General features: G+C 58.6%; 53 protein-coding genes and 3 tRNA genes (2 of these 56 only partly in view). 28 read left to right on the top strand and 28 right to left on the bottom strand.

Going from position 1 to position 56,837, the window contains the following annotated elements:
• From cls to IEX57_RS11520, 7 genes are all read left to right on the top strand, one after another.
• Positions 1-612: the 3' portion of a cardiolipin synthase gene (gene cls / locus IEX57_RS11550; RefSeq protein ID WP_188704455.1), read on the top strand. It extends 777 nt beyond the left edge of the window; only the last 612 of its 1,389 coding nucleotides appear in the window; the start codon falls outside the window, past its left edge; it ends in the stop codon at positions 610-612.
• Between the two features lie 207 nt (positions 613-819).
• A complete protein-coding gene (locus tag IEX57_RS11545) occupies positions 820-1,659 on the top strand; it encodes a ferritin family protein (protein ID WP_188704454.1) in 840 nt (279 codons plus the stop codon).
• 4 nt (positions 1,660-1,663) lie between these two features.
• Positions 1,664-2,167: a D-glycero-beta-D-manno-heptose 1-phosphate adenylyltransferase gene (gene rfaE2, locus IEX57_RS11540; RefSeq protein ID WP_188704453.1), complete on the top strand. Its 504-nt coding sequence runs from the start codon at positions 1,664-1,666 to the stop codon at positions 2,165-2,167.
• The gene (locus tag IEX57_RS11535) at positions 2,164-3,507 is read left to right on the top strand and encodes a mechanosensitive ion channel family protein (protein WP_188704452.1); all 1,344 of its coding nucleotides are present in this window, start codon (positions 2,164-2,166) and stop codon (positions 3,505-3,507) included. The genes rfaE2 and IEX57_RS11535 overlap by 4 nt, the downstream gene beginning before the upstream one ends.
• Positions 3,508-3,647: 140 nt before the next feature.
• Positions 3,648-4,838 (top strand): DesA family fatty acid desaturase, encoded by a 1,191-nt coding sequence (locus IEX57_RS11530; RefSeq protein WP_188704451.1) that lies wholly within the window; start codon positions 3,648-3,650, stop codon positions 4,836-4,838.
• Positions 4,839-4,983: 145 nt separating this feature from the next.
• On the top strand, positions 4,984-5,337 hold the full coding sequence (locus tag IEX57_RS11525) for a RidA family protein (protein ID WP_188704450.1): 354 nt from the start codon (positions 4,984-4,986) through the stop codon (positions 5,335-5,337).
• A 240-nt stretch (positions 5,338-5,577) separates the two neighbouring features.
• Positions 5,578-6,648 carry a glycoside hydrolase family 18 protein gene (locus IEX57_RS11520; protein WP_188704449.1) on the top strand — a complete coding sequence of 357 codons (1,071 nt, stop codon included), beginning with the start codon at positions 5,578-5,580 and terminating at the stop codon, positions 6,646-6,648.
• 52 nt (positions 6,649-6,700) lie between these two features.
• On the opposite strand, the gene panS is transcribed toward IEX57_RS11520, so the two are convergent.
• The 4 genes from panS to IEX57_RS11500 all read right to left on the bottom strand — a co-directional run bounded on the left by panS (position 6,701) and on the right by IEX57_RS11500 (position 11,206).
• Positions 6,701-7,657: a ketopantoate/pantoate/pantothenate transporter PanS gene (gene panS / locus IEX57_RS11515; RefSeq protein WP_188704448.1), complete on the bottom strand. Its 957-nt coding sequence runs from the start codon at positions 7,655-7,657 to the stop codon at positions 6,701-6,703.
• Between the two features lie 98 nt (positions 7,658-7,755).
• Entirely contained in the window at positions 7,756-9,177 is a 1,422-nt protein-coding gene (gene sbcB / locus IEX57_RS11510; RefSeq protein ID WP_188704447.1) for an exodeoxyribonuclease I, read from the bottom strand.
• 103 nt (positions 9,178-9,280) lie between these two features.
• Positions 9,281-10,159: a pirin family protein gene (locus tag IEX57_RS11505; protein WP_188704446.1), complete on the bottom strand. Its 879-nt coding sequence runs from the start codon at positions 10,157-10,159 to the stop codon at positions 9,281-9,283.
• Between the two features lie 177 nt (positions 10,160-10,336).
• The gene (locus IEX57_RS11500; RefSeq protein WP_188704445.1) at positions 10,337-11,206 is read right to left on the bottom strand and encodes a pirin family protein; all 870 of its coding nucleotides are present in this window, start codon (positions 11,204-11,206) and stop codon (positions 10,337-10,339) included.
• A 172-nt stretch (positions 11,207-11,378) separates the two neighbouring features.
• Here IEX57_RS11500 and IEX57_RS11495 point away from each other — a divergent pair, with 172 nt between their 5' ends.
• Complete coding sequence (locus IEX57_RS11495) at positions 11,379-12,281, top strand: LysR family transcriptional regulator (RefSeq protein WP_188704444.1); 903 nt, start codon at positions 11,379-11,381, stop codon at positions 12,279-12,281.
• Between the two features lie 18 nt (positions 12,282-12,299).
• On the opposite strand, the gene IEX57_RS11490 is transcribed toward IEX57_RS11495, so the two are convergent.
• The gene (locus IEX57_RS11490; RefSeq protein WP_188704443.1) at positions 12,300-13,004 is read right to left on the bottom strand and encodes a tyrosine-protein phosphatase; all 705 of its coding nucleotides are present in this window, start codon (positions 13,002-13,004) and stop codon (positions 12,300-12,302) included.
• Positions 13,005-13,094: 90 nt separating this feature from the next.
• Here IEX57_RS11490 and IEX57_RS11485 point away from each other — a divergent pair, with 90 nt between their 5' ends.
• Positions 13,095-13,358: a DUF2164 domain-containing protein gene (locus tag IEX57_RS11485; protein WP_188704442.1), complete on the top strand. Its 264-nt coding sequence runs from the start codon at positions 13,095-13,097 to the stop codon at positions 13,356-13,358.
• A 1-nt stretch (position 13,359) separates the two neighbouring features.
• Here the strand turns inward: IEX57_RS11485 and IEX57_RS11480 are convergent, their stop codons facing one another.
• A complete protein-coding gene (locus IEX57_RS11480; protein WP_188704441.1) occupies positions 13,360-14,547 on the bottom strand; it encodes an acyltransferase family protein in 1,188 nt (395 codons plus the stop codon).
• 561 nt (positions 14,548-15,108) lie between these two features.
• Here IEX57_RS11480 and IEX57_RS11475 point away from each other — a divergent pair.
• Positions 15,109-17,013, top strand: coding sequence for a glycoside hydrolase family 64 protein (locus tag IEX57_RS11475; protein WP_229708977.1), 1,905 nt, complete (start codon positions 15,109-15,111; stop codon positions 17,011-17,013).
• Between the two features lie 368 nt (positions 17,014-17,381).
• On the opposite strand, the gene IEX57_RS11470 is transcribed toward IEX57_RS11475, so the two are convergent.
• Entirely contained in the window at positions 17,382-17,570 is a 189-nt protein-coding gene (locus IEX57_RS11470; RefSeq protein WP_188704440.1) for a hypothetical protein, read from the bottom strand.
• Between the two features lie 309 nt (positions 17,571-17,879).
• On the opposite strand from IEX57_RS11470, the gene cyoA reads away from it, so the two are divergent.
• From cyoA to cyoE, 5 genes are read left to right on the top strand one after another with little or no spacing between them, the layout of a single operon-like run.
• Positions 17,880-18,824: a ubiquinol oxidase subunit II gene (gene cyoA, locus IEX57_RS11465; RefSeq protein ID WP_188704439.1), complete on the top strand. Its 945-nt coding sequence runs from the start codon at positions 17,880-17,882 to the stop codon at positions 18,822-18,824.
• Positions 18,825-18,830: 6 nt separating this feature from the next.
• Entirely contained in the window at positions 18,831-20,819 is a 1,989-nt protein-coding gene (gene cyoB / locus IEX57_RS11460; RefSeq protein ID WP_188704438.1) for a cytochrome o ubiquinol oxidase subunit I, read from the top strand.
• 14 nt (positions 20,820-20,833) lie between these two features.
• On the top strand, positions 20,834-21,460 hold the full coding sequence (cyoC, locus tag IEX57_RS11455; protein ID WP_188704437.1) for a cytochrome o ubiquinol oxidase subunit III: 627 nt from the start codon (positions 20,834-20,836) through the stop codon (positions 21,458-21,460).
• Positions 21,460-21,804, top strand: coding sequence for a cytochrome o ubiquinol oxidase subunit IV (gene cyoD, locus IEX57_RS11450; RefSeq protein ID WP_188704436.1), 345 nt, complete (start codon positions 21,460-21,462; stop codon positions 21,802-21,804). Before cyoC ends, cyoD begins: the two co-directional genes overlap by 1 nt.
• Positions 21,805-21,814: 10 nt before the next feature.
• Entirely contained in the window at positions 21,815-22,720 is a 906-nt protein-coding gene (gene cyoE / locus IEX57_RS11445; RefSeq protein WP_188704435.1) for a heme o synthase, read from the top strand.
• Between the two features lie 580 nt (positions 22,721-23,300).
• Here cyoE and IEX57_RS11440 read toward each other — a convergent pair.
• From IEX57_RS11440 to IEX57_RS11430, 3 genes are all read right to left on the bottom strand, one after another.
• Complete coding sequence (locus IEX57_RS11440) at positions 23,301-23,867, bottom strand: hypothetical protein (protein ID WP_188704434.1); 567 nt, start codon at positions 23,865-23,867, stop codon at positions 23,301-23,303.
• A 72-nt stretch (positions 23,868-23,939) separates the two neighbouring features.
• On the bottom strand, positions 23,940-24,608 hold the full coding sequence (locus tag IEX57_RS11435) for a hypothetical protein (protein ID WP_188704433.1): 669 nt from the start codon (positions 24,606-24,608) through the stop codon (positions 23,940-23,942).
• Positions 24,609-24,702: 94 nt separating this feature from the next.
• On the bottom strand, positions 24,703-25,056 hold the full coding sequence (locus IEX57_RS11430) for a hypothetical protein (RefSeq protein ID WP_188704432.1): 354 nt from the start codon (positions 25,054-25,056) through the stop codon (positions 24,703-24,705).
• A 496-nt stretch (positions 25,057-25,552) separates the two neighbouring features.
• On the opposite strand from IEX57_RS11430, the gene IEX57_RS11425 reads away from it, so the two are divergent.
• Positions 25,553-26,059: a hypothetical protein gene (locus IEX57_RS11425; RefSeq protein WP_188704431.1), complete on the top strand. Its 507-nt coding sequence runs from the start codon at positions 25,553-25,555 to the stop codon at positions 26,057-26,059.
• Positions 26,060-26,286: 227 nt separating this feature from the next.
• On the opposite strand, the gene IEX57_RS11420 is transcribed toward IEX57_RS11425, so the two are convergent.
• From IEX57_RS11420 to IEX57_RS11390, 7 genes are all read right to left on the bottom strand, one after another.
• On the bottom strand, positions 26,287-27,978 hold the full coding sequence (locus tag IEX57_RS11420; protein ID WP_188704430.1) for a DUF262 domain-containing protein: 1,692 nt from the start codon (positions 27,976-27,978) through the stop codon (positions 26,287-26,289).
• Positions 27,979-28,245: 267 nt separating this feature from the next.
• Positions 28,246-29,136 (bottom strand): tetratricopeptide repeat protein, encoded by an 891-nt coding sequence (locus IEX57_RS11415; protein WP_188704531.1) that lies wholly within the window; start codon positions 29,134-29,136, stop codon positions 28,246-28,248.
• 476 nt (positions 29,137-29,612) lie between these two features.
• Positions 29,613-30,131 carry a Mov34/MPN/PAD-1 family protein gene (locus IEX57_RS11410; RefSeq protein WP_188704429.1) on the bottom strand — a complete coding sequence of 173 codons (519 nt, stop codon included), beginning with the start codon at positions 30,129-30,131 and terminating at the stop codon, positions 29,613-29,615.
• Positions 30,128-31,858, bottom strand: coding sequence for a ThiF family adenylyltransferase (locus IEX57_RS11405; RefSeq protein ID WP_188704428.1), 1,731 nt, complete (start codon positions 31,856-31,858; stop codon positions 30,128-30,130). The genes IEX57_RS11410 and IEX57_RS11405 overlap by 4 nt, the downstream gene beginning before the upstream one ends.
• Positions 31,855-33,096: a nucleotidyltransferase domain-containing protein gene (locus IEX57_RS11400; RefSeq protein WP_188704427.1), complete on the bottom strand. Its 1,242-nt coding sequence runs from the start codon at positions 33,094-33,096 to the stop codon at positions 31,855-31,857. Before IEX57_RS11400 ends, IEX57_RS11405 begins: the two co-directional genes overlap by 4 nt.
• A gap of 62 nt (positions 33,097-33,158) precedes the next feature.
• Positions 33,159-34,757, bottom strand: a complete 1,599-nt coding sequence (locus tag IEX57_RS11395; RefSeq protein ID WP_188704426.1) for an SAVED domain-containing protein — start codon at positions 34,755-34,757, stop codon at positions 33,159-33,161.
• Positions 34,758-35,157: 400 nt separating this feature from the next.
• Complete coding sequence (locus IEX57_RS11390) at positions 35,158-35,796, bottom strand: hypothetical protein (RefSeq protein WP_188704425.1); 639 nt, start codon at positions 35,794-35,796, stop codon at positions 35,158-35,160.
• A gap of 845 nt (positions 35,797-36,641) precedes the next feature.
• Between IEX57_RS11390 and IEX57_RS11385 the strand changes: the two genes are divergently transcribed.
• Positions 36,642-37,814, top strand: coding sequence for a replication-relaxation family protein (locus IEX57_RS11385; protein ID WP_188704424.1), 1,173 nt, complete (start codon positions 36,642-36,644; stop codon positions 37,812-37,814).
• Between the two features lie 92 nt (positions 37,815-37,906).
• A complete protein-coding gene (locus IEX57_RS11380; RefSeq protein ID WP_188704423.1) occupies positions 37,907-38,221 on the top strand; it encodes a single stranded DNA-binding domain-containing protein in 315 nt (104 codons plus the stop codon).
• Positions 38,222-38,393: 172 nt separating this feature from the next.
• Here the strand turns inward: IEX57_RS11380 and IEX57_RS11375 are convergent, their stop codons facing one another.
• The 6 genes from IEX57_RS11375 to IEX57_RS11350 form a co-directional block, all read right to left on the bottom strand.
• Positions 38,394-38,843 carry a mobile mystery protein A gene (locus IEX57_RS11375; RefSeq protein WP_229708976.1) on the bottom strand — a complete coding sequence of 150 codons (450 nt, stop codon included), beginning with the start codon at positions 38,841-38,843 and terminating at the stop codon, positions 38,394-38,396.
• Between the two features lie 598 nt (positions 38,844-39,441).
• Positions 39,442-40,731, bottom strand: a complete 1,290-nt coding sequence (locus tag IEX57_RS11370; protein ID WP_229708975.1) for a DNA primase family protein — start codon at positions 40,729-40,731, stop codon at positions 39,442-39,444.
• A 342-nt stretch (positions 40,732-41,073) separates the two neighbouring features.
• Entirely contained in the window at positions 41,074-42,813 is a 1,740-nt protein-coding gene (locus tag IEX57_RS11365; protein WP_188704421.1) for a DUF6538 domain-containing protein, read from the bottom strand.
• A gap of 116 nt (positions 42,814-42,929) precedes the next feature.
• Positions 42,930-43,005: transfer RNA gene (locus IEX57_RS11360), tRNA-His, on the bottom strand.
• Between the two features lie 70 nt (positions 43,006-43,075).
• A tRNA-Arg gene (locus IEX57_RS11355) sits at positions 43,076-43,152 on the bottom strand.
• A gap of 50 nt (positions 43,153-43,202) precedes the next feature.
• Positions 43,203-43,276, bottom strand: a tRNA-Pro gene (locus tag IEX57_RS11350).
• Between the two features lie 119 nt (positions 43,277-43,395).
• On the opposite strand from IEX57_RS11350, the gene folD reads away from it, so the two are divergent.
• The 10 genes from folD (at position 43,396) to IEX57_RS11300 (ending at position 52,154) form a co-directional block, all read left to right on the top strand.
• Positions 43,396-44,250 (top strand): bifunctional methylenetetrahydrofolate dehydrogenase/methenyltetrahydrofolate cyclohydrolase FolD, encoded by an 855-nt coding sequence (gene folD / locus IEX57_RS11345; protein WP_188704420.1) that lies wholly within the window; start codon positions 43,396-43,398, stop codon positions 44,248-44,250.
• Between the two features lie 103 nt (positions 44,251-44,353).
• On the top strand, positions 44,354-45,379 hold the full coding sequence (locus IEX57_RS11340) for a quinone-dependent dihydroorotate dehydrogenase (protein ID WP_188704419.1): 1,026 nt from the start codon (positions 44,354-44,356) through the stop codon (positions 45,377-45,379).
• 277 nt (positions 45,380-45,656) lie between these two features.
• On the top strand, positions 45,657-46,238 hold the full coding sequence (gene rsxA, locus IEX57_RS11335) for an electron transport complex subunit RsxA (protein ID WP_229708974.1): 582 nt from the start codon (positions 45,657-45,659) through the stop codon (positions 46,236-46,238).
• A gap of 10 nt (positions 46,239-46,248) precedes the next feature.
• Complete coding sequence (gene rsxB, locus IEX57_RS11330; RefSeq protein ID WP_188704418.1) at positions 46,249-46,815, top strand: electron transport complex subunit RsxB; 567 nt, start codon at positions 46,249-46,251, stop codon at positions 46,813-46,815.
• A complete protein-coding gene (gene rsxC / locus IEX57_RS11325; RefSeq protein ID WP_188704417.1) occupies positions 46,812-48,680 on the top strand; it encodes an electron transport complex subunit RsxC in 1,869 nt (622 codons plus the stop codon). The genes rsxB and rsxC overlap by 4 nt, the downstream gene beginning before the upstream one ends.
• A 24-nt stretch (positions 48,681-48,704) precedes the next feature.
• On the top strand, positions 48,705-49,751 hold the full coding sequence (locus tag IEX57_RS11320) for an RnfABCDGE type electron transport complex subunit D (protein ID WP_188704416.1): 1,047 nt from the start codon (positions 48,705-48,707) through the stop codon (positions 49,749-49,751).
• Positions 49,748-50,380 (top strand): electron transport complex subunit RsxG, encoded by a 633-nt coding sequence (gene rsxG, locus IEX57_RS11315; RefSeq protein WP_188704415.1) that lies wholly within the window; start codon positions 49,748-49,750, stop codon positions 50,378-50,380. The genes IEX57_RS11320 and rsxG overlap by 4 nt, the downstream gene beginning before the upstream one ends.
• Complete coding sequence (locus IEX57_RS11310; RefSeq protein WP_229708973.1) at positions 50,377-51,078, top strand: electron transport complex subunit E; 702 nt, start codon at positions 50,377-50,379, stop codon at positions 51,076-51,078. Before rsxG ends, IEX57_RS11310 begins: the two co-directional genes overlap by 4 nt.
• A 12-nt stretch (positions 51,079-51,090) precedes the next feature.
• Entirely contained in the window at positions 51,091-51,453 is a 363-nt protein-coding gene (locus tag IEX57_RS11305) for a CidA/LrgA family protein (protein ID WP_188704414.1), read from the top strand.
• Positions 51,450-52,154, top strand: a complete 705-nt coding sequence (locus IEX57_RS11300) for an LrgB family protein (RefSeq protein ID WP_188704413.1) — start codon at positions 51,450-51,452, stop codon at positions 52,152-52,154. Before IEX57_RS11305 ends, IEX57_RS11300 begins: the two co-directional genes overlap by 4 nt.
• 8 nt (positions 52,155-52,162) lie before the next feature.
• On the opposite strand, the gene IEX57_RS11295 is transcribed toward IEX57_RS11300, so the two are convergent.
• The 5 genes from IEX57_RS11295 to phnD form a co-directional block, all read right to left on the bottom strand.
• Complete coding sequence (locus tag IEX57_RS11295) at positions 52,163-52,771, bottom strand: hypothetical protein (protein ID WP_188704412.1); 609 nt, start codon at positions 52,769-52,771, stop codon at positions 52,163-52,165.
• A gap of 98 nt (positions 52,772-52,869) precedes the next feature.
• Entirely contained in the window at positions 52,870-54,897 is a 2,028-nt protein-coding gene (gene recG / locus IEX57_RS11290) for an ATP-dependent DNA helicase RecG (RefSeq protein ID WP_188704411.1), read from the bottom strand.
• A gap of 113 nt (positions 54,898-55,010) precedes the next feature.
• Positions 55,011-55,979, bottom strand: coding sequence for a patatin-like phospholipase family protein (locus IEX57_RS11285; RefSeq protein WP_188704410.1), 969 nt, complete (start codon positions 55,977-55,979; stop codon positions 55,011-55,013).
• Positions 55,976-56,692, bottom strand: coding sequence for a tRNA (N6-threonylcarbamoyladenosine(37)-N6)-methyltransferase TrmO (gene tsaA, locus IEX57_RS11280; RefSeq protein ID WP_188704409.1), 717 nt, complete (start codon positions 56,690-56,692; stop codon positions 55,976-55,978). The genes IEX57_RS11285 and tsaA overlap by 4 nt, the downstream gene beginning before the upstream one ends.
• 93 nt (positions 56,693-56,785) lie before the next feature.
• Positions 56,786-56,837, bottom strand: partial view of a phosphate/phosphite/phosphonate ABC transporter substrate-binding protein gene (gene phnD, locus IEX57_RS11275; RefSeq protein ID WP_188704408.1) — the end only. It continues 923 nt past the right edge of the window; the window shows 52 of its 975 coding nt (coding positions 924-975); its start codon lies off the right edge, out of view; the stop codon is at positions 56,786-56,788.

The raw sequence follows: 56,837 nt of genomic DNA, 5'->3' as shown, positions 1-56,837 counted from the left end.
CTGGAAGACTGGTTTTATACAACGGGCGAACGCCCGGAGCCGCTGCCTTATATAGAGCCGCCCGAGGGTGAGCACATTGTGCAGGTGCTGCAATCCGGCCCTGATAACGACTGGGCGCCAATCTACCGGGCGTATCTGGCGGCGATCAACGCCGCAGAAGAACGCATCTTGCTGACGACCCCTTATTTTGTGCCAGACGAAGGCGCGATGGTGGCATTGACCAGTGCCGCACTGCGTGGGGTGGATGTACAGGTGATGGTGCCGCGGCGTAGCGATTCATGGATCGTGACCGAGGCGGCACGCTCTTATTTTGATGAACTGGTGATTGCCGGCGTGCAGGTCTGGGAATACACCGGGCGCATGCTGCACTCCAAGACGCTGGTCGTCGACAAGAAGTATGCGGCGATCGGCACCGCCAATTTTGATAATCGCAGCTTCCGGCTTAATTTTGAGGTGAGTGTGCTGGCCTACGGCGCGACGCAGGCTGACGCGCTGGCGGCGCGCTTTGCAGATGACCTTAAACAGTCAGTGCGCGTGTCCCGGCCCCGCAAGATCTCAAAGCTCTCTGCCTTTGGTGAAGCATGGGCCAGATTGTTCTCGCCGTTGCTGTGATCCGTTTGTCCGGCTGTTTGCGCATCAGGGCCCGCAGGCTACCGTTCCTGCATCACAGTTGTATGACGATATCAAATAAATTGGTAATGCTTCGCATTCGTGGCCATCGCGTTTGAAATGCCTTGCCGTAGGCCGCGTCTGCCTGTCTAATTAGGAAGTTTTGCTTTTTACTTTCTAACTAGAATTGTCGCCGCAGGAGCCGATTGCATGCTTTACCCCCAACTTTTCGCTGATCTGGAAAAAGCCCGCTGGGATATGGCGGACGATATTGCCTGGGATCAGTTCGACGCGAGCAAGTTGAGCGAAGAGCAGGCAGTCACGATCAAGATGAACGCCATCACGGAATGGTCCGCCCTGCCGGCCACCGAGATGTTCTTGCGCGATAATCGCGACGACTCCGATTTCTCTGCCTTCATGTCCATCTGGTTCTATGAAGAGCAAAAGCACTCGCTGGTACTGCAAGAATACCTGCGCCGCTTCCGTCCGGACCTGGCCCCCACCGAAGAAGAGCTGCATGCAGTTCGCTTCGAGTTTGATCCGGCCCCGCCGATGGAAACGCTGATGCTGCATTTCTGTGGCGAAGTGCGTCTGACCCAGTGGTATCGCCGTGCCTCGGAATGGCACACCGAACCCGTCATCAAGCAAATCTACAAAACCCTGTCGACCGATGAAGCCCGCCACGGTGGCGCGTATCTGAAGTACATGAAGCGTGCGATCGACAAACTGGGCGACGAAGCGCGCCTGGCGTTTGCCAAGATCGGTATGCTGATGGCTTCTTCGGCCCGTAGTGGCAAGCCGCTGCACCCGACCAACCTGCACGTGAACAAGGATCTGTATCCGATGGACACCGTGCAAAGCCGCCTGCCGGACCCGGAATGGCTGGAGCGCTGGCTGGATACGCAAATCCATTTTGGCAAGGAATGGGAAGGCCGTGTGGTCGGCGGTATCTTGCGCAACCTGTCGAGTCTGTTTGGCGAAACCTTTGAAACCGCCGCTGATCTGAACCGCTTCCGCAAACAACTGGTCGCCAACCTCGGCCAGGCTTGATTTCATGACTGCACAGCAATATCCGCATCCCGATTTCGAGAAGAAGATCTGCGCGCCGGAGCAACTGGCGGCGCGCATTGCCCAGTTGCAGCGCCCGCTGGTATTCACCAACGGGTGTTTCGACATTCTGCACACGGGGCACGTGACTTATCTGGCGCAGGCCCGCGCGCTGGGCGCCAGCATGATCGTCGCGCTCAATACGGATGAATCGGTCAAACGGCAAGGCAAGGGTGATGACCGCCCGATCAATGATCTGGGCAAGCGCGCCAGCGTGATGGCCGCGCTGGAAAGTGTCAGCCTTGTCACCTGGTTTGATGCGGATACGCCGTATGACCTCATCATGACGGTCAGGCCGGATGTCCTTGTCAAAGGGGGCGACTGGTCGATTGACCGCATTGTCGGCAGCCAGGAAGTACTGGGTTGGGGTGGGCAGGTGCATTCGATTCCGTTCCTGTACCAGACCTCGACCACCGAAACGCTCAAGCGTATCCGCCAGTCTCATCCATGAGCCCGCGTGAGAACCTGGTTGCCGAGCTGATCGGCGACATCAACGAGCATGGCTGGCTGCGACCAGACCTGGTCAGTCAGGCCGGTGTGGTGCTGCTGGCCGTGCTGGTCGGCGTTATCCTGTATTACCTGCTTAAACCACGGGTTACCCGCGACAATTCGCGCTGGCAGTGGTTTGGCCAGGGCGTTATCCGGCTGATTTTCCCGCTGGTGGCGCTGACGGTGACCAAGTTCGGCACGGTGATTCTGGGGATTTTCTTTCCGGGATCGGCGTTCAGGCTGATTGGCGTGGCCGACGTGCTGTTGCTGGCCATGGTCAACATCAGCGTGCTGGCTTATCTGCTGCGCCACGTCTTCAATGAAGCGCCATGGATTGGCCGCTGGGAGCGCCGGATTGCCGCGCTGATCTGGCTGGCCTACGCCTTGCACGTGGTGGGCATCCTGCCTGAGATTGCCGATGCGCTGGATGACATCAGCTTTCATCTGGGCCATCAACGTATTTCTGTGCTGACCATCCTGCAAGGCCTGGCCTCTGTGGCGGCGACGCTGCTGATTGCCATGTGGCTGAGCCGCCTGGCCGAGCGTTGGTTGATGCGCGCGGAAATGCTTGATACCAGCTTGCGGGTCATGCTGACCAAGGTGGTGCAGTCGCTGCTGGTGGTGATTGCCGTGCTGGTGGCCTTGCCGCTGGTAGGGATCGATCCGACGGTGCTGTCGGTGTTTGGCGGTGCGCTGGGTGTTGGTCTGGGTCTGGGTTTACAGAAGATCGCCTCCAACTATGTATCAGGTTTCATCATTTTGCTGGACCGCTCGGTCCGGCTGGGTGATCTGGTGCAGATTGGCGACCGCCAGGGCATTATCTCGCGCCTGACTTCGCGCTATATCGTGCTCAAGAGTCTGGATGGCACCGAGTCTCTGGTGCCGAACGACACGCTGGTGACGTCGACGGTGGTCAATCAGTCATATACCGATCGCAAGGTGTGGACCAAACTGGCCTTCACCGTCGGGTATGAGTCTGATCTGGATCTCGTGCTGCAATTGCTGGTCCAGGCGACGGAAGGTATCGATCGGGTGGTGCAAGACCCCAAGCCGTACCCGTATCTCGATGCCTTTGGCGATAGCGCGGTGAATGTCTCGGTCGGTTTCTGGATCAAAGATCCGGAAAACGGTCAGGGCAGCCTGAAATCAGAGATCAACCTGCGGGTGTGGCGCCTGTTCAAGGCGCACGGTATCAATATCCCGTTCAACCGGCTGGATGTGGTGCATTTCACACCCACCAACAAAACCGCCGGCGATGGTAATTTGACAGGTTATGTTCCGCCAAAGCCCGCCGATGAATGACGAGCGGGTAATTTGCACAACCGGGCGTACGAACGGTTGCGCATTGCAAGCAATTATTCTGTAATATCTGTTCGCCCTTGATCCGTATCAGTAAATTCTGAACAACTTCAAGGGGTTTCTTGTCCTGGAGAGTTTCATAGATGGAATGGCTGAACGGCCTGATCGAAATGCCCTGGTGGGGCTACATCGTGGTGTTGCTGGTGCTGACACATATCACGATTGCAGGGGTCACGATTTTCCTGCACCGCAATCAGACGCACCGCGGTCTGGATCTGCACCCGATTCCCAGTCATTTCTTCCGTTTCTGGCTCTGGCTGACGACGGGCATGGTGACCAAAGAGTGGGTTGCCATTCACCGCAAGCACCACGCCCGCTGCGAAACCGCTGAAGATCCGCACAGCCCGCAAGTGCTGGGCCTGAAGAAGGTCATGTGGGAAGGCGCGGAACTGTACCGCAAGGAATCGAAGAACAAGGAAACGCTGGAGAAGTACGGCGTGGGTACGCCCAACGACTGGCTCGAGCGCAATATCTACACCCCGCACAGCATCATGGGCCCGACCCTGATGGCCATCATTGACCTGAGCTTGTTCGGGGCCAATGGTCTGTGGATGTGGGCTGTCCAGATGGCATGGATTCCGTTCTGGGCCGCTGGCGTGATCAACGGTGTTGGCCACTTCTTCGGCTACCGCAACTTCGAATGTGAAGATGCGTCCACCAACCTGGTGCCTTGGGGCATCATCATTGGCGGCGAAGAACTGCACAACAACCATCACACCTTTGGTACCTCCGCCAAGTTCTCCAACAAGTGGTGGGAGTTCGACCTGGGCTGGGCGTATATCCGCTGCCTGTCGGCACTGAAGCTGGCCAAGGTGCGCAAGGTTGCCCCGCGCATGAAGATGGTCGATGGCCATATGGAACTGGATGAACAAGCGCTGGCTGCCATTATCGCCAACCGCTACACCATCGCGGCCAACTACGCCAAGTCGCTCAAGCACACCGTGGGCGATGAACTGGACAAGCTGCGCGCCAGCGCCAGCCTGCCGCACTTTGACTTCAATCCGGCTCGCCAGATGAAGGTGTGGCTCAAGCAAGATGCCAAGGACACCCCGGTTGGCGATAAACAGCACCTCGATAGCCTGCTGGCTCAAAGCAAGGTGCTCGATCAGGTCTACCAGATGCGCCAGGAACTGACCCGTTTGTGGGAACGCTCCAGCCTGTCGCGTGCTGAACTGCTGACCCACCTGCAAGACTGGTGCGCCCGTGCAGAAGCCAGCGGTATCGCTGCGCTGCAAGAGTTCTCCCAGCGTCTGCGTCGCGTGGCCGCAGTCTGATCCGGACACGTTGAAATACAAAAAGGCGAGCCTGCGGGTTCGCCTTTTTTGTTGTCTGACAGGTTTCGGAGTACTGTCTTGCAGCCGCACCGCGCAAATCTGCCTAAAATCACGTTTTCGTATCGCTGCGCCACAGGGGAACAATATGTCCAGCATTCAGCGTTACCACGTCGGGCCACGCATGTCCGAGATCGTGGTTCATAACAACACCGTGTACATGGCCGGACAGATTGCCGAGACGCTAGAGAAAGACACGCGCGGGCAAACAGAAGAAGCGCTGGCTGCGGTCGATCGCATGCTGGCCGAGGTCGGCTCGGACAAGACCAAGATTCTGAGCGTGACCATCTACCTGCCGGATGTCGTGAACGAATACGACGCCATGAATGCCGCGTGGAGCGAATGGGTGGCCCCGGGCCACACACCGGCACGTACGACGGTGGAAGCCCGCCTGGCAGACCCGCGCTACCGGGTGGAACTGACGGTGATTGCCGCGCTGTAAATGTGCTGGCCGGATGGACCAGAACGGCAAACCAGCTTGCCCCGTGCCTTGTCAGCGCGGGGCAATGTTTTTGGTATAGCCTGCAGCCGCGCTGGTCCTGTCTGCAGCGACGAATGCGGGAACGAAACTTGATCCGGATTGCTCCATTATGTGGCTGCCCGCAGTGCCCGTCGCATAATGCTGGCGACCCCGGTCTGCTGCGCCAGACCTCTTTGAGTCTTCCTTGTGGAGTTGCTGCCCATGTCGAACATTCTGCTGGCTTACTTTGCCGGATGGCGGGACTGGAACCGCCTGCCGCTGATTCGTGATGCCGAGCGCCTGACCCACATTTGTTATGCCTTTGCCAATATCCATGAAGGCAAGGTGGTGTTGCTGACGTCCAAAGAAGATGCAGATGGCCAGGCCCGCAGCGAAGAGGGCATTGCCCGTTTGCACGAACTGCGCAGCGTGAACCCGCGGCTTAAACTGCTGATCTCGATTGGCGGCTGGTCGGCGGACGGTTTTTCTGATGCTGCCCTTACCACCGAATCACGTGAGGTCTTCGCCCAGTCTGCGATTGATTTCATGACCCAGCGCGGTCTGGATGGCATTGATCTGGATTGGGAGTACCCATCCAACGACATGGCCAGCATCAAGGCGCGGCCGGAAGACAAGCACAACTTCACGCTGATGCTGGAAGCCCTGCGCCACAAGCTTGACGCGCTGTCAGACGAACAAGGCCGCGTTGGCAACGCGCGTTACCTGCTGACCATTGCCGCAGGCGCAGGCCAGTATTATCTGGATGGCGTCGAGATGGCCGAAGTGGCAAAGCTGTGCGACTTCGTCAATCTGATGACCTACGACTATTACAACGGCTGGGCCACGCGCGCCGGTCACCACACCAATCTGTACAACACGCCGGGCGATCCGGACGGCGATAGCTGCCAGAAGTCGGTCGACCTGTTTATTGCCAATGGCCTGCCGGCCGACAAACTGGTGCTGGGCTGCGCCTTCTATGGTCGCGGGCTGGATGGCGTGGGCGGGGCTGGCCTTGGCGCGCCGGGCACGCCCAAGAGCAATACCTCGATCGATTACGACGATATCGTGGGCAAGCTGATCCCGGAGGGTGCCACGCGGTTCTGGGATGACGACGCCAAAGCACCGTGGCTGTTGTCCGGCGAGATGTTTGTCAGTTATGAAGATGCCGAATCGCTCGGCCACAAGCTGGCGTTCATTCAGGAACGCAAACTGGCCGGCGCGTTCTTCTGGGAATACAGCCAGGATCACACCGACACACTGTTGTCGACCTTGTGGCAAGGCCTGCGCGACTGAGCGCCCTGGTCGCCGCCAGCAAAAAGCCCGCAGATTTGCGGGCTTTTCTGTTTTAGACCGTGGGGGCCGAATCGCCGGGCTGGATCGATGTCCGGGCCGCTGCTTGCCGCTTGTCTTGCCAGTAGCCGGCCAGCAGTGCGCCAGAGATGTTGTGCCACACCGAAAAGAGCGCGCCGGGCAGGGCGGCCAGAGCACCAAAAAAGTGGCCACCCAATTGTGCCGCCAGGCCAGAGTTCTGCATGCCGACTTCAATGGCCAGCGTACGGCAGACCGATTCCTCAAAGCCCAGCAGTTTGCCGCCCCAGTAACCGCCCAGCAGCCCGATGGCGTTATGCAGCATGACCGCCAGGATGACCACGGCGCCCACTGCGGCAATGCTCTTCTGGCTGAGCGCCACAATGGCGGCAATGATGGTGACGATGGCCAGCATGGACAGCAGCGGCAAATAGGGTTCGATCTTGCGCACGAACCGCCCGAAGAAGCGGTAGATCACCAGCCCCAGGGCCACCGGCAGGATCACGATCTCTACAATCGACAGCAGCATGCCCAGCATGTCCACCGGAATCGAGGTATCTACATACAAGCGCGTCAGCAGCGGGGTTGCCACGACGCTGACGAGGGTAGAGAGCGAGGAAATGGTGACCGACAGCGCGACATCGCCGCCAGCCAGATAGATGATGACGTTCGATGCCGTACCGCTCGCTACGCTACCGACCAGGATCATGCCGGCCGCCAGCTCCGGCGGCATGTGAAACGCTTTGGCCAGACACCAGGCGGCCAGTGGCATTACGAGGTAATGCAGGACAATCCCGGCGGTGACCGGGGCCGGGCGCGTCAGCACGCGCTTGAAGTCATCCAGCGTCAGCGTCAGGCCCATGGTGAACATGATGGTGCCCAGCAGGATCGGGATATACGGCTTGAAGGGCGTGAAGCTGGCGGGGTTGTGGTAGGCGAGCAGGGACAGCAGTATCGCCCACAGCGGGAACAGCCGGGTGATTCTGGCAAGCATGAGTCGTATCCGTTTTATTGTGTTTGTCAGGCCTGCCTTGAGCTACGGCAGGCGCGCCCATCTTTGCCGGTTTGGGCGCGCCCTGCAAGTCTGGCTGCTTACCACTCCGGCGCAATCTGCTCCGCGTAGTCGTAGAGCGCTTCCAGAATGCCGGCCGCGCGCTCGTCTGCGGTGTCAGAGAGCGTGTCGATGGCTTCGGCAAACTGTTCCAGCGTGCGGTAGCCGCCGCGGCCATGGATCAGCCGATCCACGCGCAGTTGTTGCCATTGCGCCTGTTCGTCAGCCGTGAGCGTTTCGGCAAAGTTGCGCGCGCGGTAGCGGAACAGCAGATCATCAAGCCGCCGATCATCAAAGGCCGGGCGGGCGCCGGCCAGTTGTTCGGGTGTCAGCTGGCGCAGTTTTTCCAGCGTGCGCCGGTCGTTGTTGCCCACAAAGCCACCGTAGAGATCCTCGTCGATATCCTGCTTGCCCAGTGGTTCGCGCTGGTAAATGGCATCCCAGTCCGGGCGGGGCAGGGCCGCCACGGCGGCGGCGTGCATCTGGATCACGTCCATGTCCACGCCCCAGCGCGCGGCCATTTCGGGCGAGAGCACCTTGAGGTTGCCAATGACAATGGGCGACTTGTTGATGTGGATGGTCTTGATGGGCAGGCGCGTCACGCCCTCGGGCAGGTCGGCCGTGCGGCTAAACATGCGCTGGCGGATATCGGCGCTGCTGAGCCCGGCCAGTTCTGCCGGATCAAACGCCAGATCCCACACAATCAGTTCATTCTTGTTGGTCGGGTGCCAGCCCAGCGGCCATACCGCTGCAATGCAGCCACGATCTACGCCGAACATGCCGGACACATGCAAAAACACCTTGGGTTCGCTGCCGATTTCCTTGAGCACGGCGTCTTTTTTGCGCAGGCCAAGACAGAAGTCGAACAAGCGTGGCTGGTGGTCACGGATCAGGCGTGCCATGGCGATAGTGGCGCGGACGTCAGACAGCGCATCGTGCGCGGACTCGTGCGCAAGGCCGTTGGCTTTGGTCAGCAATTCCAGCCGGAAGCTCACCTTGCCGTCATCGCCCCGGGGCCATTCAATGCCTTCCGGGCGCAGGGCGTAGGCGGTGCGGACGGTGTCGAGCAAATCCCAACGGCCACAGTCGTTTTGCCATTCGCGCGCGTACGGGTCGATCAGGTTGCGCCAGAACAGAAAGCGCGTCATTTCATCGTCAAAGCGGATCGAGTTGTAGCCCACGCCAATGGTGCCAGGTTCGGCCAGCTGGCGCTCAATGGCGGCGGCAAAAGCGTGTTCGGCAACACCGCGCTCAAGGCAATCCTGCGGAGTAATGCCCGTGATCAGGCACGATTGCGGATCGGGCAAAAAGTCAGGCGAGGGCAGGCAGAAGAGTTCGACCGGCTCGCCGATTTCGTTGAGGTTGGCGTCGGTGCGGATGCCGGCAAACTGCGCCGGGCGGTCGCGGCGCGGTACTGCGCCAAAGGTTTCGTAGTCGTGCCAGAAAAAGGTGAGTTCGGCCATGCCTGGGTCCCGTCAAAAAAGGCGAGGGCGTCACGGTGGCGTGACGCCCCACCCATTGTACCCGGCGCGGGCGGCCTGGCCAGGGGCTATGGCCTGATGCGGCTCAATCTGCACTCAGCCGTTTGATCGGCAAGGGCAGGCGTTCGGTCTCGTTGGGGATATGGCCGAAGCGGTCTTCTTGCCAGGCCACCTTGGCGGCCTCGATCAGTTCGCGGTCGCTGGCGACAAAGTTCCACCACAGCGTACGCGGCCCATCCAGCGGCGCGCCACCAAGCAGCAAGACGCGCGTGGCCTGCGTGGCGGTGATCTGTGTATCGCCGGTCTGCGGCAAAAGCACCAGCTCGTTCACCGCCAGCACGCTGTTATCTGCATGCGCTTCGCCATGGATCAGCATCAGCGCCCGTTCTGCGTAATCGGCCGGAATGCTGATGCTGGCGCCGGGTGCCAGATCAAGGACGGCATAAATGGTGGGTGATTCGACCGCGACCGGGGAGATATGCCCGAACAACTGGCCAATCAGCAAATGGATCTGCACACCGTCACGGTTAATCCGCGGCAGTTGTTGTTCCGGGTAATGCTCAAAATGTGGCGAGCACTGTTCCAGCGGGCGCGGCAGGGCAATCCAGGTTTGCACGCCATGCAGCTTGCCGCCGTTGCGCGCGTTGGCCGGGGTGCGCTCAGCGTGGGCAATGCCGCGGCCGGCGGTCATCAGGTTGATATCGCCCGGTTCAATCAGCACCTCATTGCCCAGCGTGTCGCGATGCAGCTGGATGCCTTCAAACAGATAAGTCACGGTCGCCAGCCCGATATGCGGATGCGGCGGCACATCCAGCCCCTGACCGGGCGCCAGTTCGGCCGGGCCGATATGATCAACAAACACGAACGGCCCGACGGCGCGGCGTTGAACGGCCGGCAACAGGCGCGAGATCGGCAAGCCGCCCACGGTTTCGGCGCGGCCGGCAATATGGATCAACTCGGACATCGGGGTCTCCAGACAGGGCAACGCCGGGCGGGCGCCCGGCGCTGGTGAGGTTCAGTTGCTATCAATATGGCCTGGCGGCACGGGGAACACCAAGCCGGGCCTGTATCGTTTTGTCTTGTGTTCAGCGGTCAGTGCTCCGGCACGCCAGCAACCCGGGCTGCTGGCGTGTACGCCGCATCAGAAGCGGCCGGCCTGGTAGTCGAGGATGGCCTGTTCTACCTGCTCACGCGAGTTCATCACGAACGGCCCCCACTGCACGATCGGTTCGGCCAGCGGCTTGCCAGAAAGCGCAATCAGACGTGTCTCTACAGCGCCGGCCGTGATCGTCACGCCATCGGCCTCTGCCGCGTTGTTGAGCAAACCCATCTGGGCAGACTTCACCACGCGGCCACCAATGCTGGCTTCGCCCCGGTAAACATAGACAAACGCGTTGTGGCTGGCCTGCAGCGGCAGGCTGACACTTTGCCCGGCCGGAATAACGAGGTCGGCGTAGAACGGCTCGGTATCGTCACGGGTGATTGCCCCGGCGACGCCGGCCACAAGGCCCGAGATCAGCTTGAGCGAAGCGCCGTTGCCAAGGTCACGCACCGGAATGTCGCCGGCCGGGATATCGCGATACCACGGCGCAGTCATCTTGTTCTTGCCCGGCAGGTTCACCCACAGCTGGAAGCCTTCCATCAAGCCGTCTTGCTGCTCCGGGATCTCGCTATGCACGATGCCGCGACCGGCCGTCATCCATTGCACGCCGCCTTCGGTCAGCAAGCCCTCGTTGCCGGCATTGTCGCGATGGCGCATGCGGCCGTTAAGCATATAGGTCACGGTCTCGAAACCCCGGTGCGGGTGCGACGGGAAGCCGGCAATGTAGTCGTCCGGGTTGTCTGAGCGGAACGCGTCCAGCATCAGGAACGGGTCCAGCCGGCGTTGCAGATCGTGCGTCAACACACGGGTCAGGCGCACCCCTGCGCCGTCAGTGGTCGGGATGCCGTTGACCAGGCGCTCCACTTCACGTGAGCGGGTGACGGCCGGGAGTTGCAGGGTGTTGTTCATGATGTGTTCTCCTGTTGTCTGGCGCGGTGAGCCTGTGCGATGGCATCGGGTCTGGCACTGCGCAGCCCACACTGTCCGTGTGGCGATGAGTGCATCTTAGGCCGGGCTGATCATCGAAGAAACGGGTGATCTTTTTGTGATCTATATAAAATTATTTGATATTGTTTGACGCATGAACCTGGAACGCATTTCACTGGAACAGCTGCGCGTCTTTGCCGAAGTAGTCCGCGCCGGCAGTTTTCTCGGGGCCGCCAAAGCGATTGGCCGCACCCAGTCTGCGGTGAGCTACACCGTGGCCACGCTGGAGCAGCAATTGGGCATTGTGCTGTTTGATCGCAGCCAGTACCGGCCCAAACTCACGCCGACCGGCGAGGCGCTGCTGGGCGATGCGCACGCCATCCTGGAGCGGGTAGACCGGCTGCAGGCGAGGGCGAGCGCCATCGAACACGGGCTGGAGGCCGAGCTGGCGCTGGCGGTGGATGTGTATTTTCCCTTGTCGCGCTTGCTCGATTGTCTGAATGACTTTCGGGCGACCTTTCCCAGTGTCACGTTCCGGCTGTATGTAGAAGCGCTGGGCGCAGTGGCAGAGCGTGTGCTGGCGGGCAGCGCACAACTGGGCATTCTGGCCACCTTGCCTGAACTGCCACCCGGGCTGGACGGGTTCTCCATGCCGCCGATCCGCGTGCTGGCTGTGGCCTCACCCGATCATCCGCTGGTCAAATATGCCGGCGCGCTCGACCGCGCCACGCTGCAAGAACATGTGCAACTGGTGCTGACTGACCGCAGTGCCCTGACTGAAGGGCGCGACTATGGCGTGATCTCATCCACCACCTGGCGTTTGTCAGACCTGGGCGTCAAACACGCCATGCTGCTGGCGTCGATGGGCTGGGGCTATATGCCGATCCATTGGGTGGAGGATGATCTGGCGGCCGGACGGCTGGTGGCGCTGCCGCTGGATATGCAGCCCAAGGGCGGCATGCAGCTGGCCATGCACGTGGCGACGCGCATCGGGCAGCCGGTGGGTCCGGCCTTGCGCTGGTGGATGGAACGCCTGCGCCGCCCTGGCGGGGCTTAGGGTCAGACAGCCCGAACCTTAGTCAAACATGCTGGCGCGCAGGCTGCCGATTTCCGATGGATCAAGCCCGATCAGGGTCAGATAACCGACGGCACCGTCGTAGTGACGGCGTAGATGGTCCAGGAACATCACCATGTGTTCGGGCTCGGCCCCCAATAGATGGCGCAGCTCGGGCGCGTTCTGTTCGCCAAATTGCGCCAGCGCCAGGTGCAGATTGGTGGCGCTGCGGGTGTAGTCGGCAATGATGTCTTCATCCGGCACGCCCGCTAGATTCAGCAGCAATGCCGCCACCATACCGGTGCGATCCTTGCCGGCAGAGCAATGAAACAAGACGCATCCTTCCGGCTGCGAGAGTATCTGCCGGAAAATAGCCAGGAAGCCGTGCCGGCAATAGCGCAAGACATCCACATACAGCGTGCCAAGGCTGGCGGGGACGTTGTCCAGATGCTGGTCCAGCCCGTCCAGCAAGGAGATCGGCGCGTACTGGATTTCTGCCACGCGGCTTAAGGCGTCGCCCCATTGACGCCGCTCCCGCTGGCCGCGCAGGTCGATATCCATGCGCACGCCATAATCGAGCAACTGGATCACGTCGATCGCGTGCAGTGCCTCCAGACTATCGGCACGTACAAACCGGTGAGTGCGCAAAGTACGCCCGGTGCGGCTGTGCAAGCCGCCCAGATCGCGCACGTTGCGCGCGCCTTGCAGGGGGATGTCTCTTTGCATATCCTGGCCACAATGCGGTGGTGAACTGCCTTGTCTCAACATAGCATGTGAGTCATGGCGCGCCGCGCCGCCCTACAAACGGACAGCAGCATGAGTATGGAACTGGACAAGGACGCCCACAAAGCGGCGCTCGATTCGCTGGAAAAATATCTGCGCGATGAACTGGAGCTGGACGTCGGCAATCTGGAAATCGCCGGTTTGCTGACCTTTTTTGTGCAGGAAATCGGTCCCAGCCTGTACAACAAGGGCGTGCGGGCGGCCCAGGAACAGATGCAGGCGCGGGTGGCGGATATCGACATGGAAGTCTACGCAGACGAATTTGGCTACTGGAAGAAATCGCCCCGCCGCCGCTAAGTCAGCCGATCTGGCGGGAGGGCTGCAAGGCCGCATCATGCAAGGCCGGGGTAGACGCTGCGGTGGTGAGTGCCGGCGCGTACGGCCCGACCAGAAACAGCGCCCGCCAGTCTGGCGCGGCCCGGAACTCGATAAACCGGTAAGTGAGCGCGGCCAGGAAAAGCGTGCCCAGTATCGCCGTCACAATGAACACGGGTTGGGTATTGCCCTTGAACAGGCCCAGTGCGTTCATGACCGGCAAGTGCCACAGATAGATGCTGTAGCAGGCCATGCCGGGCAGTTGCAGCACCCGCCAGCGTAAAAAGCGCAGCGAGGGCGCGCCGTTGAGCACCATCATCAGCAATAGCGCCAGGCCCAGGTCGAATACATTGTCCAGTATCGCCTTCCATTCGAAATTGACCGCGCGATTAATGCATTGCTCATACCCGTACCAGCCAATGAGCAGCAAGACGGCCGACAGTGTGCCGGAAAACAGCGTGGGCCAACGCAAGCAGGTGCGATGCACATAGGCGGAAGCAAGCGCCATGCCGATGACAAATTCATCCAGCCGGCCCAGCAAGAGGGCGTCTGAGATCCAGTCCGGCCCTTTGTCTGGCGGATCAAGCATGCGGATGCCGCGCACGCTGAGCGAAAACAGCAAGACGCAAACCAGCACGGGCCAGATGCCTCGCCGCGCGATCAGCAGGGCCAGCAAGGGGAAAACCAGGCTGAACAGCATTTCAGTCCCGATCGACCACAAGGCCCAGTTGGAGGTGGGCACAAAGGTGCCGGGCAAGAACGGGAAGGTCAGGGTTGCAACGGTGGCCGCTTCGCGCAAGATGCGAAAGTGCGGCTCGGCCAGCCGGCCGCACAACACCAGCGTCGAGATGGAAACCAGGTAATACAGCGGGATCAAGCGGAAAAACCGGTGCTTGTAGAAAGTCCAGGCGTCCGCCTGCGTGGTGATCTGCCTTTTCTGCGCCGCATAAGGCAGATAGAGAACGAATCCGGACAACATGAAAAAGAGATTGACGCCAGTCCAGCCATTGATCAAAAACATGCCGGAAGACACGCCGAATATCGCAGGCGGGTGAAACGCCAGGGCAATGCTCAGGTGGTGCCAGACCACCGCCATGATGGCCAGCCCGCGCAAGCCGTTGATTTCCGGAATGCGCAGATTGGGGGATGCGACTGGGGCTGGCTGGGTCATCGGGCTGCACCATGAAACCAGGGATGAAGCAACTGATCAGCTTTGTGCGATGCACCATACATAACGCTGAACCTGCATTCTTCTTATCGATAGCAAGTCATTGCGGTTTGCGCACTGCAACAAGCCGTGTCAATCGATGAAAGGAGTTGTCAGCTTTGCGGGCCCAGATGAGCTGCGCTGAGCGATGGACGATGGGAGTGCCATGGCCGGTCATTTCCATCCGGAAAATTGGGCAATTGACCCGGCAGGCAGGCTGGTCTGACAGCAAATCATGATATGCCAGGCGGCGGCAAACCCAGGCTGCACGGCCCTTTGGTCGGGATTGGCACCACAGTGGTGCGTGCGATGCACTACCGGTCAGGGGCCACTGGTGCACGTTTGTCAGCCGGGCGCGGCGGACGATGAAAAACCGCAACCGGTTGCAAACCGCATGTTTGCTTGTCAGTTGGTGGTAAATTATTTGTAGCGTAGGGGAAAGACTTTACTTGAGTGACGGGCCGCATCGCTAGAGCATGAAATCCATTTCAAAACCCGTATCAACGGGACAGGATGGAGAGCCTCATGCCAAATCAACCCCGGTTTTTGCTGAGTAAACAACGTACGCTGGCGCTGCTGCTGGCCGGTCTGGTGGCTGCACCGTTGCCCCTGGTGGCCACGCTGGTTGCGCCAACGGCCATGGCCGCGTCGGTCAGTAGCGGCTATACCGCGCTGGCGGGCGGTTCGGTGCAGTTTTATGCCAACGGCGGCGTCTGGGCCGATCTGCACTACACCGTGAATGGCGGTGCGCAGATGAACATCCGCATGGGCAATAGCGGCACCAACAACAGCTACACGGTGACGGGCATCCCGGCCGGCGCGGTGGTCCGCTATTTCTTCACGGTGGGCCAGAGTGACGGGTCGGCGCAGGATACCGCCTGGGCCCAGTTCACCTACAGCGCGCCCACGCCAACCCCGGCACCCACCCCGGTACCGACCCCCACGCCGACGCCGGCCCCAACACCGGCTCCAACGCCCGCGCCGACACCTGCGCCCACGCCAGCTGCAACCTATGGCGCCAATGCGCTCAGCGGCGGGGTGGTGGCGTTCTATGCCAATGGCGGCAGCTGGGCTGATCTGCATTACAGCGTCAATGGTGGCGGTCAGGCCAACGTACGCATGAGCAATAGCGGCACCAACAATACGTACCAGATCACCGGTGTGGCCAATGGCGCGACGGTGAATTACTGGTTTACCATCGGCCAGGCCAATGGTTCTGCGGCCGATACCCCGGCGCAAACGCTGACCTACAGCACGGCCACGCCGACACCGACACCGACGCCCACACCAACGCCGTCGCCTTCCGGCGGCGTGGTGTTCCCGGCGGCCGGGACCACCTTCAACCTTGTGAATGGCACCAACGGCGCTTATGCCGATAGCCAGGTCTACTGGACCATGGTTGGCAAAGACCCGGCCACCCAGGGCTATGTGCATGTGAACTGTGCCGGCGCGCTGATCCCGATGTCGACTGCCGACAACAACGCCCAGACCAAGGGTGGTCAGAGCTACGCCAACTATTCGATTCCGCTGTCGCAGTGCAAATCGGTCACGGTCCCGGCGATCACCTCGGCGCGGATTTACCTCAGCGTCGGCAGTCCGATGTTCATGTCCGCCGTGGGCAGCCCGGCCACGGGGTATACCGGCCCCAACATTGATAACCCGACCGACCCCAACAGCAATGTGATCTTTGACTTCATCGAGATGGATGTCAGCGCGGCCAGTTTCTTTGGCAACACCACGCGGGTGGATCAGTTCGGCTTCCCGGTGCTGCTGCGCCTGCAAGGGCAGGGCGGTACGGATCAGACCGTGGGCGAAACCGAAACCCGCGCCGCGCTGTTCCAGGCGTTTGCTGCCCAGACGCCGGCACCGTTCTCGCAACTGGCCACCGTGCAGGCGCCGTACCGGATTGTTGCGCCGGCGCATGGCGGGTTTGGTGCGGGCGGCGCGTACAGCACTTATCTGGATAGCTACATCCAGGCCATCTGGAGCCAGTACGCCAGCCAGCCACTGGTGTTTACAGACGCGCAGGGCACGTTTACCGGTCATGTGGTCAACGGCCAGTTTGTGTTCACCGACAGCGCCGGCACCTATTACATCAACCACATGCCGACGACATCCGAGGTGTTGCTGGGTAATGGCGTATTCAACGACGCCAGCAATGCTGCGGCCGGTGTCCCGACGGCCAAGCAATTGCAGATCCAGGCACAACTGGCCGCCGCCATGAACCGTCACGTGGCAGAAAACCCGGCGGTCTGGGACAACGCCGGCGCGTTCTACAGCGCCGCCCCGACCAACTACTATGCGCAGTTCTGGCATGCGCACAGTATTGATCAGTTGTCTTACGGGTTCTCTTATGACGACGTGCGCGGCTTCAGTTCATCGCTGATCGGGGCCAACCCGACTGTGGCGACGATTACGGTCGGCTGGTAACGCATTCGCGCTTTGCCGTGTTTTTTTCGGGCCATGCTGATCTTTGCTATTGAAAAAGATCGGGATGGCCCGAAACTATTGCCGGGAACAAAAATTGCGTTAGCATGGTCTTGAAGGGCCAGCCTTGAGAGGACGCAAACCAAAGTGCTGTTGCTTTGCAGCATCACTTTTTCAGCGGGGTTGCCTGTTTTTTAGGCGGTCGCTGATTTTCAGGTTTGTCAGGAACCTGCCGTTCGTCGGGCAGCGTCATTTTGGGGCAGTCAAATCAACGCGCAGCAGCAAGCGAATCGGGCAGATTTTTGCGCTGGCGTTTTTTGCAGGAAGTTGCGGAAAGATCGATGCGTGTTTGCTGCATCTGACGATTCCGATCAAAAACCGGAAGGGCGGGTGACGGGTTTGCCTTTCCCGGATTTGGGTGCTTCTTTTGCCGTGCCGGAAGTCTTGCCGAAAGCTTGAAGAATGCTTTGGGCCAATGCGGGCGATCTGCCATCCAGGGCAATATTCCGCTTTCCCGGCAACGGTACAAATACCATTTGCTCAAAATCAAGTTTTTTCATCTAATAGTTGCGCCCGTAATACCAGTCGCTTGCTGTGGCATACGCAACTTGACCCGTTCTCCCTTTGGGTTGACGTGCGAAGCATGTGTAAACCCGCGTCTAAAAAAACCAAGACGTAGCCGGCGTCGCTAAGGCTCATCTGCCTGTCTGTGGCGCAGCTAGTACAATGATCTGCCCGTTGCCTGACCAACCCGCAATCCCCGTACCACTGTTACTCCTGTTTCGTCCTCCATTTTGCACCGACGGCTTTTTGCCGGCGGACGCCCCGTGCAAGCCCGTTTTCCGTAACTCTTTCTGACTAGAACCAGCATGCCAAACTTGATCGGTCGTGCCCGCAACTGGCGGGGACTCTGGGGGGTGTTGCCCATTCTTCTATCCGGATGCCAAGGGGGCATCCTCGACCCGAAAGGCCAGATCGCCGCGGACGAGAAATCCCTCATCATCACGGCCACTGTGTTGATGCTGCTGGTCGTCGTACCGGTCATCATCCTTACCTTTGTGTTCGCGTGGAAATACCGCGCCAGCAACACCGCTGCCGAGTACAAGCCCAAGTGGTCGCACTCCGGCAAGATCGAAGCCGTGGTCTGGATCATCCCGATCATCATCGTGACCGGTCTGTCCGTGCTGTCCTGGCAATCGACCCACAAGCTTGATCCGTATCGTCCGCTGGAGTCCGCTGTGGCCCCGGTGAACGTCGAAGTGGTCTCGCTGAACTGGAAATGGCTGTTCATCTACCCGGATCTGGGTATCGCCTCGGTGAACGAACTGGCCTTCCCGAAAGACACGCCGGTGAATTTCCGCATTACCTCTGATGCTGCGATGAACTCGTTCTTCATCCCGCAACTGGGTGGCCAGATTTACGCCATGGCCGGCATGGAAACCAAGCTGCACCTGACCGCAGCTGAAGCCGGTACCTATCACGGTATTTCGGCCAACTACTCCGGTGGTGGTTTCTCCGGCATGAAGTTCAATGCCATCGCGACCGAAACACCTGAGCAGTTCAATGCCTGGGTTGCCCACGTCAAGGCCACTGGCAAGCCGCTGGATGCACAGACCTATATCGGCCTGACCGCACCGAGCGAAAACAATCCTGCTGCGTACTACACGCTGGCCGAGCCGCGCCTGTTCCCGGCTGTGCTGCACAAGTACATGGCGGGTCGCCAGTCGATGGCGGCATCGGATGAAGAGATCAAGGTGGCCGAGTTGAGCCGTGTTCTCTGTAAAACACCAACCCTGGCACCTGTGAAGGAGTAAAGATAGATGTTGCTGGGCAAACTTACTCTGGACGCCATCCCGTTCCATGAACCCATCGTGATGGGTGCATTGGGTGGCGCCGGCCTGATGGGCCTCATTGTGCTGTCCTTGATTACCAAGTTCGGCAAGTGGGGCTACCTGTGGCGTGAATGGCTCACGTCTGTAGATCACAAGCGTATCGGCGTGATGTATATCGCCGTTGCGCTGGTCATGCTGCTGCGCGGCTTTGCCGATGCGCTGATGATGCGCTCGCAACTGGCCATGGCCACCGATGGTGCCATGGGCGTGTTCCCGCCGTCGCACTACGACCAGATCTTTACCGCGCACGGCGTGATCATGATCATTTTCATGGCCATGCCGTTCATGACGGGTCTGATGAACATTGTTGTGCCGCTGCAGATTGGCGCGCGTGACGTGGCCTTCCCGTTCCTGAACTCGCTGTCGTTCTGGCTGCTGGTTGCCGCTGCGATTCTGGTGAACCTGTCGCTGGGTGTGGGTAACTTCGCCCGTACCGGCTGGGTGGCCTATCCGCCGCTGGCAGAACTGGCGTTCAGTCCGGATGTCGGGGTGGATTACTACACCTGGGCACTACAGATATCAGGGATAGGGACGACGCTTACCGCGGTCAACTTCCTGGTCACGGTCATCAAGATGCGTGCCCCGGGCATGAAGCTGATGCAAATGCCGATCTTCACCTGGACCTGCACCTGGGCCAACGTGCTGATCGTGGCTTCCTTCCCGATCCTGACCGGCGCGCTGGCCATGCTGAGCCTGGACCGTTACATGGACTTCCACTTCTTTACAGCGGAAGCCGGTGGTAACGCCATGATGTATCTGAACCTGTTCTGGGCCTGGGGTCACCCTGAGGTTTACGTGCTGGTTCTGCCTGCGTTCGGTATTTTCTCTGAAGTGGTTTCGACCTACGCCGGCAAGCGCCTGTTTGGTCACACTTCCATGATCGTCGCTTCCGGCGCGATCACTGTGCTGGGCTTCATGGTGTGGCTGCACCACTTCTTCACCATGGGTTCGGGCGCCAACGTCAACGCGTTCTTCGGTATCGCCACCATGGTGATTTCCGTGCCGACCGGCGTGAAGCTGTTCAACTGGTTGTTCACCATCTACAAGGGCCGTCTGCGCTTTGAGCCGCCGATCCTGTGGACGCTGGGCTTCATGGTGACGTTCTCCATCGGTGGTATGACCGGCGTGCTGCTGGCCGTACCGGGTGCTGACTACGTGCTGCACAACAGCCTGTTCCTGATCGCTCACTTCCACAACACCATCATTGGTGGCGCGGTGTTCGGTTACCTGGCCGGTTTCTCGTTCTGGTTCCCGAAAGTGTTCGGCTTCAAGCTGAACGCCAAGCTGGGCAAGGCCGCGTTCTGGTTCTGGCAAGTCGGTTTCTACTTCGCCTTCATGCCGCTGTACGTGCTGGGCTTCATGGGCATGACGCGTCGTCTGAACCACACCGACCACCACGAGTGGAACATCTACCTGTACTTCGCACTGTTCGGCGCACTGCTGATCGCCGCAGGTATTGGTTGCCAGTTGCTGCAAATTGCCGTGTCGATCTATCAGCGCAAGAAGCTGGAAGACAACACGGGCGATCCGTGGAATGGCCACACCCTAGAGTGGTCCACTTCTTCGCCGCCCCCGGCCTACAACTTTGCTGTGCTGCCGCAAGTCCGTGATATCGACGCCTTCACCGACATGAAGGAACAAGGCAAGGCCTACGCCAAGCCGGAGCACTACGACCCGATCCACATGCCGCGTAATACCTCGGCAGGTGTGTTCATGGGTGCGTTTGCCACGGCCCTGGGTTTTGCGTTGATCTGGCACATCTGGTGGCTGGCGATCGTCGGTCTGGTTGGTATTGTCGTGACGCTGCTGACTCGCGTTTACGACAACAACAAAGACTATTACGTCATGCCGAACGAAATCGCCCACACGGAACGCGCCGCTGCTGATAGCCGCGCTGCCGTTGCGGTTGCGGCCTGAGGGATATCTGACAAATGAGTAATCTTGCTGAACAAACGCTCGACGCTCACGTCGAGCACGAGCACGGTCACGAACATCATCACGATACAGACAGCCAGGATATCCTGGGCTTCTGGCTGTATCTGATGACTGACTGCATTTTGTTTGCGACCGCGTTTGCGGGCTATGCAGTGCTGTACCGTAACATCGCGACCGGCCCGGCTGGTTTCGAGATTTTTGACCTGAAATACGTAGCGATCGAAACCGCAGCCCTGCTGCTGTCTTCCATCACCTACGGTTTTGCCATGATCAGCGGCCGCCGCGGCAACAAGTCGGCCGTGCTGGGCTGGCTGGCTGTCACGTTCCTGTTTGGTGCCACCTTTATCGGTATGGAAGTCAACGAATTCCATCACCTGATCGCTGAAGGTCACGGCCCGAACGTCAGTGCGTTCCTGTCGGCCTTCTTCGGCCTGGTGGGTCTGCACGGTCTGCACGTGACTGCCGGTCTGATCTGGATGGCCGTGCTGATGTTTGAAGTGGCCAAGCGTGGCCTCACCAAGCCGGCCGTACTGCGTCTGAGCCTGCTCAGCCTGTTCTGGCACTTCCTGGACGTGGTCTGGATCTGTGTGTTTACCGTTGTGTATCTGAAAGGGGTCGCGTGATGCAACGCATTGAAGGTCATGATTCGCATCAACACGCCGCCGCTGCTGATCACGGCAGCTACGTCGACTACCTCGTCGGTTTCGTACTGTCGGTCATCCTGACGGTCATCCCGTTCTGGATGGTGATGAGCAAGTCGTTCAGCCGTCAGGGCACCATGATCGGTATCGCCGTGTTCGCCGTGGCGCAGGTCATCGTGCAGCTGAAGTACTTCCTGCACCTGGACTTCACCAAGGAAGGCCGCATCAACACGCTGGCGTTCCTGTTTACCGCTTTGATCATCGTTATGCTGGTGGGTCTGTCGATCTGGATCATCACCACTGCTGATGCTCTGATGATGCGCTAAGGTGGGCAGCTTGAAACTCAAGCGTTACCTGCTGGTCACCAAGCCTGGCATCATCATGGGCAACCTGATCAGCACCGTCGGCGGTTTTCTGCTGGCCAGCCAGGGTCACCCTGACTGGCTGGTGATGATCGCCACGGTGATTGGTTCGGCACTGGTGGTGGCATCGGGCTGTGCGATCAACAACTGGATTGATCGTGACATCGATGCCCGCATGGAACGCACGAAAAAGCGCGTGACGGTGACCGGGGTGATGAGCCCCGCCGCCGCACTCGCGCACGGTATCTTGCTGGGTGTGCTCGGCTTTGCCTGTCTGGCCTGGTTCACGCCCATGGTCACCGTGTACTGCGTGGCTTTTGGCTTCTTCATTTACGTTGGCGTTTACAGCCTGTACATGAAGCGCAATTCGGTGCATGGCACCCTGGTGGGCTCGCTCTCTGGCGCCATGCCCCCGGTGGCCGGTTTCTGTGCCGCTGCCGGCGAATGGAATACCGGCGCGCTGATCCTGATGCTGATGTTCTGTCTGTGGCAAATGCCGCATTCCTACGCCATTGCCATCTTCCGCCAGGAAGACTACAAGCGCGCAGGGATTCCGGTGTTGCCGGTGGTACGCGGCATCACCGCCGCCCGCCGGCAGATGGTCGCTTATATCATCGCCTTTGCCGTCGCCTGTGTGGCGCTGCAAGTGGCGGGATATGCCGGTTATGGCTATATGGCCGTAGCGGTCGCCACCTCGCTGTACTGGTTGAAGCTGGCACTGGATGGCCGTCAGACCGACAACCACGTGAAGTGGGCCAGACAAGTATTTGTCTTCTCCATCATCACCGTCACCGCCTTGTCGGTGTCGATGGCAGTGGATGGCAAGCAGCCCAAGCAACAACTGGCCAGTGTGACGCAAGCCATCACGCACCACGCCTGACCTGTCGCAACAAACAAAAAACGCCCCACCGGTGAAAACCGTGGGGCGTTTTGTTTTGGGGTTCAGGGCAACAGAGCCAGCGCGCCTGAGATCACTGCGGCGATCACGCCGCCCAATGGTGTTTGATGCCACGGCGAAGGCTCGTACTGCAGATGCTCAAGCGCTGTTTGTGCAAAGGCAATCAGTGGCAGCAGGTCAGGCCCATGGCCGGGAAAAGACGTCAGGTCATCAACGAATTCGTCTTTTCTCTCGATGCCGGCCCAAGAGAGTGGACGCGAACGCCAGAAAGCAAAAAGCCCAACCGTGTAGGCTGGGCTCTTGCTTTATATTACTGGGGTGGCTGATGGGGCTCCACTGGCCACTCGAACATCTATGTATTCATGCGCCGTTGCAGGCCGGATTTCACATGTCTGTGTAGCACTTAGTGTAACAGGGTTCGGCCTGTTTGACTGCTGAGCATCACTAATTTCATGGTGCGGCTGAAGGCTGGGGCCCGTGAAGGAGAGCCTTCCAGGCAAAAAAGACGGGCCAAAGGCCCGTCTTCTGAATCAACACTCAAATTATCATCTCTCAGATGGCCTTACAGCGCAGCTTCCCGCATGTTTCCCACATGAATCTGTGCCGCCCGCTGAAGCTCCTGCAGTATCCCGGGCAATTGATGCAGACCAAGCGGGTCCATACCCGTTGACTCGTGATACAGCGCCATTACCGCCCGGCGCGCTGCCAGTGGCCAGTTGCTGCAATCTTCGGGCACCAGTGCCCGCAGTGCCATGTCTCCCCGCGCCTCTGCCCACGCCCGGTCCAGAACTTCCTCTTCCGTCATGCCCGGCAGTAAAAAGTCGCTCGGCAGAATATGGCCTGCCAGTAACTTGATGACGATGGGCTGTACGCCAAGATAACGCGCGCAAGCTTCGACTGTTGCTTGCGAGATTCCCGAGGACTTGCGCTTGTGATTGCGCAACAGGGTCATGTGCGACGGCGTGAAGCCGAGCTGGCGCAGCATGACCAGTTGGGTTTCACCGCGCCGGCGGCACTCATCGAGTAACCAGCCGAGCAGTGGACCCCCGCGAAAACGGTAGATATCGCGTTTGCGCTGGAGAGCCGAACCAGCGACTTGATGGTTGTGTTTCTGGATAAGCTGGAGCATGTCAATGTCCTGTGATTTGTGCACGGTTTTGCATCGGTGGTCCTGGTTTGTTTGCCCGATGGGGTCTGGCGCTCAGTGTGTTGTGGTGGTCGGGCAAGATGAGGAGGCGGTCCGTGCCCTCGCCTCAAGCGCTTGCAACATGTCTGGCGTGGGCACGATGGTGACTGCGGTGACCAGGGGGGCAGGGTTGTCATGCAACTGGTGTGACTCCGCCAGCAACTGCGTGGCAAGGGCAACCAGTTCTTGGGCAGCATGCGCCATCGAGGGCCACACACCGCTTGTCTTCGCCATCTGTATCAGCGAAGACAGGGCCTCAGCGTTCTGGCGGTCGAGCCGTAGCACCAGCGCATCGTCGTCCCCATTGTTGCCGAGTGAAACAGCCGCATGACCTTCGCGCATGGCCTCAACAAACGGCAACGCACCCGGATGGCACAGTGGCAGCAAAAAGTGATGCTGCAGCTCGTCGACCTGCTCCGAGAGCACAAAGTATGTATTGCCCAGGAAGCCCGGTACCGCTGAAAGATGGGTCACCAATTGCCTGACACCGTTCTCGTACAGAAAGCGGTACATCAAGGCCGGCAGGTCGCCGCAGATGACCCATGTTTTTTGCAGTGTTTCACGGAGCACCACAGCATGCTGCTGCGTGGCCAGAAGGACCTCTTCTGGGCTCATCAACCGCCCGAGGTGAATGTGTTCATTCTGAAGCTGAAAAGCCGGTGGGAGGGGATAACTTGTATGCATGTCGATGTCCTGGGAGTGGTGCCGGGACGGCACCTCTCTCCTATAGCGACACCAGAAAAGTCCCTCGGCCGATGCATCGCGCCCAATGAGCACGTCAGTGCAGGTTCAGCAGCGCTAACAGCGCCGCTGGTATGACCACCGAAAGCGATACATGGCGCACAACCTGACCCTTCGCCACCGGCAGGGCAGGGCACCGTGCCACTTGGTCAACCAGCACCGGCAGTTCTTCGACGATGAGCGCGGTTACGCCGGGCCGAAGATTTGCAGTTACGACGTTTCGCACGCGGTGCATTAACGCTGCATCGGGCTGGACACCGGCCAGCGGGACCGTCTTTACCACCAGCCCTTCGCTCGAACCCAGCAGCATGTCTACCCGGCCCTCCCACGTGGCGCAAATCAGTTCCATGAACCCCGGCATGCACACCGGCACCACAAAGCGATGCTGCATGTCGCACACCTGTAGCGTGAAAATGCAGTAATGCACTCCGTTCGAGCTGACTTGTATCTGCGCCGCCGTCGAAGGCTCGCCACTAGCCAGTGCCTGCAGCAACGCGTTTGGGGCATGGCTGAGCAACTGCCAGCGTGTACAGGTGTCAGGCCGGAGGGCCGGGGGCAGGCTGTGCCGCAACGGGTCGAGACACGCGGGTGAAACCAGCTTGCCGGTGTATACGTTGGTTGGGCACACCCAGGGGGTAGGATGTGAAGTCGCCTGAGTCATTGATGGATGTCCTGTGAAAGCCAAAGTGGCTGTCAGGTATAGACACCGGACTCCAGCAAGCTGGTGGCTCTACCCACAGATGTCCTGAACGTTGCTTCTTCAACATAGGCCGGACCATTTTGACGTCTGATTACCCGACAAGAGACCAGCCATGGCAAGGGGCGTTTCCATCTCAGGGAATTTGATATAAATTATCAAATTCTAATATATTAAGAAAAAACCTGACATGAATGAAAGCAAGTTGTTGGTCGATGCCGCACATGGCGATATTTCCGCCACTACCGTTGGTCTGTTGGCGCGTGCGCTGACTTACCCCATCCTCAGCGCCGAATATGACTTCACCCTGCGCGAATTGAATGCGCTGGCTACCTTGGCGCAAGCCGAAGCCGACAGTGGCGAGCCAGCCCCTGTCGTGGACAATGACTCCGGGGCGGGTGCGCCTGCAACAGCAATTGAGGATACGTATGACTTGTTGTCGCTCATACCCAACGGGCGCCAAGCGTTCTGGCAAGAGCAACAATTCCTTGAAGCGGTGACCGGTCTCAAGCAAAAGGGGTTGGTGAACATCGAGTCAAAACTGGGTTTACGGATTGTGGACTCCCACAAGGGCGTGACCAGCAGTCCCGTGCACATCGTCACCTTGACCCGGAAAGGCAAAGACCTGGTTGATGAACTGGCCGGGCATGTCGCTCACGCCTTAAACATTGCCGGCATACTGAGCAAACAAGCATAGGCACGCTCCCGGCGACGTCACCTCGGTTTTAGTAGCACACCAGCGCCTGCAACACCAAAGAGCATTCGCTCAGTGGTTCTGCGACCATCGGCTAACAGCTCATTTCGGACAGCAACTGAAGTCTGGGTGCGTTTGTGATGAAAAAAGCGGTAGGCAACCTTGCATGGTCCATGCTGGTTGCGTTGCCGCTCACGCCTGACTCATCAAGCTCGAACTGTCGGGGCCATTCACGTCGATGTAAGGCCCCATCCTGTAGTGAGAACATCCACGAGTTCTTGCTGTCTGCCGCGTACGACTTCGGGTGACCACGCGGGAGTGGCGAGAACCTGTGTCGTCAGGATATAGGATGACACACCCTGCCTACCCCCAAAATAGGCTTTCTTTTTACGCTCAAACTCGAAATTCTGCGCCTGTGAATTGCGCCTTTGAGTTAGCGGCACCAGATTGGCAAGCCTGTGGAGCCAGAACAACCGCTCTGTTGCGTCTGGCCACTGAGCGGCCCATTCTGAATCGGGAGCCACGGTCTGTGGCAGCACATGTTCAATGGTCAGTACGGAGGGGTCATATACTGCGGCACCATCGGACAGGAAGGAATCAAGGCGCAAAATCAGATAATTGCGCCGGCGGGCCGTCAGCCAGTAAATTTCACTCTGGAGATTTGTGAGGAAGCGTTGTTTCTCGGCTAGGGTGAGCTCCACTGCGGCCACAGGTTTTGACAAAGAATGCGGTTGTTCAAGCGCCTTGAGCACCAAGGCGTAACGGTCAATTCGCCCGTTCACATCATAACCACAAATATGCATGTAGGCGGCGAGCCGCTCCAAGCGAGTGACAAACCAATTGACATAGGCCGCATCCGACTGATGTTCCGCAAAAAATTTCATCGCGCTGGGCAGCCAGTCTGAATTGTCGATTCGATTGAGCCACTTCAGGAGTGCATTGATTTCAGCCGCATTGGAAGTCGAAACGTATTCGCAGTTCTTTGCAAGAAGGTAGGCTTGGGTGTACGGAACAATCACCTGGGTGACCAGGTTCTCCGCCGATGGCACCCTATCAATGACGCGTTCGCGAAATTCCTCAAGCAGGGCGCGACGCGCTTTTTCTTTCGCATAAATCATGCGGATATGACCAAAGACTTCAGCGAAACCATCCCGACCCGCTTCGACCTCAAGGTCTTCCCAAGTTTCGTTGTACTCGGACTGCAGCGACTCGCGGACTTTGCCAATCACGTCCGATTTGATGATATCTGTGGGCAGCAGGTCCAGCCCCCTGCTGTTGAGTATCGAAAACACCCGGAATGCTGCCTGCTGGCTTGGGGTGGAAACAGCAACCAGGAAACATCGTCGCACCAGAAAGCTGCCGAAATCGGTGGCTGCCTGCGGGTCGTCACCAAACGTTGACTGCAGTCGCTCCATAAACAGCCGGGCATTCGCCTGAATGTTGCGCTGTGACTCATTATCTAATTGGGCGGGGTCGATACGGAGTAATTCATCCAGTTTGACCGCCTGCACATAGTCCTTGAAAAATATACGGTCCCGTTCCCGCAGTGTCAGTCGCGGTTTTTGTGCCAAACCTTCCAGTTCATTGCCGGGCTCGCAAAGGTAGCGATTAAACGAATCACGAATGTTGCCGGTCGCGCGGTGGGTCAGTGCCGAAAGAAGGATGGTGAGTGTCGTGAGGCGCTGCTGCCCGTCAATGACCTCTGCCAAGGGTTTGCCTTCTTCCTTGATGAGCACAATGCTGCCCAGAAAATAGGTGTCTTCTTTTTCCTTGATGTAGAAATCGTGCAGGTCAGCAAAGAGCTCGCCGGCTTGAACAGTGGTCCAAGCATAGGGACGCTGATAAGTCGGAATGAGGTAATCAAAGTCCGAGCTGAAGATTTTGGCGATGGGATATTCCGCACCACTGATTTTTTTGGTCAAAATGGGCTCGCTGAGTGCATTGACAGGTTTTTTAAGCGAATGGCGCTCTGGGCGAGATGGCTATGGGGCCAGTCCAGGGCGGTCCAGATTTCACAGGCTGCCGTTAGCAGGTCCGTACACTTGACTCGCAATGTAAAGACTTTAACCCCGATAGACAATGGCGTCGTTCAATGCGCCCTCAATCCCTCTGACCCACCTGCGGTTGAACGCTCGACGCGATGAAGTACTGCGCTTCTATTCATTTAGCCAGACCTAATAGCTCAGAGATTACTTCTGATTTTTCAGGTAGGCATCAATAGCGGCGCCCAAATTATTGGGTTTGGCCAACTCCGTGGTGAGTCGCTGCCCGGCTTCAATCTGCTTGCCGTTTAGTCGTCCAGCGGCAATATCCCTGCTTTCTATGTGCCTGGCCAGCCCATCAATCGCTGCAATATTAAACAATGCGTATGCAATCACTGTGTTTTTTGCTACGCCCTGGCCATTGGCATACATCAGGCCGAGCTTGTATTGTGCTGCGGCATCGCCTTGCCCGGCGGCTTTACGATACCAGCCAATGGCTTGGGCATAGTTCGGCGCTACACCCAAGCCATTGGCATACATCAGGCCCAGAGCAAATTGTGCTTTGGCATAGCCTTGCTCCGCGGCTTTACGGTACCAGCCGATGGCTTGGACATAGTCCTGCACTACTCCCTGGCCATTGGCATACATCAGGCCGAGGTTGGATTGTGCTTCGGCAGCGCCTTGCTCAGCCGCTTTACGAAACCAGCCGACAGCTTGGGCATAATCCTGCACTACACCTCGGCCATCGACATACATCGTGCCGAGGTTGGATTGCGCTGCGGCTTCGCCTTGCTCGGCGGCTTTGCGATACCAGCCGACGGCTTGGGCATAGTCCTGCACTACGCCCTGGCCGTTGGCATACATCACGGCGAGGCCAAATTGTGCTTTGGTATCGCCTTGCTCGGCGGCTTTGCGATACCAGCCGACAGCTTGGGCATAGTCCTGCACTACGCCCTGGCCGTTGGCATACATCACGGCGAGGCCAAATTGTGCTTTTGCATTGCCTGCCCCGGCGGCAATCGAAAATTCGCGCACCGCCACAGGGTAATTGCCAGCTTTATATGCGGCCAATCCTTCATCAAATCCCGCAAACGCCATATTTGTTAAAAGGAAAGAAAGCAAAAAAGTAAGTAGTTTTTGTCTGGTTTTCATTTTTTTATTTCGCCTTGGCAGATGAAATTGCCAATCATTAATTTTCACGCCTGCACGGTCTTGTGGGTTGGATGTGGGATGCCAGCAATAAAGTATATCGATTTTCAAGAAGGAAAAAGACGGGGTGGTTTGCTGTTCAAGCAGCCTTGTACCGGGAAAAATTAAAATCTGCCTGTTGATAGATTGAATGGCAGGCCCCCTCCGCATGACGGGTGATGGCAATGGGAGATGTTTGTCTGGATGGCATCTGCGGTGTGATGGCCGCAACCACGCGAGGATAAATCTCGCTTGGATACCTCTCAAAATCTCGTGCGATGCTTCGCACTGCCCCGCAAAGCCTTGCCAAGCGTGGCGAAAAATCTCAGCTTATGCTTCCTGCTACACGTTAACGTGATTCATGGCAGCAACCGCCTGTATCGGTGTCAATTTGGGTTGTGAGCAGGCTTTGTGATAGTTGCAGTCTGGGTGGCGTTCAGCAGGACGCAACGATGAAAATTTTCGCCATCATGAACGCTCACATACAGGCTCTCCTCAAGACGCCCATTGCCAACAATGATGAAGGCTAGGGCATTGAGGTTGGCCTTTGCCGCCTTGGCATGGTCACGTGCAAGAGCAGCGTCTGGGCCGGATGGCGTGGGGTGGGATTCCGGGTGCGTATGCCAGAATCCGATGCAGTGGAGCCCCTGCTCAAATAGCCTCTTGCGTTCTGCATTGGCACTATGGATGTCAAATGAGACGCCGGTGCGCCCGGCATGCTTGGGCTTCAACACGGTGGCGAATGTCACCTTGACGACATCAGTTGAGGTGTCCGGCGTGAACAGCTGTCCCACCGATTCTGTATGCGCGCGGGTGAGCTGGGCATTTTCTGTAAAAACGGCGAGTACTTGTTCACTAAACTCGATACACCAGGTCGCGCTGACCATTGCATATCTAAGCGTCAAGTTAGCTTCCCCCCATAGAGCATCTTCTGAAGGTCGCAACGCAGCGTTTTGGCTTCTTCCCCATCTTCAAAGTGGTACTCACGATTCAGTTTTATGCCCGGCGCCTTCCCCAGGAAAAAATCCGGGCGGCGCACATGTGACAAGACCCTCGAAGTAGTGTCAGGTTTATCCAGCTGCTCCAACACGGCCGCTGTAGCAATTCCAATCAACGGTGCAATGTCAGAAAGCCCGTACTCGTGAAACCCGTGACCGCACCCAGGCAGCTCGACGCGAGTGTCGGCCGGCCATCTTGCTACGTTAACCTTGTCATCCACTGGGTCTGTCAGGGGCCAGACATCCTTACCAGTCACGACTACCACGTGCCCTGCTGCACCGTAGGGTTCAGTCCATACATTCATGCGTGCAAGCAGCAATCCTTCTGCATCCTGGTATTGAGCAAGCGCTAGCCGTACAGAGGTCTCTCCGGTGCAGTCGACAATAATGTCCGACCGTGCCTTTGCCGCATTACTCCTTAACCATGTACACGCGTCGAGACACCAGGCATGAACATTGATACCCGGTATGTCGCGCTGCAGCTTGGCTTTAATCCGGGTGACTTTAACCCTTCTAGCATCTGCGATGCCCAAAATATGGCGCGATACATTTTCTGCTTCAAATAGCTGCGTATCTACCAGGTCAATTCCACCAACCCCTGCGCGTGCCAAGGCTTCTGCTAGTGCACCACCTACAGAACCAGCACCGAATATAGTGACTCGTTTCTCTGACAACATATCCAATTTATCTATCTGATGGTCTCGACACAAAGCCCAGGTCCGGTCTATGCGCCCTACACGCACAGGCCGCAGTTCTGGAACCGGTCGCGGAACCCAAGTGTGCTGATAGAGATACCAGCCGCAGGTTGCCGCACCTTGAACGACAGCCGCATACATTGGCACGTCATGCGTCCAGCGTTTCCGACCTAACCACGCTGCAATGGATGCACTTGTGCCAGCGTGTTGAATGAACAGGTCGTCAAGCTGTTTGAAGGTTGTGGGCCAACTCTGAGGTGTCCACGGCACCCCTTCGGGCAAATACAAGACCAACGCGGCGCCAGCAACCTGTTTGTCAATTTCCCAGTCATACCGCTCGACGAGCTCCGTCAGGTTTTCTTCCGAAGGAGCTGCAAAGGATATTTTGCGTCCCTTGAGTTTTCGGGCGGGCATAACACATGCCGCAATCTCGGGAACCCGTGGAAGTTGCAGCCATAGGTCAGGCGGTGGCTTGAGTTGTGCTGGTATGGCCATATCCATATGGCGCAACCAATAGCTCTCGCGTTCGTTGTGAAATTCGGCGTTGACCCATTGAGGGTCTGCGCATTTCAGCAAGAAATCTTCGAACTGGTCCAGTACCCGCTTGATAGCCAATTCAGGCTGGTCAAAGTCAATGCCGTCGACGAATGTTCCAAGGCAAAGGTGCCCGTTGCCCTCTACATGCGGAAGCTTCAGGCACCATTCATTGTTGATAAACAATTCGGCGGGGTCTGCAGGAAATGAACCAGGCAGCACCAGCCGCAATGGCATTCTATGCTCGCACCAATCGATGTCGTTCAGCACCCAGACCCTCGCGCGTGCAAAGGACTCTTGGTCACGTTCTCGCGAGAACCCGTGAGACGACAATAAACTATCTATCTTCTCTATTATGCTGGGGAACATACAGTGTTCCCCATGCATCAATTCGGGCTTTGTCATGCGAGGTTGTTGGACCCTTTGGCTCCGGTCGGCAATGGCTGGGTCGCATTTGCTGCAGCAGTAGCCAAGCTATTGCGCAGGCTTGTCATTTGGCCAGATTGGCCAAAGTATGGTTTGGCTTGCGCTGCGCGCCAAGCATCAGACACATTGCCCCCAAATGCTTTACGCAGTTTTTCCTCGTGCCGTGCAGAGGTGAATTCGTCATCAAAAAGCATGCTGAGATGCTGCGAGAATGTGTCGTGCCACCATCCAAATTCATCTGCGCGATTGGAGCCTTCGTCATTCCAGCGCTCAGCAAAATTTTCCATTGGCAATACGGGATTCTCAACGCACCACCCTGCCTGGTTGTCGAAGCGAACGAAATCACGCATTTTTGCCACTAACGCAAAAACCAGTTCAAGGGGGGTAGCGAACTGGCGGCCTTGTCCATATAGCCATTCGTAGGATTTCGCCGCAAGCGTTACCAGAATCACCGAGATAGGCTGGGCTTTCTTGCGTTCCGGCGTAGCCTCCCAGTACGTATGGTCCCGATGCAGCTTCATCAACTGGACTGTACGGCGGAGTACGTCGAATGGACTTACCGGTTCTTGAGGCAGGGGCTCAATGTGGTCCAAAGCAATGCCTCGTGCTTCGATGAAATAGTTCGTGGTAAAACGAAACTCCAGTTCGGCTTGGGCGTTGAACCACTCAGTGAATTCAGCGGGGTTGGACGGACTCCAGCCTTTAAAGCCCTCTACGTCACGGACCAGTAACTTATCGCTGTAATAGCCGTGCAGGTCTTTCTTTGCGGGTGTGATATCAAAGTAGAAGCGTTTGCCCGGAAATGGCAGCTTCCAGCACCGGCGGCGTTCTTCCGGCTCACCGGCTGAGGCGTCTCCTTTGAGCGCATTTCCAACCATATGGAACAAAGCTTCGGCTTCAGCGTTGTTGAATTTTGGGGCGTGCAAAAACGCGACCACGTCGAGGTCGAAATTCGTATTACCCTTGGCTGGCACGGTGGTTTGAGTGCTCATCGAGCCCTGCGCAAATACGGTAATTTCGTGAGATTGGACATCCAGTTTTTCAGCCAACCGACGGCCAATACGCTGATACTCGTCTTCCGCCTCTTTGCGCAGGGTCGGGTCCAGTTCCAGATTGCGCAGCAGACGGAAGATGAGATTCTGCCATTTCTGCTGGTCATCTGTAGATGCACTCAAAACACGTTCTTCAAGAGAAATACTTGAGCGGTTAGTTGTCATGTTTTGTCCATTTTCTGAAACATTGGCGCCTTGGATGACTGGCTTGGCGCGAAGAGCCTTATCTATAGCCGCTTCAGGTCAATAACCTTGTTAACCAATAGCAGGCGTGCCATTTCCCCCGTCAGTTCCATGACGGGAACAAATTCTTGACCGGGTTCGTGGCACACCACTGTTGCATGATGACGAGCCTGAAGCTTTTGTCCCAAAATCACCAAAGCAGATACCGGCGCGCCGGCACAGAGTTGAATTCGCTTGCACTTCCACTGGTCTTGAAGGATGTACAGAGCCTTGTCTACTGCCTCTGCAAATAAGTCTTGGTCTCGCGGGTGAGAAATGATGTTGAAATGCGGATTAGCCACCTTGATTTCGATGGTGGGTATGGTCAAATTATTGTTCTGCTGACAGGCTTGTGTGAGACGCGATGTTTCAATATCAAAGGTGAGTGAAACTTTCAGGCATGCGTTTTCTGCGGGCACTTGCCCAGCATCAGGCACACGCAATATTTCGACTTTGTACTTGTCGTCCGTCGGGACATCCGCGTCCTTTGGCCAAGTCCATGACGCCGGGTTTCGGTGCGACTGGAATATATGGGTGCCTTGGTAGTCGCCGAGAATACGGCCCAGCAGAATCAATAGTGAAGTGCTGGTGATGCCAAAAACAGCCAAAGTGGGCCGCGATATACCCTCTGTGCGGTGAGACTCAAGCCCCGCGAGCTTCCGCTTAAGAGATGAAATGTCGTCTGGCAGCATGAGCGCAGCATGTTGCCAATAGTCGGTGGCGGTACTCGTTTGCGCGCCAGCTTCGACTCGAAATAACGGTGACAAGTCCTGACTCGCAGCACGCAACCCGGCCGCGTGCAATGCTTCATTGATTTTCGACATGCTGAGGTAGGGTACTTGACCCTCAATATTGCCAACTGCTGCAATCACCGTTACGGGCGGATAAGTGAGTGAATCCAGCAAACCCTTAACTTTGGCGATACTACGAATACGCATTTCATTCAGGACAGTTCTGGTGTACTTGGTGGGGTCCTGCCGGTCGATAAGACGGTGGCAACCATCACACATAAGCATGATGTTGTCCGGGTTATCGACTAGCTCCGCAGAAAGGACTGCTTCGCCCCTTGGGCCATCTTCAGAAGCGGCGACAATATGGGCGTAATAGCCCACGTTCATTTCTTTTCCGCTGGCTGTATGGGTGCCCAAGTCGGCACCGCAGCCATCAAACTGGCAACGCCACGCAGCACGATAGGCGACGATGGATTTGGTCTTGGGTGAGGCTTCGCCTTCACGTTTGTTTTTGGTGTTTAGGCCTTTCAGCCACCGGGAAATTGTGCTGGCAGCAGTAGTCGCTGCGAACTCTGGTAGCACAACTTCTTCAGAATATAAATCCGCCCGGGGAACATCCACCCAGCAAAACAGCTTTTTTTTCAATAACGGTTTTATTGTGTCGAAGCATGTTTGGCCAAAATCGCCCCGTGCCTTATCTTCCCAGAGCTCTTTGTCGTTCAAAGTTAGGATGCGTACGGTGTATGCATTGGCCAGTAGCATCACGGGCTGGCCGCGAGTTAGCGCGGCTTGCAGGAAGACCGCCAACTCTGCATCGGTGCTGGCATCGAGAACAACGGCGGCATGAAATTTTTCAGCAGTTTCGCGTTGCATTGGAACCACCTCCGGGCAGGTGCGCTGCCTCTAAATCTGGGCGCGGGTATAGTCAGATTGCAAAGGACGTAGGCGTCCTCTTACATCCAGTATGGCTGACTATATGGCGCGTTTGTCAGGTAGTCAACAGCGCATTTTTCTTGGAAGTTAACGGTAGAATCGTAATTTAATTGATAATTTTTCTACTTTTATGCGACGTTGTGAGAATTTTACAATGCGCATGCGTTGAAGTGCCTCGAACTGTCCCGAACCACATAAAACTTAAGGGTTACCCCCGAAGCTTTTTCTATAATGGCTACTGCGTGGCTTGATGCGCGCTCGCAACTTACGGTGTGAGGTTGCTTCGGTAAACTGCCTTAGTCGGAGCCTTTATGTTTACCGTTACGATATCGTTGGTGGCCTATTTTCCTGCATCCGTTACCTTCACCCAGCCGCCGCGCTGCAATGCTCGCATCAGGTTGGTTTCCCCGGTGCCGAGCAGTGCATTCCGAATCCCGGTCCAGGTGATGTTTACCTCTGACGTCTTCAAAGGCATATCTACCGGTCGGTTGCCGTAGCATCCTTGCCCCACGGCCGTTGTTGCGTCATGGATGGCCACCAGGATTCGGTGGAGCGGGTCCTGGCTGGGTGATGGGCTGCTGGTGTTTTGAAGTACCGTAACGACATCAGCCAGTTCTGCCAGCCTGCGTGCCGGCAAGGGGCGTTCTACTGTCAGCGGAATCGCTTCCTGCAACAGTGCTACGGCCGCAGTCAGTCGTCGTTGCGGGTCAAGCTGTTGCTCCCGGGCTTCATGCAGCCGTTCGCGTTCCCGGAGCCGAGCCGGTTCAAAAACCTTGTGTTCAAGCGTAGCAAGTTCTTCTGCGGTCAACGGCGCCTGGCCCACCGGAAAACCCGCTGGCAAGGAGGTTGCCGAAAGCGGCAGGCTCCCGACAGGTGTGTCCTGGGCATAGGCATGCGTATTGCCGTGGGTGCCTTTAGGAATCCAGGCCCGGCGCAGCAGGCGGGCCGTCCGATTGCTGATGCGAATGATGAGAGCCATAAGTGGGTGACGGGGTGGTTACAGATACCACGTATAGCTCCCTGTGCTGGTTAGCTGGCACCACGATGGCATGGTACGCCCGGAACGGTGGCGGCGCCTTACGCGCCACCGTACGCAGGTACTCGATGATGGCACCCTCGGCCTCGTTTCCAGCGTCAATCAAAAGGCCCGGCCCGACGCTACCAAACGGTTGCATCATGAAGGACCAGCGGGCGGATGGCGGGGCGTCCAGCCCTGTGCCTTGACGGACAACCGGCCGCGTATGCGGGTCGTACCTGCCACCGGGTCACGCCAGTGAGGATACAGTTGCTCGCGACAGGGCGGATGCGCGGGGGCGCACCCCCGCCGCCGGCTTGCGCATGCCCGGCTCACGGCCAGGTGAATACCTGACCCCGCCGCTGCGGGCCCCCGACTTTTGACGTCAAAACTCTAGTTTTGATGTCAAAAGCCGGGGCAAGCGGGGAAGTGCACATGCAGGAAGAACATTTGGGCCGTCGGTCCCGAAAACACATCCGGCATTGATGAAAGGTCTGGGGCCGGCGGCGGGGGTGCGCACCGGCGCAGCCGCTGCGAGACATCGGGCCTTGCCGAACGTCGCGATGAATACGTCGCAGCCGCGCCCCCAAGGCGCGAAGGCAGTCAGGACGGGAAGCACAGTTGCCCCTTGCGTCATGAATGCCGCCTGCAGGCCTTGATGAACGATGAGGGTCATTTGCGAGGTGTGCCGTAGTACGCAAAGAGGTCGTGCAATGGCCCTGGCTAGACGTGGCATCACCGGCACGCCGCTGCAGACGCTACGTGCTGTTGCGATATGCCGGTGACACGCCAACTTCCGGATAGTATCCATGCTCCACGACCAAACATCACCGTTCACGCCCAATGCAACAGATACGCCACCCTCCGCACCGGTGGCTTTGCCCGACCGCCACCGTCACCAAAAAACTGGTTCTCCAGTGGCACCGACCAAACAGCACGGTGTAGTCCGCGGCCTCACCACCGTGGTGGCGCCGCACGATTTGCAACAGCGTATCCAGTTGCGCGCACTGAGCGCGCTGAACCGGTTTCGCGTTATCAGGACGTTTGACATTGCGGTGCTCTGTTTTGCCGAGCGTCCCTTCAAAGCTGCGCTGAGCGCCGCGCAGCGTGCCATGCGCGGCCTCGTCAAGGCCGGGTACGTCCTGCGCTACCGCACTGACCGGTTCCAGCACGTCTACGCCCTGACGGTAGCCGGAGCCCGTTACCTCGAAGACGCAGGCATTGAGGCCGCAGCGTCAACACGCCGCGTGGCAGACATGACCAATCCCGAGCACCTGCTGTGGACGAGCTTTGTCGTCAACAGTTGTGAAGTACGTCGGTTGCGCGCGGAATCCGAAGCAGAGCTGCTGGTCCGCCTCGCCCACCTGAGCCATTCCGGGGCCGCCAGTGCCAGCGGGCTGCTGCAGGTGACCATTTCGAAATCCGGTCGTGACGTCAAACGTTGGTTGCGCCCCGATGCCCTTGCGCATGAAGCGGACGGCTGCACCTGGTTTGAAATCGACCGCAGCAAACGCGGTGCCGAACGCGAAGCGTCGCTGCGCGCGCTGTACCTCAAGGTCGGTTCAACACTGGGTGACGGTCACCCGCTGCGTCGTGTGGTGGTCTACGCCCGCTCCGAACGTATCTACGCCCGCGCCATCGCGCTGGCCCGGGAGCTGGTCAAACCGGTCAGCGAACTCGGCTATGGTGCGCCCGGCAGACGGTTGCTTCACGAAACCGAGCCCGGCACCTACGAAGTCTGGGGTGAGTTGAAAATCACCCAGGCGGACGGACGGCTCAGCCTGGCGCCGCATCTGTGCGGGCACGTCATCGTGCAGATGCTCCCCACCTGGTTGCCAAAGCTGCGCCTCGACGGACGCACCCCATATTCCGACACCGGCTGGTTCGGCGAGAACTACCTGCCTTATCGCCGTCCGCAAACCCTGTCCTCCTGGCCGCCCTTGTCGTCGGGCCTGCTTGCCCCTGCTGAAGAAACCGCATGACAGGCCAAATAGCCAGAGGCTGTTTTATCGGGCTCGCTATATGAAGCAGGGGGTGCATGGCACTCGTGTTTACTTCATATCAAGGGACGACAATGCAGGTTTTCGGCAATGCAACAGAGCCCGTACGCAAGGAAACAAAAGCCGGTGGCAAAGGCTATTTTGAATTCCGTATGTGTGAAAGCCAGCGGGGCAGCGACGCTGACCCGACCTGGTACACGGTGCGCATCATGAAGGACCAGGACCCGGGTCTGAAAAAAGGCGATTTTGTGAAGGTGACCGGCAAACTCAAGGCGGACTTCTACATGTCGCGGGAAGGCAAACCCACCGGCACATTGCTCATCATCGCCTTTGAGGCCGCCAAGCTGGCAAAACCGGTCGCCCAGACTGCAACTGCCACTGACGAGTAGAGCACCAACCGTGATTCACACACCGGCCCTGATGGGCCGGTTTTTTAATTCGATATTCCAGCAGGATTGTCTCACTCAGTGAGCCATACCTATCAGCAAAAACGACTGGACCAAAGCTCACCTGGCCAATCTTGTCGGGGGTGCGATGTGTGGCTAGGCTCTTTATTTGAAGCTATCGCCACAGGTCGGACCAGCGACCGCGAAGCAGTTCTGCTGCTCTTCGTTCAACCTGCTTGCGAAGATGGTCGGGTGCCGGGCGTTGGTCTTCCAGGTCCATGTTGTGTGCCACTTCGCTGACCTCCCGTAACGCAACTGAGCGCGCTTGGTCATCGATAACCTGCGTCAGTGGCTTCTTGGGCACCAGGGCATAGACCAACTCGCAGTCCAGCCCTTCAGCCAGTTTTCGCAGTTGGCCGAGCGTGATTCTCCCCTCAGCCTCTGCCAGCTCCGATTTGTGCAAGGTTGAACTGGCAATGCCCAATCGGGCTGCCTGCTGCCGCTCTGTGAGCCCTAATGATTCCCGGATGGTCTTCAGCCATCCCCGCTGCGGGGGCTGCCGCTTCGCCAAATCCGAATATACCTCGACCAAGTCCTGGACTTGCTCAAGTCGGAGCTGTCTCATCCTGGAATCCATTCTGCTAGCCTGTAGGGTATCAATGGTTCGTCAAATGATAGTCTGTGGTGAAGCAGATGTGGGTGGCGAATGATGCTTCCCGGTGCACGTCAACTTGATGTGATGTGACAGTGTGCCGCGGCGGTGCCAACGGATGTAACGGTGGTGGACAATGCCCTGCGCATCCGCTGGAAACCTGGTCACCTGGTCAGTTGATACCGTGCTGAGTCAATGAGTCAGGCAAAACACAACAAACTCTTGGTGGTGACCTGCACAGGGGGGAAGAGGTCATGTGCGTAGTTATCTTTATCTTCTTGACTCAGTTGACTCAGTTGACTCATTCAATGAAAAAGATATGGTTCCGGTGTTCAGACGGGCAGTGTCTATGTAGCCCCCGCGCCGATTTCACGACGAAAAAGCCGGTGGCCAGGCGGTGCGGTTGAACGGTCGCAGGGCCCTTGGCACACTTTTTTTGAACGGTGTTATCCATGTCTCGCAGTGCCGGTGCCGTCGCCAGCTTCAAGGGCGCTGGCGGTAAAAAGCGGGTCCATACGGACCCGCTTTGAGATGCACTATGGCCCATTTTCGGCCGGGAATGGGGGCGTTTTCAGGGCAGGCTGATGTTGCACTTGCGTTGCTGAACGCCGCCTTCCCGGGGGCGGGGTTTCTCCATGCCTGGCAGTTGTTTTTCAATACGCTTCCAGAACTGGGGGCCACTGCAGGGGGCCAGGACATTCGTTTTGCACCAGCCATGGTAATGGTCAAAGACGGCACTCTTGAGAGTGCTGGACCCTTTGGCGATTCCGATGTCGCAATCGCTAATCCAGGCAGCAACAGAGTCGGTGTTGACCTGAGCGTCGTGCAGTAGAGCCGTCATGCCAGCCGGCATTTCCGGGTCAAACCGGCCTCTCTGTAACAACCGGGTCAGGCCCTCAATAGCCCAGTTCAGGACCGCCGACAATTCGTTGTCGATGATGCGCTGGCCAAGCTTTGGGTCGCGCTTTGCCTCCGGAATGGTCACCGCAAACGGGATGAAATCCCAGCGCCGCCAGAAACCGGTGCTTTGGTCCGACACTACAGGAAGCTGGTTGCCCAGCACCAGCCATTTACCAAGAATTCGAGCCGAAACGGGGTCCTGGTATTTACGGTCAATGTGAACGAGTTCTCCGGCAATCATGGATTTGAGCAATTGCTCGTCAATCGGCTTGCGCGCCACTTCGTCAACGTAGATAAGGCTGGCATCCAGCAGGCCCGATAACTGGAAGTTGGAAAGCTGGGTCAGCGACGCCGCGCGGACCTGCTGGTGTAGGGCCTGCACGATATTGGCGAGAACGCCTTTGCCGTTGGCCCCGGTGCCAAGCCAGAACTGCGCACGCTGGAAGCGGGTGTCTCCCAACAGTGTATACCCGACGTATTCCTGGACCCGCTCGCGTATTGAGCAGTCAGGCAGTACCTCTTCGAGGAAGCTCGTAAAGATTGGCGCCTCACGGTTGTCGGGGTCAAAATCGCAGCCAAGTACATAGGTGAGCCCCAGTCTTGGGTCGGCAGGGTGGAGTAGTGGGTTGTGGTTGTCGTCCAGATGGATGTAGCCGTTTCTCGCCGGCAGCACAACCTGCCCGGACGCAAGCAGGGGCAGTCCTTCGGCAAACAACGTCGCCGCATCATAGGCACGCCGGACGTTTTCCTTGCTTGCCCAGGCCGGGTCGCGTTGCACAAGCCAGCGATAAATCTCCTTGTACATTTCTGTCTCGGTCTGGGATTGCCAGTGTGTTCCAGACCAGAAGTACAACTGTCCGTTTGCTGTCGCAACCTGTCTGTGGTTGACCAGATAGGCGGCGTATTCATGAGGTTCAAAAGAAGGGCGGGAAGCCATAATAGATTCATCATTCACATGCACGACGGGCGCCGGGAACGCGATGCTTCCCTCGGATGCGCACCCGATGCAGTGCGCGCTATCGAGCCCAACGTATGGATTGCAGTTTTATTTTTAGCGTGTGCAGTGCATTGGCCCGCACGTCAGAAATCGGAGGGCGCTGCTTCTGGGCGTAAAAAAGGTGGGCAATATGGCCGCCTTCTTGCTGGCTTAACAATCCACTTAAAAACTGGTTCTTGGCTCCTTGCGCAGTTGTGCCGTGACCTTGGCTTCGTTATGAACCTGGTCTTGCCCGCTTACCCGTACGTGGTTGCTGGCGGTTTAATACATGTCTTACCAGTCAGTCTTTAACCGCCAGCGTTCACGCTACATTTTCAGGGAAATGTAGCCCTTCCCCGGTTGCCATGGCTCCGCAGGAATGGCTGGAAAGCGAATTACTGCAAAGTGTTCTGCCATCAAACTCAGTGGCAAATCAGAACCATAATTGTCGGTAATTGCCCCGTCTCCAATGGTATGACCAAGGACTCTGCGCAAGTACGGGCGTGGGCATTCGGCTAGCTCCAACAGGTCTTTCATTGTATGCCGAAGCGAATACAGCACTTTTCTGGGGTCCTTGATGCCTACCGTTTTTTTGTAACGCCCAAAAAATTTCGAGAACGCACCTGACAGTTTCCCGTGCCAGTCTTTGGTGAGCTCCGGAAACAGTACCGATTCGTGCCGTTCTTTGCGCCACTCGATATAACGAAGCAATCCTAAATCAATGAGTTGCTGCGCGACTGGTATCTTGCGTGTGGAAGGCGCGTTTTTCAATGTGCGACGATGGCTATCCGGAATCGCTTTTTCGCGTGTGTTAGTTTCGAACAGGTCCATGTCTTCTTTGCAGGGACGGTCAATGATGTTGAAGTGCCAGCCTGAGTTGTTATCGTGCCTGATATCGCTGATAGCGAGTCCGGCAATCTCCTCGGGTCGGGCCCCGGTATAGAGCATCAGGAGGGGAATCCAGTAGCTGGCTTCTGCTGATTGCCCTCTAGAGCGCAGGTGTTGTGTGAAAATGCCGGAACCAAAAAGCATCGTCAGGTCATTCTCGTCCAACGAGAGGCGGCGCTTGCGGCGTTTGTTGACGCTACTTTCCTTGAATCCAATTGTCTGAGCCGCTGGGTTATGCGTAAGAAGATGTTTTCCGACGGCGATACGATAAATTGCACGAATCTTTGAAATTCGCTCATTGATGGTTTTTACGGCCAATCCGGCATCACGCATTTGCTGTACAAACTCCGTCATGTGACGAGCTGTAACTTCTCCCGGGAGGTTTATGCCCTTGGCTTTCACGGATTTGCAAAGGGAACGCCACGGGGTCTGAGATGCGATAGTTGTAGATTTGGGGCGTGCTTCGACATGCTCGCGCCAGGCATCAAATACAAGTTCCCATGATGGTTGCTGCACATCCTGGCCCGCGCGTTCGGGGGCCGCTACAAGAAGCGGGTGCCTGGCCTTTGCAGTGGCTTCATCAGCATCGACAATTTGCCCCCTTTGCCGTTCCAGCTGAAGCTCAAGTGTTTTGACCATCGTGCGCAAGAAGATGTATGCACTGTGTTGAGCATTTTCTTCCTTGATTGCCAGTTCCAAGCCGCACATTGACGAAAAGCTTTGCAGAACCGGCATTACATTCATGCTATTGCCCTGTGCCAGCATGCGCCGCAAGCTGGCGAGCGTTTCTTCAAGTTGAATGTTTATTTCGTCGAACTCTTCATCGTCCATTCCGTCTTTTCGGCGTTGCTCATCACCGAGCAATACTTGCTGAGACCAGAACGCGGCGATTTCTTGCGCCTGCTCAGGTGGTAAGCGGTAAATACGCTTGGTATTTTGTGACGCCATGGTCAGGGTAAGCTGGTTACGTTTTGCCTGAAATTCCGCATCTACACGCGAGGCTTCGACATTGCGCCGGATTTTTGCTTCGCGCAGGTCAGATGTATGCAGGCTACATACGATATGGGTCTGATTTTCAGGGTAAGTGGGAAGCAGCTCAATCGGGATACGCCGGCGAAAATAAATGGTACCGAGTGCGCCGCGACGGAAGGTGTGTTCTGGCAGTGTTGCGCTGGTCATGGATGGTGCTCCGAAAGTGTTGTGTCACAGACGGTGTAGCAACCCAAGCGCAACCTAAAATGCAAAAGGCCCGAATCATAATGAATTCGGGCCTAGATGCATTTTAGAACATTCGGTGGGGTGGCTGATGGGGCTCGAACCCACGACAACAGGAATCACAATCCTGGACTCTACCAACTGAGCTACAGCCACCACAAAACTTGCTGGTTTACGCAACGCATAAACCGTAAAACTGATTCTGCTGTACATCCTGGCCAGATATTGGCGCACCCGACAGGAATCGAACCTGTAACCTACGGCTTAGAAGGCCGTTGCTCTATCCGGTTGAGCTACGGGCGCCCGGATCAGGCTACATTTCTTGATTGTACAGAGCAGATTTTAATACAGGGTCGGGGCGGTGGGATTCGAACTCACGACCACCTGGTCCCAAACCAGGTGCGCTACCAGACTGCGCTACGCCCCGAACGAGACCGAGACTATAGCGAGGTTAAGATACTTACGTCAAGCCTGAAGATTGAGTCTATTACCAGAAAAATGAGACAATACTGCCCTTATCAATAAAACCAGTGCCGGAGCCCGCCTATGACAGCGCAAATTCTCGACGGAAAAGCCATCTCGCAGGACATCGTTCAGAGCGTGCGCGCCAAGGTCGATGCGCGCAAGGCGGCGGGTCATCGCGCACCGGCGCTGGCCGTGGTGCTGGTTGGCAGTGATCCGGCCTCTCAGGTTTACGTCGGGAACAAGAAGCGCCAGTGTGAAAACGCCGGCATTACTTCGCTGGCTTATGACCTCCCGGAAACCACATCCGAGGCGGAACTGGTTGCGCTGGTCGGCAAGCTCAATGCCGATGACGCAGTTGATGGCATTCTGGTGCAATTGCCGCTGCCGGCGCATATCAACGCTGAAAAGATTATCGAACTGATCGACCCGGTGAAGGACGTCGATGGTTTTCACCCGTACAACATTGGCCGTCTGGCGCTGAAGATGCCGCTGCTGCGTCCGTGCACGCCGCGCGGCGTCATGACGCTGCTGGAGCGTACCGGGATTGATCTGGTAGGCAAAGATGCCGTGGTAGTCGGTGCCTCCAACATTGTGGGTCGCCCGCAAGCGCTGGAGCTGTTGCTGGCGCGCGCCACCGTGACCGTGTGCCACAGCAAGACCAAAGATCTGGCGGACAAGGTGCGCGGCGCTGACGTGGTGGTGGCCGGTGTTGGTATTCCCAACTTTGTGAAAGGCGACTGGATCAAGCCGGGCGCGATCGTGATCGATGTGGGTATCAATCGCCTGCCCGATGGCAAGTTGTGTGGCGACGTTGAGTTTGAAGTGGCCCGCCAGCATGCATCGTGGATTACCCCGGTGCCCGGTGGCGTGGGTCTGATGACCGTGGCCACCCTGATGCAGAACACGTACGACGCCGCGGTCAACCGCAAGCCGTAAGCCGCAGTAATACAGGATGGACCGCCCCGGCGGTCCATTTGTTGTGGCCAGAGTCTGGCCGCACTTTTGTTTGTTGAACCGGATCATAAATACAAGACCGCTCATGCCTTATCCACTAGTTCGCCCGTTTTTATTCATGCTTGCCCCGGAAACGGCGCACCATTTCACGCTGGGCAGCATGAACTTTGCGCACGACCTCGGCCTGTTGCGCGCATTCATGCCGGCGCCCGTGTCTTGCCCGACCACGGTCATGGGCATGGAGTTTCCCAATCCGGTGGGGCTGGCGGCGGGCCTGGACAAGAACGGCGAGTGCATTGATGCGCTGGCTGATCTGGGCTTTGGCTATATCGAGATCGGGACCATCACGCCGCGCCCGCAACCGGGCAACCCCAAGCCGCGCATGTTCCGGCTGGTGGATTCTGAAGCCATCATCAATCGCATGGGCTTTAACAACGAAGGCGTGGACAAGCTGGTCGAGAACGTCCGCAAGTCGCAGTACAAGGGCATTCTGGGGATCAACATCGGCAAGAATTTTGATACGCCGATCGAACGCGCGGTTGAGGATTACCTGATCTGCCTTGAGAAGGTGTACGAGTACGCCAGTTACGTGACGGTGAATATTTCGTCGCCCAACACCAAGAATCTGCGCCAGTTGCAGCAGGCCGATGAGCTCTCCAACCTGCTGGGCGCGCTCAAGCAACGCCAGCAGCAACTGGCCGACAAACACGGCCGTTATGTGCCGCTGGCCCTGAAAATTGCCCCGGATCTGGATAGCCACCAGATTCAGGAAGTGGCCGACCGGCTGGTCAAGCATCAGATCGACGCCGTCATTGCCACCAACACCACCCTGTCGCGCGTGGGGGTGGAGCATCATCCGCACGGCGCCCAGGCTGGTGGTTTGTCCGGCGCACCGGTGCGGGCCAAATCCACGTCGGTGATCCGCGAACTGGCCGAAGCGCTGGATGGCGCATTGCCGATCATTGGCGTAGGCGGCATTTTGTCGGGCGATGACGCCGTGGAGAAAATCCACGCGGGCGCCTCGCTGGTGCAGGTCTACAGCGGCATGGTGTTCCGTGGCCCGGCGCTGGTCGAAGAATGCGCCTCAGCGATTGCCTCTATCCGGTACTAATGTGTGAGGGGAGAGGTGTGAGGGGCGAGGGGTAAAAGCCAGGCCGGCAAGCCAGGGTTTCATGGCGGGCACACCGGTTTTGCGCGGCACCTTCTTCCTTCTCACGCTTCGCCGCCTAGGCCCTTGATTATCAAGAAAATCATTGGCGTTCCTGATAAGCCATATCGGTTATATGGATAGCAGGATATAAAGCTTGCCCGGTATATCTGGAGGTTGGATAATCCGGGCCTCGAATGACAGATTTATCGATTCAATCGATATAGCGACGGTTCTGACGATGGGTTTGAATCACTATTTGCTCTTGCTGGTTGGCGCGGTGCTGGTCAACAACGTGGTGCTGGTGCGCATTCTGGGCTTGTGCCCGTTCATGGGTGTCTCCAAAAAGCTGGAGGCCTCGATCGGCATGGGGATTGCCACGGCCTTTGTGCTGACGCTGGGCTCGGGCTCGTCCTGGCTGATTGACCAGTTGCTGGTGGCCTGGCATCTGGAATACCTGCGCACGCTGTCATTCATTGTGGTGATTGCCGCCATCGTGCAGTTCACCGAAATGTTCATTCATAAAACCAGCCCGGTGCTGTATCAGGTGCTGGGTATTTACCTGCCGCTGATCACCACCAACTGCGCTGTGCTGGGTGTACCGCTGATCAACTCGGTACAGAAATACAGCTTTACCGAATCGCTGGTGTTCGGTTTTGGTTCTTCGTTTGGTTTCAGCCTGATCCTGATCCTGTTTGCAGCCATCCGCGAACGGCTGGATGGGGCCGATGTGCCTGCGCCCTTCAAGGGCACCCCGATTGCGTTCATTACTGCCGGCTTCATGAGCCTGGCGTTCATGGGCTTTACCGGCCTTGTGAAGTAACTCTGATCTTATGCTGACCTTTACGCTTGCCATCGCCATCATGGCGATTCTGGCGATCCTGCTCGGTGCTGTGCTGGGTTGGGCCGCTATCAAATACAAAGTCGACGAAGATCCGCTCGTGGACAAGATCGACGCCATCCTGCCGCAAACGCAGTGCGGCCAGTGTGGCTTTCCCGGCTGCAAGCCGTACGCCACGGCGATCGCCAATGAAGAAGCCGATATCAACCGTTGCCCCCCGGGCGGCGAAGACGGTATCCGCAAGCTGGCTGATTTGCTGGGCAAAGAGTTCAAGGCCCTGAACGCCGAAAACGGTGAAGAGAAGCCCAAGTCGGTTGCCATCATTGATGAAGCCACCTGTATTGGCTGCACGCTGTGCATCCAGGCTTGCCCGGTAGACGCCATCGTCGGCGCGGCCAAGCACCTGCACACCATTGTCTCCAGCGAGTGCACCGGTTGCGAGTTGTGCATTGCGCCGTGCCCGGTCGATTGCATCAGCATGCAGACCGTGGGCGAGACCGTGACCACCTGGAAATGGCGTTACCCCGTGATTCCGTTGACTGTAAAGGCCGCCGCATGAACGCACGTGCCGCGCTGGCCGCCACTTTCTTCCCGTTCCATGGCGGTGTGCATCCGCCGGAACACAAAGATGAATCTTCCGGCTCGCCCATTGTGGCAGGCCCGATTCCCGCTACCCTGGTCGTTCCGCTGCATCAGAGCATTGGCAACATGGCCAAGGCGCTGGTCAACGTGGGCGATGTGGTGCTCAAAGGCCAGATGATTGCCGCGGCCGACGGTACGGTGTCTGCCGCTGTGCACGCACCGACCTCCGGCCGCATTGTGGCGATCAGCCCGCAACGCGTGCCGCACCCGTCCGGCTTGCTGGAATACTGCATCACCCTTGAATCTGACGGCGCAGACCGCTGGATTGAACGCACGCGCTTTGACTGGCGCAATGCCGACGGCCGCGCCATCCGCGATTACCTGCGTGATATGGGCGTGGTGGGTCTGGGCGGCGCGGTGTTCCCCTCGCACCTGAAAATCGGCGGTGCCAAAGATGGCCTGGATACCCTGGTGATCAACGCGGCCGAGTGCGAACCCTTTATTACCTGCGACGACCGTCTGATGCGCGAACGCGCCAGCCAGATCGTTGAAGGCATCAAGATTCTGCAGCAACTGTTGCAGGCCCGCGAAGTGCTGATCGGGGTAGAAGACAACAAGCCCGAAGCCGTTGACGCCATGCGCGCGGCCATTGCCGGTTGCGAGTTCAAGATTGACGTCGTGGTGGTGCCGACGCTGTACCCGTCCGGCGGCGCCAAGCAACTGATCAAGCTGCTGACCAATAAAGAAGTGCCGTCGGGTGTGCGCTCTACCGACCTTGGCGTGCAGTGTTTCAACGTGGCCACCGTGTACACCATCTACCGCGCCATCGAACACGGCGAGCCGGTGATCAGCCGCGTGGTGACGCTGACCGGCAATGTGGAACGCCCCGGCAACGTGGACGCTCTGATCGGTACGCCGATTGCGGACCTGCTGGCGTTTGCCGGCAACAAGGCGGATTCGGATTCGTACATCTACGGCGGCCCGATGATGGGCTTTGAGATTCCGGGTACGGATGTCGGTTTGTCCAAGGCCGGTAACTGCATCATTGCCAAGAGCAGCGGCCTGTTCCCGCCCAAGCCGGCAGAAATGCCGTGTATTCGTTGCGGCAAATGCGCCGATGCCTGCCCGGCAGAATTGCAGCCGATGGACCTTTACTGGTTCGGCAAGAGCAAGAACTTTGGCAAGGCGCAGGAACGCAACCTGTTCGACTGCATTGAATGCGGTGCGTGTGCCTACGTGTGTCCGTCCAATATCCAGCTGGTGGATTACTTCCGGTTCTCCAAGTCTGAAATCTGGGCGGCCGAGAAATCGAAGAAAGCCGCCGACCAGGCGCGCGAACGTCACGAGTTCCGCCAATTCCGCGAAGAGCGGGAAAAGCGCGAGAAGGCCGAGCGTCTGGCTGCCAAAGCCGCACAAAAGCATGAAGCCGCTGCCAGCTCTGCTGACCCGGCCGACGCTGAGCGCGCCGCCAAGATCAAAGCCGCCATGGAGCGCGCTGCCGCCAAGAAAGCGGAAGCTGCCGCACAAGCGGGCGAATCTGCCGCGCCGGCTGATGCAACCGCTGCGCCGGTCACGGAGGCCGTTGCTGCCCCGGTAGCCGAGGCCGCACCCGTCAGCCAGCTTGATCCGGAAAAGGCCGAGCGTATCCGCGCTGCCATGGAAAAACGCGCCGCCGAAAAAGCGGAGCAAGAAGCCATGAGCCCGGAAGAAAAAGCCGCGCGTGAGGCGGAAAAAAAAGCCAAGATCGAAGCCGCCATGGCCGCCGCCGCTGCCAAAAAGGCCGCCAAAGCTGCTGAAGCAGCCAAGGCCCAGGGCGATCAGGCCGATGGCTCTGGCGCATAACCAGTCACAACAAAACCAATACCGATGAACACGTCTCCGTTCTTTATCAAACCCACGCCACTGCAAGTGGTGATGTTCAAGGTCGCGCTGGCGCTGGTGCCGGCGATTGCCGTCTATACGTATTCGTTTGGCATTGGCGTGCTGGTGCAGATCACGCTGGCGACCATCGCCGCGCTGGTCACCGAGGCGTTCTGCCTGAAGCTGCGCAATTACCCGATCAAGCCGTTTGTGACCGATGGCTCGGCCATTGTCACGGCGTGGCTGATGGCGCTGTCGTTCCCGCCGCTGGCCCCGTGGTGGATGATTGTGGTGGCGGCAGTGTTGTCGATTGCGCTGGCCAAACATATGTACGGCGGTCTGGGTCAGAACACTTTCAACCCGGCCATGGTCGGCTTTGCCATCATGATCGTGTCGTTCCCGGCGCAGATGTCGCGCTGGGCCGCGCCGTTTGGCGTGTTGCCGCAAAGCCTGGACTGGTCTGCCCAGTTGTCCTGGATTTTCACCGGCCACCTGCCGGCAGGGCTGGCCTTTGACGCCATTGCCTCGGCCACGCCGCTGGATACCGTCAAGACACAACTCATGCAGCACGCCAGCATGAGCCATATTTTCCAGTCGCCACTGTTTGGTTCCATTGGCGGTATTGGCACCGAGTGGATCACCGCCGCGTACTTGCTGGGCGGTCTGTATCTGCTGTGGCAAAAACTGATCCCGTGGCAGATTCCGGTGACCTTTCTGGCCGTGCTGGGTGGCGTGGCGGGAATCTTCCATCTGGTTGATCCGGCGCATTACACCTCGCCGCTGTTCCACTGGTTCAGTGGTGCGGCCATGCTGGGCGCGTTCTTCATTGTGACCGATCCGGTAACCGGCCCGACTACGCCGCTGGGCCGCGTGATCTTTGCCGCGCTGATTGGTCTGCTGACTTATCTGATCCGCGTCTTCGGTGGTTATCCGGACGGGGTGGCGTTTGCGGTACTGATCATGAACCTGGCCGCCCCGTTCATTGACCAGTACACGCAGCCGGCGGTGTTTGGCCGCAAGGGCCAACAGAAGAAAGCAGGGGCGCAATCATGAAAACCATGGTGGCCAATGGCGTGCGTGGCGCGCTGACCCTGCTGGCATTCTCGTTTGTGTTTACCGCGCTGATGGCCGGAACCTACGCGCTGACCAAAGATATTGTTGCCAAAAACCAGGCAGATGCCGAGCGTGCCTTGATTGCGCAGGTCTTGCCCGCAGGTTCTTATGACAACAACCTGCTGGCCGATAAGCAGATGGTGTCCAAGGCCGATGCCAAAGCGCTGGGCAACGATGATGCTTCTGCCATTTACCTGGCCAAGAAATCCGGCAAGACGGTTGGGGCAGTGATTGAAGCCACCGCGCCGGATGGCTACGCCGGCAAGATCAAGCTGCTGGTGGGCGTAGCGCCCAACGGCCAGATTCTGGGCGTACGGGTGGTTGATCATAAAGAAACCCCGGGCCTGGGCGACTATATCGATGCTGCGATCTCTAACTGGATTGACCAGTTCAAGGGGAAAGGCCTGGGTAACCCGGCGCTGGAGCGCTGGAAAGTAAAGAAAGACGGTGGCGATTTTGACAGCCATGCCGGCGCCACCATCAGCCCGCGTGCCGTGGTCAAAGCGCTGGGCAAGACACTGGTTTACGTAGACGCGCACAAAGCGGGTCTGTTTGGAGATGCATCATGATGATTAGCCGCCAGGAAGTCCGCGACATCAGCCATAACGGCGTGTGGAAGCAGAACCCCGGTGTCGTGCAGATTCTGGGCATGTGTCCGACGCTGGCGATGACTACCTCTGTGGTCAACGGCGCCAGCCTCGGGATCGCCACTGCGCTGGTGATGGCCTGCTCGGGCGCGGCGGTGGCGCTGCTGCGCCAGTTTGTGCCCAACGAGCTGCGCAACCCGATCTACATCCTGATCATTGCGGCCGTGGTGACCATCGTTCAACTGGCCATGAATGCCTACATGCACGCGCTTTACAACGTGCTGGGCATTTTCATTCCGCTGATCGTGACCAACTGCATTGTGCTGGCACGCGCAGAAGCGTTTGCCAGCAAGAACGGCGTGATCCAGTCCGGCCTGGACGGCTTCATGATGGGCATTGGCGGCACCGTGGTGCTGGCGATCCTGGGCGGTATCCGTGAAGTGCTGGGCAAGGGCACGCTGCTCTCCGGCATTGATCTGGTATTTGGTGCTTCGGCCAAATCCTGGGTGATCCACGTCATTCCGGCCGACCTGAACTACCAGTTCCTGTTCATGATTCTGCCGCCGGGCGCGTTTATCGGGCTGGGTCTGCTGGTTGCCGGCAAGGCCGCGCTGGATCGTCGTGCTGCTGAAGCGGCCCGCCGCCGCGAAGCAGAAGCCTCCACCCCGCTGGCTGCCTGAGCCCGGGCCGCCGTGCTGTACGGGCTGGCGGTCATTCTGGGTTTTCTCGTGGCTGGCGAGGCCGCGAGTGATTTTCTCCATCTGCCCTTGCCGGGCACCGTTTCCGGCATGGTACTGCTGCTCATCTGGTGCCTGATCCGCAAAGGCGCCGATGCGCGCACCGCACAGGCCGCCACCGGCCTGTTGCGCTATCTGGGGCTGTTCTTCCTGCCGGCTGGCGCGGGCGTCATGGAACTCTCTGGCCTGTTGCGGGAACAGGGCGGGGCCATGGTCGCGGTGCTGGTGCTCTCTACCCTGGTGACCTTGCTGGTCACCGCGCTGACACTGGCCTGGTTGCTCAAGCGCCGGCCCGCGCACAAGGATGACGCAGCGTGAGCGCGTGGCAGAGTCTGCAGAACTTCCCGGCGACCTGGCTGGCGCTGACCTGCGCGGCCTTCCTGCTGGCCGATTATCTGTATCTGAAGTCGGGCCGTTTTGCGCTGCTCAATCCGGTACTGGTCGGCATCGTGCTGGTGATCGTCACCCTCTTGGCTTTGCAGGTGCCGTATGCCACGTATTTTGCCCAGGCCAAACTCATTCACTTCTTGCTGGCGCCCGCGACCGTGGCGTTGGCGATTCCGCTCTATATCAATATCCAGCGCATGAAAGCGATTGCCGGGCCGTTGCTGCTGGCCGTGGCCGTGGGTAGCGTCACCGGCATTGCCAGTGCCGTGCTGCTGGGCCGCTGGCTGGGTTTGTCGATGCCGGTGCTGTTGTCGTTTGCGCCCAAATCTGTCACCACGCCGATCGCCATGGCCCTGTCGGCGCGGGCGGGTGGCTTGCCGTCGCTGACGGCCGGGATCGTGATCGTGACCGGGATTATCGCCGCCATCTTGCTGGTGCCTTTGCTGCGCTGGCTGCGCATTGATGATGACCGCATTGCGGGCGTGGCGGTCGGCGTGGCGGGGCATGGTATTGGTACGGCACGCGCGTTTCAGGTATCTGAAACCGCAGGCGCATTTGCCGGGCTGGCGATGGGGCTTAACGGCTTGCTGACGTCGCTGCTGTTGCCCTTGCTGCTGGCCATCTTGCTGTAGCGTAAAGCTCAGGCGGTTTCTTCAAAGTCAGACACTGCGGGCAAGTCCGGCGGCTGGTAGGCGCTGAGCTGGCGTGCCGCCAGGGTCTGGCGCGCGTTGATCTCTTCCATGGCTTCGTCTTCCAGCTTTTGCGCGTCTTCGGCGGCAGAGAGTTCTTCTGCTGACGGGCTTTCCGGCGCCAGCGAGGTTGCCATGATGATACGCGCGGTGCGCAGGGTTTCTTCGGGAGTGCGGCCTTTGCGCAGGTTGATCTTGCGGCGGCCAAAGATCACGGAGCGGGCACCGTCGGGTTCGACGATCAGATGGTGGTAAGGGGAGCCGCCAGAAGCGGGTTCAGAGGCGGTGGAAGTGGCTTCATCCTGGTTTTGTGCGTATTCCGCTTCAGGCGGCGGTCGTTCCGGGGCGTGCGCATCGCCCTGACCGCCTTCGCCGTGGTGGCCGCCACCATCCGGATGCGCGCGCAGCAGGGCTGCTTCCAGCTCCGCGCGGGCCTGGTTGGGGTTGCCGCCGCCATGCTGGTCAGTCGCGTCAGCAGCCAGGGTGCTGCGTACGCTGTTGGCCATGATGGGCGACGACGCAAAGCTGGAAGAGAGCGGTGAAACCGGCGCATTGGCCAAGGTCTTTCCTCCTTAAACCATTGATGCAACACAGCATTTCAACTTCAGAGGATTGCAGGAGTTGACAGGGAGGGCCAGCCGGATCGACGAACGGTCGGTCAGACCTTGAGCAAGGCTTCCCGGCCCGGCAGCCATCTTTCCAGGTGGGCAAGGGCCGTCTGGCGCTGGCCGGCCAGCAAGGTTTCTGCCACTTCACGCGCGGCATCCAGCAAGTCGGCATCCCGTTCCAGATCGGCAAAGCGCAGCATGGGCACGCCCGATTGCCGTACGCCGGCCAGTTCACCCGGCCCGCGCAAGTCCATATCCTGGCGGGCAATCTCGAAACCGTCGGTGTTCTCGTAAATCACGCGCAGGCGTGACTTGGCGTTTTCCGACAACGGCCCGGTATACAGCAACACGCACAAAGAAGCATGCGCGCCCCGGCCTACGCGGCCCCGCAACTGGTGCAATTGCGCCAGCCCCATGCGCTCGGCGTGTTCGATCACCATCAGGCTGGCGTTGGGCACATCCACGCCGACTTCGATCACCGTGGTGGCAACCAGCACCTGAATGTCGTTGGTCAGGAACTGCGCCATCACCGCCGCTTTTTCATCGGGCTTCATGCGCCCGTGCACCAGCCCGACCGCAATGCCGTTCAGTTCCAGCGTGAGCTGCGCATGGGTATCCACGGCGGTTTGCAGTTGCAGGGCCTCTGATTCTTCAATCAGCGGGCACACCCAGTACACCTGGCGGCCTTCTTCCACCTTGGCGGCAATGCGGGTGATCACTTCGTCGCGCCGGGCATCCGAAATCAGTTTGGTGACGATCGGCGTGCGGCCCGGGGGCAGTTCGTCGATCACGCTCACGTCCAGATCGGCGTAAAAACTCATCGCCAGCGTGCGCGGGATCGGCGTGGCGGACATCATCAACTGGTGCGGGCTCTGGCCTTTCTCGCGCAGGGCCAAGCGCTGCGCCACGCCAAAGCGGTGTTGTTCATCGACAATGGCCAGCCCCAGGTTGGCAAATGTCACCTGGTTCTGGAACAGCGCATGCGTGCCGACAATCAACGGTGCAGTGCCCAGCGCGGCGTCTTCCAGCGCCTCGCGCTTGGCCTTGGCTTTGAGGCTACCCGCCAGCCAGGCGACGCGAATGCCCAGCGGCTCCAGCCAGGTTGCCAGTTTGCGGTAATGTTGCTCAGCCAGGATTTCAGTCGGCGCCAGCAGCGCCACCTGGTAGCCGCATTCCATAGCCTGGCAGGCGGCCAGCGCGGCGACGATGGTTTTACCGGCGCCGACATCGCCTTGCAGCAAGCGTTGCATGGGGTGTGGCTGGGCCAGATCGTGATTGATTTCGGCCAGCACTTTCTGCTGCGCGCCGGTCAGGCCAAAGGGCAGGCTGGCCAGCAAGCGCCGCGCCAGTTCGCCCGGCGGGTTAATCACCGGCGCATCTTTCTCGCGCCGCTCGGCACGCGCCATGCGCAGGCTCAGTTGCTGGGCCAGCAGTTCATCAAACTTGAGCCGTCGCCACGCCGGGTGCGTGCGTTCAGTCAGCTGGATGTTGGGGATATCGGTTGTCGGGTTATGCAGCAACAACACGCTGCTGCGAAAATCCGGCAAGCCCAGTGGCTCGGTCATCGCCGCGGGCAGGGTGTCTGTCAGGCTGCAACCCGACAACGCCTGGTGAACCAGCTTGGTGATCTGGTGTTGCGCCAGCCCGGCTGTGGTGGAGTAAACCGGCGTGAGCACTTCATTCAGACGGGTGCGATCCGTCACGCTGCGGATTTTGGGGTGGACCATCTCATCGCCCCAGAAACCGTGACGCACCTCGCCATACAAACGCACGCGCTTGCCCACTTCAAGCTGTTTGGCGGCGCTGGGGTAGAAGTGGATCAGGCGCACAACCAGCACGCCGGTGTCGTCGACCACGCGGGCTACCAGTTGCCGGCGCGGGCGGAACTGGACATCGCAACTGTGGACTTCGCCTTCCACCAGCACCGGGCCGCCGCCAAAGCCGGATTCGTTGATAGGGACGAGTTGGGTTTCGTCCTCATAACGCAGCGGCAAATGCAGGACCAGATCAAACGGGCGCGTCAGGCCCAGCTTGAGCAGTTTTGATTTGAGAGCGGGTTGGAGTTGCGCAAAATCCATGGACTAAGGTGAGAACGCTCGTTCTGTTTGGCGCTACTGTAGCGGCTTTACGGCAAAAACCCAAATCAGGACGTCATCGGCACCGGCCTGGCGCAAAGCCGGTGCGGCCCGAATCAGCTTGCCGGATGCACCAGTTGCGTGGCGCGGACCGAGTTCAACTGCCTGGCGATCATCTGCTGGCGCTTTTCTTCCAGCTTCTTTTTGATCTCTGGCATGGCGGCCAGCGCGGCGCGTTCGCCTTCCAGAATGGCCTGGTTTTTCTGGTCAAAATCGGTCGGGCCAATCTGGCCAACCTTGGGACGGATCACGATATCGGCGCGGGTCAGTTCTTGCTCGCCCAGCTTCTGACCCATGATGGCGATGGACTGCGTGACAATGCTCACCAGCCCGGCCGGGTTCTTGCCGTTGGCCTTGGCCGAGATATCCACTGCGATCACAAAGTCGGCGCCCAACTGGCGCGCGGCGTCCACCGGCACCGGGCTGACCACGCCGCCATCGACATAATGCTTGCTGCCAATGGCCACGGGTTCGAACACGCCCGGCACGCTGCTGGAGGCACGGACGGCCTGGCCGGTATTGCCACGCACAAACACGGTGCGGTTACCGGTCTCGATTTCGGTGGCGACGGCGGCAAACGGCTTGTTGAGTTTTTCAATCGGCCGGTTGGCAACAAGCTGGTTCACGTAGTCCTGCAGCTTCTGGCCTTTGACCAGCCCGCCAGACAACAGGCTGACATCGCGCACGGACGATTGATCCAATGAGAACGCGCGTTCCTGCAGGGCGAAGGCATCCATGCCGCTGGCGTACAAGCTGCCCACCACGCTGCCGGCGCTGGTGCCAGAGACTTCATCGGGCACGATGCCGTTGGCTTCCAGCATCTTGATCACCCCGATATGCGCAAAGCCCTTGGCGGCGCCCCCACCCAGGGCCAGCCCGACTTTGACCTTGACCGGCGGCGACGGCGGCAAGGGCGCGGGCGTCGGCGTGGCGGCAACAGGGGTAGGCGGGTTGGCCGAACATGCGCCCAACAGCACTGCGGTGGCGATCAAGGCGGGCAAAGACAGGAACTGCGAGCGTTTCATGGGGTATCCAGCGATTCAACAAAAGCACTGCGGCCATCGCAGCGCCATTTCACATCAAAGTGGTACAGGCGGATGCCATAAACCCGTTGCGGATCATCGGCATAAGCCGGGCGCGGGTCTTGGGCAAGCACTTCGGTAATCAGTTCAGCCAGGTGCGGATGGCTGGCCTGGCATTTTGCACACTGCGCCAGCGCGGTGGGGCTGAACGTCACGGCCAGCCGTTCCGGCGCTCCGCCGACAAAGCCGCTGCGCGCATCCGGCCGGCTTTCGACGTAGGGAATATACGGTTTGATATCCAGGATCGGTGTGCCATCGACCAGATCGACGCCGCGAAAAGTCAGGGTGACTTTGTCGGTGGTGTCGACGCTGGCCAGCTCCACCAGCGACAAACCCAGCGGATTGGGCCGGAAGGGCGAGCGCGTGGCAAACACGCCCATGCGCTGATTGCCGCCCAGACGCGGCGGGCGCACGGTGGGGCTCCACTGGCCGGCGGTCTGATGGAACACAAACGTCAGCCAGACGTGGCTGAAGTCTTCCAGCCCGCGCACGGCTTCCGGGCGATCAAAAGGCGGCAGCAATTGCAGCGTAGCAATGGCATGCGGGGCCAGGCTGGGCTGGCGCGGAATGCCGAACTTGTCGGCAAACGGCGTGCGCAAATGGCCAATGGGCGAGAAAGTATGGATGTCGTCGGTCACGGGGGGCGATTTTGCCATTCTGGCCGCAATTTGCCCATGCGGCTGCGACATCCGGCCATAAAACAAAACAGGCCCGGTCAGGGCCTGTTGGCGGGCGGTGGGGTGCTTTGCCTAGCGTGCGCCGCCCAGCACCACCACAAGATCGTTATAACGGCGATACAGC

Source organism: Silvimonas iriomotensis (genome assembly GCF_014645535.1).
GTDB classification, from domain to species: Bacteria; Pseudomonadota; Gammaproteobacteria; order Burkholderiales; family Chitinibacteraceae; genus Silvimonas; species Silvimonas iriomotensis.
The sequence above is the reverse complement of the archived record's forward strand: the minus strand, read 5'-3'. Positions and strand labels throughout refer to the sequence as shown.

Bases quoted from the DNA above. Each gene is read 5' to 3' on its own strand.
- recG (WP_188704411.1), bottom strand. From the start codon at position 54,897: ATGGATTTTGCGCAACTCCAACCCGCTCTCAAATCAAAACTGCTCAAG.
- rsxB (WP_188704418.1), top strand. From the start codon at position 46,249: ATGCTGACCTTTACGCTTGCCATCGCCATCATGGCGATTCTGGCGATC.
- IEX57_RS11520 (WP_188704449.1), top strand. From the start codon at position 5,578: ATGTCGAACATTCTGCTGGCTTACTTTGCCGGATGGCGGGACTGGAAC.
- IEX57_RS11490 (WP_188704443.1), bottom strand. From the start codon at position 13,004: ATGCAAAGAGACATCCCCCTGCAAGGCGCGCGCAACGTGCGCGATCTG.
- tsaA (WP_188704409.1), bottom strand. From the start codon at position 56,692: ATGGCAAAATCGCCCCCCGTGACCGACGACATCCATACTTTCTCGCCC.
- cyoD (WP_188704436.1), top strand. From the start codon at position 21,460: ATGCAACGCATTGAAGGTCATGATTCGCATCAACACGCCGCCGCTGCT.
- panS (WP_188704448.1), bottom strand. From the start codon at position 7,657: ATGCTTGCCAGAATCACCCGGCTGTTCCCGCTGTGGGCGATACTGCTG.
- IEX57_RS11390 (WP_188704425.1), bottom strand. From the start codon at position 35,796: ATGGCTCTCATCATTCGCATCAGCAATCGGACGGCCCGCCTGCTGCGC.
- cyoB (WP_188704438.1), top strand. From the start codon at position 18,831: ATGTTGCTGGGCAAACTTACTCTGGACGCCATCCCGTTCCATGAACCC.
- cyoC (WP_188704437.1), top strand. From the start codon at position 20,834: ATGAGTAATCTTGCTGAACAAACGCTCGACGCTCACGTCGAGCACGAG.
- IEX57_RS11530 (WP_188704451.1), top strand. From the start codon at position 3,648: ATGGAATGGCTGAACGGCCTGATCGAAATGCCCTGGTGGGGCTACATC.
- IEX57_RS11525 (WP_188704450.1), top strand. From the start codon at position 4,984: ATGTCCAGCATTCAGCGTTACCACGTCGGGCCACGCATGTCCGAGATC.
- IEX57_RS11500 (WP_188704445.1), bottom strand. From the start codon at position 11,206: ATGAACAACACCCTGCAACTCCCGGCCGTCACCCGCTCACGTGAAGTG.
- IEX57_RS11475 (WP_229708977.1), top strand. From the start codon at position 15,109: ATGCCAAATCAACCCCGGTTTTTGCTGAGTAAACAACGTACGCTGGCG.
- rfaE2 (WP_188704453.1), top strand. From the start codon at position 1,664: ATGACTGCACAGCAATATCCGCATCCCGATTTCGAGAAGAAGATCTGC.
- IEX57_RS11400 (WP_188704427.1), bottom strand. From the start codon at position 33,096: ATGACAACTAACCGCTCAAGTATTTCTCTTGAAGAACGTGTTTTGAGT.
- IEX57_RS11485 (WP_188704442.1), top strand. From the start codon at position 13,095: ATGAGTATGGAACTGGACAAGGACGCCCACAAAGCGGCGCTCGATTCG.
- IEX57_RS11285 (WP_188704410.1), bottom strand. From the start codon at position 55,979: ATGAAACGCTCGCAGTTCCTGTCTTTGCCCGCCTTGATCGCCACCGCA.
- IEX57_RS11480 (WP_188704441.1), bottom strand. From the start codon at position 14,547: ATGACCCAGCCAGCCCCAGTCGCATCCCCCAATCTGCGCATTCCGGAA.
- IEX57_RS11365 (WP_188704421.1), bottom strand. From the start codon at position 42,813: ATGACCAGCGCAACACTGCCAGAACACACCTTCCGTCGCGGCGCACTC.
- IEX57_RS11385 (WP_188704424.1), top strand. From the start codon at position 36,642: ATGCTCCACGACCAAACATCACCGTTCACGCCCAATGCAACAGATACG.
- rsxG (WP_188704415.1), top strand. From the start codon at position 49,748: ATGAAAACCATGGTGGCCAATGGCGTGCGTGGCGCGCTGACCCTGCTG.
- IEX57_RS11545 (WP_188704454.1), top strand. From the start codon at position 820: ATGCTTTACCCCCAACTTTTCGCTGATCTGGAAAAAGCCCGCTGGGAT.
- IEX57_RS11405 (WP_188704428.1), bottom strand. From the start codon at position 31,858: ATGACAAAGCCCGAATTGATGCATGGGGAACACTGTATGTTCCCCAGC.
- rsxA (WP_229708974.1), top strand. From the start codon at position 45,657: ATGGGTTTGAATCACTATTTGCTCTTGCTGGTTGGCGCGGTGCTGGTC.
- IEX57_RS11395 (WP_188704426.1), bottom strand. From the start codon at position 34,757: ATGCAACGCGAAACTGCTGAAAAATTTCATGCCGCCGTTGTTCTCGAT.
- rsxC (WP_188704417.1), top strand. From the start codon at position 46,812: ATGAACGCACGTGCCGCGCTGGCCGCCACTTTCTTCCCGTTCCATGGC.
- IEX57_RS11435 (WP_188704433.1), bottom strand. From the start codon at position 24,608: ATGCATACAAGTTATCCCCTCCCACCGGCTTTTCAGCTTCAGAATGAA.
- IEX57_RS11470 (WP_188704440.1), bottom strand. From the start codon at position 17,570: ATGAAAAAACTTGATTTTGAGCAAATGGTATTTGTACCGTTGCCGGGA.
- folD (WP_188704420.1), top strand. From the start codon at position 43,396: ATGACAGCGCAAATTCTCGACGGAAAAGCCATCTCGCAGGACATCGTT.
- IEX57_RS11440 (WP_188704434.1), bottom strand. From the start codon at position 23,867: ATGCTCCAGCTTATCCAGAAACACAACCATCAAGTCGCTGGTTCGGCT.
- sbcB (WP_188704447.1), bottom strand. From the start codon at position 9,177: ATGGCCGAACTCACCTTTTTCTGGCACGACTACGAAACCTTTGGCGCA.
- IEX57_RS11340 (WP_188704419.1), top strand. From the start codon at position 44,354: ATGCCTTATCCACTAGTTCGCCCGTTTTTATTCATGCTTGCCCCGGAA.
- IEX57_RS11430 (WP_188704432.1), bottom strand. From the start codon at position 25,056: ATGCAGCATCGCTTTGTGGTGCCGGTGTGCATGCCGGGGTTCATGGAA.
- IEX57_RS11380 (WP_188704423.1), top strand. From the start codon at position 37,907: ATGCAGGTTTTCGGCAATGCAACAGAGCCCGTACGCAAGGAAACAAAA.
- IEX57_RS11505 (WP_188704446.1), bottom strand. From the start codon at position 10,159: ATGTCCGAGTTGATCCATATTGCCGGCCGCGCCGAAACCGTGGGCGGC.
- IEX57_RS11495 (WP_188704444.1), top strand. From the start codon at position 11,379: ATGAACCTGGAACGCATTTCACTGGAACAGCTGCGCGTCTTTGCCGAA.
- IEX57_RS11310 (WP_229708973.1), top strand. From the start codon at position 50,377: ATGATGATTAGCCGCCAGGAAGTCCGCGACATCAGCCATAACGGCGTG.
- IEX57_RS11535 (WP_188704452.1), top strand. From the start codon at position 2,164: ATGAGCCCGCGTGAGAACCTGGTTGCCGAGCTGATCGGCGACATCAAC.
- IEX57_RS11425 (WP_188704431.1), top strand. From the start codon at position 25,553: ATGAATGAAAGCAAGTTGTTGGTCGATGCCGCACATGGCGATATTTCC.
- IEX57_RS11320 (WP_188704416.1), top strand. From the start codon at position 48,705: ATGAACACGTCTCCGTTCTTTATCAAACCCACGCCACTGCAAGTGGTG.
- IEX57_RS11375 (WP_229708976.1), bottom strand. From the start codon at position 38,843: ATGAGACAGCTCCGACTTGAGCAAGTCCAGGACTTGGTCGAGGTATAT.
- cyoA (WP_188704439.1), top strand. From the start codon at position 17,880: ATGCCAAACTTGATCGGTCGTGCCCGCAACTGGCGGGGACTCTGGGGG.
- IEX57_RS11415 (WP_188704531.1), bottom strand. From the start codon at position 29,136: ATGGCGTTTGCGGGATTTGATGAAGGATTGGCCGCATATAAAGCTGGC.